Source organism: Streptomyces sp. NPDC002032 (genome assembly GCF_042890765.1).
Classification (GTDB): domain Bacteria; phylum Actinomycetota; class Actinomycetes; order Streptomycetales; family Streptomycetaceae; genus Streptomyces.
Genome location: NZ_JBIASM010000028.1, coordinates 1 through 57,671 on the forward strand (window position 1 = coordinate 1; position 57,671 = coordinate 57,671).

General features: G+C 74.8%; 3 protein-coding genes and 1 pseudogene (1 of these 4 running past the window's edge). All 4 read left to right on the top strand.

Translation table 11 applies throughout. The annotated features are described in order from the left end of the window. Nucleotides 1-5,881, top strand: a 5,881-nt coding sequence (locus ACFYYT_RS34640) for a type I polyketide synthase (RefSeq protein WP_388610500.1), incomplete at its 5' end; no start/stop codon positions are given. An 88-nt stretch (nt 5,882-5,969) separates the two neighbouring features. Then, nucleotides 5,970-34,070: pseudogene (locus ACFYYT_RS34645) on the top strand (type I polyketide synthase); the annotation flags it as partial. An 835-nt stretch (nt 34,071-34,905) separates the two neighbouring features. After that, nucleotides 34,906-45,285, top strand: a complete 10,380-nt coding sequence (locus ACFYYT_RS34650) for a type I polyketide synthase (RefSeq protein WP_388610503.1) — start codon at nt 34,906-34,908, stop codon at nt 45,283-45,285. A 147-nt stretch (nt 45,286-45,432) separates the two neighbouring features. Beyond that, nucleotides 45,433-57,671, top strand: the 5' portion of a protein-coding gene (locus ACFYYT_RS34655) for a type I polyketide synthase (RefSeq protein WP_388610506.1). The gene runs 2,626 nt beyond the window's last position; the window shows 12,239 of its 14,865 coding nt (coding positions 1-12,239); it begins with the start codon at nt 45,433-45,435; its stop codon lies beyond the right edge, outside the window.

Consider the following 57,671-nt stretch of genomic DNA (forward strand, 5'->3'; position numbering starts at 1 on the left):
GGCTGACCGTGAGGCGTTGGCGGGGGTGCTGGCCGGGATCCCGGCGGACCGTCCGCTGACCGGCGTCCTGCACGCCGCAGGCATCCTCGACGACGCCCTGGTCTCCACCCTGCGCCCCGAGCAGATCACGGCGGTGCTCCGGGCGAAGGCCGACGCCGCCTGGAACCTGCACGAACTCACGGCGGACGCCGATCTCGCGGACTTCGTCCTGTTCTCCTCCACCTCCGCCCTGGCCGGCGCTCCCGGTCAGGGCAACTACGCCGCCGCCAACGCCTTCCTCGACGCCCTCGCCGCCCACCGCCAGGCCCACGGCCTGCCCGCCCAGTCCCTCGCCTGGGGACCCTGGGAGATCGACGGGAGCATGGCGGGCACGCTCGGCGACGCCGACCGGCGCCGGATGGCCCGGGGCGGCATCCTCCCCTTCCACGCCGCCGACGGGCTCGCCGCCTTCGACGCCGCCCGCCGCACCGGCGGGGCCGTCGTCGTACCGCTGCGCCTGGACACCGCCCGGCTGCGCAAGCCCGCGGCACGCGTCCCCGCCCTGCTGCGCGCCCTGGTGCGCACCCCCGCAGCCGCCCGCCGCGCCGTCAGCCACGACGCCGGGCGCACCGGCGGCCCGTCCGACTGGACGGGCGCCGGCCGGGACCGGGCCCTGCTGGACCTGGTGCGCCGCGAGGCCGCGGCCGTCCTCGGCCACGGCACGGCCGAAGGCGTACAGCCCACCAAGGCGTTCAAGGAACTCGGATTCGATTCGCTGACCGCCGTCGAGCTGCGCAACCGGCTCGGCGCGGCGACCGGACTGCGGCTGCCCGCGTCCCTGGTCTTCGACTACCCCACCCCCGCCGACCTGGTCGCCCACCTCCAGCGCGAGCTGGGCGGCGGCCCGGAGGAGGACCCGGCCGCCGGCACACCGGCCGTCCCGGCCCGCCCCGTGGCCGACGAGCCGATCGCGATCGTCGGCATGAGCTGCCGCTACCCGGGCGGCGTGGCCGGCCCCGAGGACCTGTGGCGCCTGGTCCTCGACGGCGCCGACGGCGTCACCGCGTTCCCCACCGACCGCGGCTGGGACCTCGGTGCCGCCACCGGCCCCGACGCGGCCGACGGATTCCGCCACGAGGGCGGCTTCCTGCGCGGCGCCGGAGACTTCGACCCGGAGCTGTTCGGCATCTCGCCGCGCGAGGCCCTCGCCATGGACCCCCAGCAGCGGCTGCTGCTGGAAACCTCCTGGGAGGCCATCGAGCGCGCGGGCATCGACCCGGCCTCACTGCGCGGCAGCGCCACCGGCGTCTTCGCGGGCGCGTCGCCCTCCGGCTACGGCGCCGCACTCCAGCAGGGCGCGGAAGGACTCGAAGGACACCTCCTGACCGGTACGGCGACCAGCGTCGTCTCCGGCCGCGTCTCCTACACCTTCGGCTTCGAGGGCCCGGCCGTCACCGTCGACACCGCCTGCTCCTCGTCGCTGGTCGCCCTGCACCTGGCGGCGCAGTCCCTGCGGACGGGGGAGTGCTCGATGGCCCTCGCCGGCGGGGTCATGGTCATGGCCGGGCCCGGCATCTTCACCGAGTTCGCCCGCCAGCGGGGACTCGCCGCCGACGGCCGGTGCAAGGCGTTCTCCGCCGACGCGGACGGCACGGGCTGGTCCGAGGGCGCCGGTGTCCTCGTCCTGGAGCGCCTCTCGGACGCCCGGCGCCTCGGACACCAGGTCCTCGCGGTCGTCCGGGGTTCCGCCGTCAACCAGGACGGCGCCAGCAACGGCCTGACCGCCCCGAACGGGCCCGCCCAGCAGCGGGTCATCCGCCAGGCCCTCGCCAACGCGGGCCTGTCGGCCGCCGACGTCGACGCGGTGGAGGCGCACGGCACCGGCACGAAGCTGGGCGACCCGATCGAAGCGCAGGCGCTGCTGGCCACGTACGGGCGGGAGCGCGGCGGCGACGAGCCGCTCTGGCTGGGCTCGCTGAAGTCGAACATCGGGCACGCCCAGGCGGCGGCCGGTGTCGGCGGTGTGATCAAGATGGTCGAGGCGATGCGCCACGGCGTGCTGCCCAAGACCCTGCACGTCGGCGAGCCCTCGCCGCACGTGGACTGGTCGGCGGGGGCGGTGGAGCTGCTGACCGAGGCGCGGGAGTGGCCGGAGACCGGCCGTCCGCGCCGGGCCGGCGTCTCCTCGTTCGGCATGAGCGGCACCAACGCCCACATCCTCCTGGAGCACGACCCCCGGCCGACGGACACCGCGGCCGGCACCGCGCCGTCCCCCGCGCGCAGGGCGCTGTCCGCCGTCCCGTGGGTGCTCTCCGGCACCTCCGAGGCGGCGGTGTGGGCCCAGGCGGCGCGCCTGGCGGCCTCGCCGGCCGCCGTGGCCGATCCGGCGGACGTGGGTCTCTCGCTCGCGACCACCCGGGCGGTCCTGGAACACCGCGCGGTGGTACTGGGCGCCGACCCGGCCGCGGCGCTCGCCGCCCTGGCCGAGGGCCGCGAAGTCCCCGGCGTGGTCCGCGGCCACGCGGCCGGCCCGGGTGCGGGGGCGGTCTTCGTCTTCCCCGGGCAGGGTTCGCAGTGGGTCGGCATGGCCGTCGAACTGCTCGACGCCTCGCCGGTGTTCGCGCGACGGATCGCGGAGTGCGAGAAGGCCCTCGCACCGTACGTGGACTGGTCGCTGACCGAGGTGCTGCGTTCGGAGGACCCCCTGGAAGGGGTCGACGTCGTCCAGCCGGTGCTGTTCGCGGTGATGGTGGCGCTGGCCGAGCTGTGGATCTCCTACGGGGTCCGTCCGTCGGCGGTCATCGGCCACTCACAGGGGGAGATCGCCGCCGCGTGCGTCGCGGGAGCGCTGTCCCTGGAGGACGCGGCGAGGGTGGTGGCGCTGCGCAGCCAGGCCATCGACGCCATCGCCGGCCTGGGCGGCATGGTGTCGGTCGGTCTGTCCGCCGCCGACGCGGCCGAGCGGATCGCCGCGTACGGGGGCCGGCTGGCGGTCGCCGCCGTCAACGGGCCTGCCTCCACGGTCGTGTCGGGTGACGCCGATGCCTGTGAGGAGCTGGTCGCCGCCCTGGAAGCGGCGGGGACGCGCGTCCGCCGGGTGGCGGTGGAGTACGCCTCGCACTGCGCGCACGTGGAGAAGCTGGAGGCCGAACTGGCCGAGCTCCTCGCCGGGCTGGAGCCTCGCACCTCGGCGATCCCCATGTACTCGACGCTCACCGGGGAGCTGCTGGACACCACCGGGCTCGACGGCGGCTACTGGTACCGCAACCTGCGCAATCCCGTCCTGTTCGAACAGGCCGTGAACGCGGCGCTCGCCGACGGCCACCGGCTGTTCGTGGAGTCCAGCCCGCACCCCGTCCTCGCGGTCGGTCTCTCGGAGACCTTCGAGGCGCTCGACCCGTCCGGCGGGGGCTGCGACCCCGTCGCGGTGGGGACGCTGCGCCGGGACGAGGGCGGTCCGGGCCGGGTGTTCACCTCCCTCGCCGAGGCGTGGGTGAACGGCGCCGACGTCGACTGGGCGACGGTCTTCGACGGTACGGGCGCCCAGCGCGTCGAGCTGCCGACGTACGCCTTCCAGCACCAGCGGTTCTGGCCGCGGCCCAAGGCCGCCGACGCGGCGGCCCGGGCCCAGGCCGATCCGGTGGACGCCGCCTTCTGGGAGGCCGTCGAGCGCGAGGACCTGGACGCACTGACCGAGACCCTCTCGGTCTCCGGCGAACAGCCCTGGAGCGACGTCCTGCCCGCCCTGTCGCACTGGCGGCGCGAGCGCCGCGAGCGGGCGGTCGTGGACGGCTGGCGCTACCGGGTCACCTGGAAGCCGCTCGCCGGCCCGACCACGACGACGAACCTCACCGGCACCTGGCTGGCCCTGGTGCCGGCCGGCCACGAGGACCACCCCGTCGTGACCTCCGTCGTCCGCGGGCTCGACGCACGCGGAGCGCGGGGCGTCGTCGTCCCGGTCGCCGTGGCCGACGTCGACCGGTCCGTCGTCGCCGCCCTCCTCGCCGGGCAGGACGCGGCCCCCGCCGGGATCGTCTCGTTCCTCGGCCTCGACGGTTCCCTCTGGTCCACCGTCGCCCTGCTCCAGGGCCTCGGGGACGCGGGCGTCACGGCCCCGGTGTGGAGCGTGAGCACCGGCGGCGCGGCCCCCGAGGACGCGGACACGGACGGAGACACGGCCGGGGACACGGCCGGGGATACGGTCGGTCACCCCGTCGACCCGGCGCAGGCCCGGCTGTGGGGCCTGGGGCGCGTCGCAGCCCTGGAACACCCCGACCGCTGGGGCGGGCTGCTCGACCTGCCCGCCGAGCCCGACGCGCGCGTGGCCGCCCTGGTGGCGGACGCCCTGGCCGGCGGCTACGGGGACGAGGACCAGCTGGCCCTGCGCGCTTCCGGCGGCTTCGGGCGCCGACTGCTCCGGGCGCCCTCGGCACCCGGCGGCCGCTCACGCCCGTGGACCCCGCGCGGCACCGCGCTGATCACCGGCGGGACCGGGGCGCTCGGCGCGCACGTGGCCCGCTGGCTCGCCGCCAACGGCGCCGAGCACCTCGTGCTGACCAGCCGTCGCGGCCCCGAAGCGCCCGGCGCCGAAGAGCTGAGCGCCGAACTCACCGCCCTCGGCGCCCGCGTCACCGTAGCGGCGTGCGACATCGCCGACCGCGAACAGGTCACCGCCCTGGTACGGCGGCTGCGCGCGGACGGCGAGGCTCCGGTGCGGGCCGTGCTGCACGCCGCGGGTGTCGCGCACGCCGCGCCGCTGGACGGGCTGACCCGCGACGAACTCCACGGGGTCCTCGCCGCCAAGGCCACCGGCGCGGAGCTGCTCGACGAGCTCTTCGCCACCGACGACCTGGACGCCTTCGTCCTGTTCTCCTCCATCGCGGGCGTGTGGGGCGGCGGCAACCAAGCCGCCTACGCCGCCGCCAACGCCCACTTGGACGCCCTCGCCCGGCGCCGCCGCGCCCGCGGCCTGACCGCGACCGCCGTCTCCTGGGGCGCATGGGCCGACGGCGGCATGGTCAGCGACGGCGTCGCCGACCACCTGCGCCGCCGCGGGCTCGCCGCGATGCCGAAGGACCTGGCCGTCGCCGCGCTGCGGCGGGCCGTGGAGGGCGACGAGACGTGCGTGACCGTCGCCGACGTCGACTGGGACCGGTTCGTGGAGGGCTTCACCGCCCGCCGGCCCAGCCCGCTGCTCGGCGAACTGCCCGAGGTGCGGGAGGCGCTGGCGCGGACGGCGGCCGACCCGGCGGACGCCGCGGACCCCGAGGGCCGGCCGGTGGCCGAACACCCCTCCGACGTGCTGCGGGCCCGGCTCGCGGAGCTGTCCGCGCCGGAGCGGGAGACGCTCGTACTGGGTCTCGTACGCGAGCAAACCTCGACAGCGCTCGGGCATGATTCCCCCGGGGCGGTCAAGCAGAACCGGCCCTTCAAGGACCTCGGCATCAACTCGCTCACCGCCCTGGAGCTGCGCAACCGGCTGGGTGCGGTGACCGGGCTGCGGCTGCCCGGAGCACTGGTCTTCGACCACCCCACACCGTCGGCGGTGGCCAGGTACGTCCTGGCCAAGCTGATGCCGGGGGGTGCGACGGGCGCCGCTGCGGGCACGGGCGCCGGCTTCGGCGACGAGGCGGGGGTCCGGGCCGCGCTGGCCTCCGTCCCGCTGTCCCGGCTGCGGGAAGCGGGCCTGCTCGACGCCCTGCTGCGGCTCGCCGACGACAACGGCGGCAACGGCGGCAACGGCAGCGACGGCGGCAGCGCCGGCCAGGCCGGCAACGAGAGCGACGACAACGACCGCAACGACCGCAACGACGCTGCCGACGGCAGTGACGGCAGCGAAATCGACGACATGGACGCCGAGAGCCTCATCGAACTGGCTCTGGGTGGCGGTACGAACCTTTGATGGCGTTCCCGACGACGTCCTGGTCGACGTCAGCGGGCGAAGTGTGGAGTGCATGATGGCCAACTCTCCGGACAAGATCCTCGAAGCGCTTCGGGCGTCGCTCAAGGAGACCGAACGCCTCCGGCAGCAGAACCAGCAGCTTTCCGCCGCCGCGCGGGAACCGCTGGCGATCGTCGGCATGAGCTGCCGCTACCCCGGCGGCGTACGCAGCCCCGAGGACCTGTGGCGGCTCGTGGACTCCGGGACCGACGGGATCGGCCCCTTCCCCACCGACCGGGGCTGGGACGTCGACGCCCTCTACGGAGGCGACGGCGCGGACTCAGCCACGTACGAGGGCGGCTTCGTCCACGACGCCACCGAGTTCGACCCGGAGTTCTTCGGGATCTCGCCGCGCGAGGCCCTCGCCATGGACCCCCAGCAGCGCCTGCTGCTGGAGGCCTCCTGGGAGGCCGTCGAACGGGCCGGGATCGACCCGGCCTCGCTGCGCGGCAGCCGCACCGGCGTCTTCGCCGGTGCGTCCGCCTCCGGTTACGGGTCCACCCTGCACCACGCCCAGGAGAGCACGGAGGGGTACTTCCTGACCGGCACGGCCGGCAGCGTCGTCTCCGGCCGCGTCTCCTACCTCCTCGGCCTGGAGGGCCCGGCCGTCACGGTCGACACCGCCTGCTCCTCCTCCCTCGTCGCCGTCCACCTCGCCGCCCAGGCGCTGCGCGGCGGCGAGTGCTCGCTCGCCCTCGCGGGCGGCGTCGCCGTCATGGTGACGCCCGGCGCGTTCAGCGAGTTCAGCACCCAGGGCGGCCTCGCCTCCGACGGCCGCTGCAAATCCTTCGCGGCGGCCAGCGACGGCACCGGCTGGTCCGAGGGCGTCGGCGTGCTCCTGCTGGAGCGGCTGTCCGACGCACAGCGCAACGGCCACCGCGTCCTGGGCCTGCTCCGGGGCTCCGCCGTCAACCAGGACGGCGCCAGCAACGGCCTCACCGCCCCCAACGGGCCCTCCCAGCAGCGCGTCATCCAGCAGGCCCTGAACAACGCGGGCCTGACGTACGCGCAGGTCGACGCGGTCGAGGCGCACGGCACCGGCACCGTACTCGGCGACCCGATCGAGGCGCAGGCGCTCCTCGACACGTACGGCCAGGAACGCCACGGCGGCCGACCGCTGTGGCTGGGCTCGCTGAAGTCCAACATCGGCCACAGCCAGGCGGCCTCCGGCGTCGCCGGGCTGATGAAGATGGTCATGGCCCTCCAGCACGGTGTGCTGCCCAAGACCCTCCACGTCGACGCGCCGACCCCGCACGTCGACTGGGCCTCCGGCGCGGTCGAACTGCTCACCGAGGCGCGCCCCTGGCCCGAGACCGGGCAGCCGCGCCGTGCCGCCGTCTCCGCCTTCGGCGTCAGCGGAACCAACGCGCACGCCATCGTCGAGGAGGCCCCGCCGGCCCCCGCCGCCGCCGAGGCCGCCGAACCGGCGGCGGTAGCCGCCCTGCCGGTGCTGCCCTGGGCACTGTCCGGCACGGACGAGACGGCCCTGCGCGCCCAGGCCGCCCGGCTGCTGGACACCCTCTACGGACGCTCCGAGGACGCCGCCGAGGCGCGTCCCCTCGACCTCGCCCATGCGCTGGCCACCACCCGCGCCGCGCTCCACCAGCGGGCCGTCGTCCTCGGCACCGGCCGGGACGACCTCGTCCGCGGACTGGAGGCCCTCGCCGCGGGAGGCACCGCGCCGGGCCTGCTCACCGGCCGCGTCCGGGACGGCCGCACCGCGTTCCTGTTCACGGGGCAGGGTGCGCAGCGGGTGGGGACGGGGCGTGAGCTGTATGCGGCCTTCCCGGTGTTCGCGCAGGCGCTGGATGCGGTGTGTGCGGCGATCGATCCGGAGCTGGGGCGTTCGCTGCGGGAGCTGATGTTCGCGGAGGACTCCGCCGAGCTGGACCGTACGGAGTTCACGCAGCCGGCGTTGTTCGCGATCGAGGTGGCGTTGTTCCGGCTGGTGGAGAGCTGGGGTGTGAAGCCCGATTACCTGCTCGGGCATTCGATCGGTGAGATTGCTGCGGCGCATGTGGCGGGTGTGTTCTCGCTGGCTGATGCGGCGCGGTTGGTGGTGGCGCGTGGCCGGCTGATGCAGGCGCTGCCCGCCGGTGGCGCGATGGTGTCGGTGCGTGCGGCTGAGGCGGAGGTCGCCGAGCTGGTCGCCTCGTACGAGGACGTGAGCATCGCGGCCGTCAACGGGCCGCAGTCCGTGGTGATTTCCGGTGCGGCCGATGCCGTGAGCGAGATCGCGGGTGTGCTCGGCGAGCGCGGTGTGAAGACCAAGCGGCTCACGGTGAGCCATGCGTTCCACTCGCCGCTCATGGACCCCATGCTGGAGGAGTTCCGGCAGGTCGCCGAGGGCCTCACCTACCACGCCCCGGCCATCCCGCTCGTCTCCGACGTCACCGGGCGCACCGCCACCGCGAAGGAACTGCGCGACCCCGCCTACTGGGTGCGGCACGTCAGCGCCGCCGTCCGCTTCGCCGACGGACTCGCCACCCTCCACGACCTGGAAGTCACCCGCTTCCTCGAACTCGGCCCCGACGGCGTGCTGTCGGCGATGGGCGCCGACTGCGTCCCGGACCCGGACGCCCTCTTCGCGCCCGTACTGCGCAAGGGCCGCCCCGAGGCGGAGACCGTGCTCGCCGCCCTGGCCCGCGCGCACGTCGACGGCGCCACCCCCGACTGGGCGGCACTCTTCGCGGGCACCGGTGCCCGGCCCGTGACCCTGCCGACGTACGCCTTCCGGCGCCGCCGCTTCTGGCCGACCCCCGCGCCCGTCGCGGACCCGGCCGCCACCGCCGCCGCCACCGGTGACGAGGCCCGCTTCTGGACGGCCGTCGAGGACGGCGACCTCGCCGGGCTCTCCGCCACCCTCGACGCCGACGACACCACCGGTCCCCTCCTGGGCGAACTGCTGCCCGCGCTCACGCGCTGGCGCCGCGACCGCCGCAGCCGCTCCACCGTCGAGTCCTGGCGCTACGCGGTCACCTGGACGCCGCTGCCGCAGCCCTCCGCCGCCACGGCCGCCACGGCCCCCACCGGCACGTGGCTGCTCGTCGAACCGGCCGCCGGTGCGGAGGCCGCCCGGGCCGACGCCTGCGCCGCCGCCCTCACCGCGCGCGGCGCCGACGTCGTACGGCTGCCCGTCGACTTGGCCGCCGCCGCCGACCGGGCCTCCCTCGCGGCGCGCCTCGACGAGGTGCTGACCGGGGGCCCCGTCGCCGGTGTCCTCTCCCTCCTCGCCCTCGACGAAGCCGCCCACCCCGGCCACCCGGCCCTCCCGGCCGCCGTCCCCGCCACCGTCGCCCTCCTCCAGGCCCTCGGCGACCTCGGCCACCAGGCACCGCTGTGGATCGCCACCCGAGGGGCGGTGGCCACCGGCCGCGCCGACCGGGCCGTCAGCACCGCCCAGGCCGCGCTGTGGGGCCTGGGCCGGGTGATCGGCCTCGAACGGCACCGCCAGTGGGGCGGCCTCGTCGACCTGCCCGAGGTCCTCGACGACCGCTCCGCCGACCGCCTGTGCACCGTCCTCGCCGGTTACGAAGCCTCCGACGGGCAGGGCCGCGAGGACCAGGTCGCCCTGCGCGCCGCCGGTGCCTACGCCCGCCGCCTCACCCGCGTCACCCCCGGTGACCCCGCCGCCGACTGGACCCCGCGCGGCACCGCGCTGATCACCGGCGGGACCGGGGCGCTCGGCGCGCACGTGGCCCGCTGGCTCGCCGCCAACGGCGCCGAGCACCTCGTGCTGACCAGCCGTCGCGGCCCCGACGCGCCCGGCGCCGAAGAGCTGAGCGCCGAACTCACCGCCCTCGGCGCCCGCGTCACCGTAGCGGCGTGCGACGTCACCGACCGCGACGCGCTGGCCGCCGTCATCGACGCCGCGGAAGCCGACGGCCCCGCCGTCCGCACCGTCGTCCACGCCGCCGGCATCGGCCGCGCCACCCTGCTCTCGGCCACCGACGCCGCCGAACTCGCCGACGTCTACACCGCCAAGGTCGCCGGAGCCGTCCACCTCGACGCCCTCTTCGACGCCGACCGGCCGCTCGACGCGTTCGTCCTGTTCTCCTCCATCTCCGGCGTCTGGGGCAGCGGCGGCCAGGCCGGCTACGCCGCCGCCAACGCGCACCTCGACGCCCTCGCACAGCACCGCCGCACCCGCGGCCTGACCGCCACCGCCGTCTCCTGGGGCCCCTGGGCCGAGGGCGGCATGGCGGCGGGAGACGAGGACCGGCTGCGCCGCCAGGGCCTGCCCGTCATGGCCCCCGGCCTCGCCGTCGCCGCCCTGCGGCAGGCACTCGCCGAAGACACCGCCCACACCGCCGTCGCCGACGTCGACTGGGCCGCGTTCGTCCCCGGCTTCACCGCCGCCGGACCCCGCCCGCTGCTCAGCGGCGTCCCCGAGGCGCGCACCGCCCTGGCCGCCGCCACCGGCCCGGCCCGGGACAGCGCCACCGGCGCCCCGGACACCGCCGCCGAACTGCGCCGCACCCTGCTCGCCCGTACCCCCGCCGAACAGTCCCGGCTCCTGGTCGACCTCGTGCGCACCCAGGCCGGCGCCGTCCTCGGCCACGCCTCGCAGGACACCGTCCGCGTCGACCGCGCGTTCCGCGACATGGGCTTCGACTCCCTCACCGCCGTCGAACTGCGCAACCTGCTGGGCGCCGAGACCGGACTCACCCTCCCCGGCACCCTCGTCTTCGACCACCCCACCCCGGCCGCCCTCGCCGAACACCTCCGCGGCGAACTCGTCGCCGACGACGCCGCGGCCTCCGGCGCGGTCACGGCGTCGGAGGCGGCCGGTGCCGGTGCGGGCGATGACGGCCAGGACACCGAGGACGACCTCATCGCCATCGTCGGCATGAGCTGCCGCTACCCCGGCGGCGTGGCGGGCCCCGACGACCTGTGGAGCCTCGTCGCCGAAGGCCGCGACGGCATCACCGCCTTCCCCACCGACCGCGGCTGGGACGTCGAAGCCCTCTACCACCCCGATCCCGACCACCAGGGCACCAGCTACACCCGGCACGGCGGCTTCCTGCCCGGCATCGCCGACTTCGACGCCGACTTCTTCGGCATCTCGCCGCGCGAGGCCCTCGCCATGGACCCCCAGCAGCGGCTGCTGCTGGAGGCCTCCTGGGAAGCGATCGAACGGGCCGGCATCGACCCGGCCTCGCTGCGCGGCAGCCGCACCGGCGTCTTCGCCGGCGGCTCCTCCTCCGGCTACGGCGCCGGAGTGCGCCAGAGCGTCGAGGGCGCCGACGGTCACCTCCTGACCGGCACCGCCACCAGCGTCATGTCCGGCCGGGTCTCCTACGCCCTCGGCCTGGAAGGCCCGGCGGTGACCGTCGACACGGCCTGCTCGTCCTCCCTCGTCGCCCTGCACTGGGCCGCGCAGGCGCTGCGCGGCGGCGAGTGCACGATGGCCCTCGCGGGCGGCGTCGCCGTCATGCCCACCCCCACCGCCTTCGTGGAGTTCTCCCGCCAGCGCGGCCTCGCCGAGGACGGCCGCTGCAAGCCGTTCTCCGCCGACGCGGACGGCACCGGCTGGGGCGAGGGCGTCGGCATGCTCCTGCTGGAGCGGCTCTCCGACGCCCGCGCCCACGGTCACCGGGTCCTGGCGGTCGTCCGGGGCTCCGCCGTCAACCAGGACGGCGCCAGCAACGGCCTCACCGCCCCCAACGGGCCGTCGCAGCAGCGCGTCATCCGCGCGGCCCTCGCCAACGCGGGCCTGACCACCGCCGACGTCGACGCGGTGGAGGCGCACGGCACCGGTACGACGCTGGGCGACCCGATCGAGGCGCAGGCGCTGCTGGCCACGTACGGGCAGGAACGTTCCGGCGACGAGCCGCTGTGGCTCGGCTCCGTCAAGTCCAACATCGGCCACCCGGCCGCCGCCGCCGGTGTGGCCGGCGTGATCAAGATGGTCCAGGCGATGCGCCACGGCGTCCTGCCGCCCACGCTCCACGTCGGCGAGCCCACGCCCCAGGTCGACTGGTCCGCGGGCGCGGTCGAGCTGCTGACCGAGGCGCGCGACTGGCCCGAGACCGGACATCCGCGCCGGGCCGGCGTCTCGTCGTTCGGCATCAGCGGTACGAACGCCCACGTCATCCTGGAGCAGGCTCCGGAGCCGCAACACGACCCCGCTGAGGCCGAGTACGGCGCCGCTCCGGCCGTCGCGCCGCCGGTGGTGCCGGCGGTGCCGTGGGTGGTGTCCGGGCGCACGCCGGAGGCCCTGGCGGCCCAGGCGGGCCGGCTCGCCGCGTTCGCCTCCGGCCGCGGTGCGGAGGTGGCCGCGCCCGAGACCGCGTACGCGCTCACCGCGTCCCGCACCGCCTTCGACCACCGAGCGGTGGTGCTGGGCGCCGGCGGCGGCGACGCCGTCGCCGGGCTGGAGGCCCTGGCGCGCGGCGAGTCCGCGCCGGGTGTGGTGCGCGGTGCGGTGCTCCCGGGTCTGACGGGCTTCCTGTTCACGGGGCAGGGTGCGCAGCGTGCGGGCATGGGGCGCGGGCTGTACGCCGCCTTCCCGGTGTTCGCCGAGGCGCTGGACGCCGTCTGCGCTCACGTCGACCCGGAGCTGGAGAAGCCGCTGCGGGAGGTGATGTTCGCGGAGGGCTCTGGCGGGGAGCTGGACCGTACGGAGTTCACGCAGCCTGCGCTGTTCGCCCTTGAGGTGGCGTTGTTCCGGCTCGTGGAGAGCTGGGGTGTGCGGGCTGACTACCTGCTCGGGCACTCCATTGGTGAGATTGCGGCTGCGCATGTGGCGGGGGTGTTCTCGCTGGCTGATGCGGCGCGGCTGGTCGTGGCGCGTGGCCGGCTGATGCAGGCACTGCCTTCGGGCGGTGCGATGGTGTCGGTGCGTGCGGCTGAGGCGGAGGTGGCCGAGCTGGTCGCCGCGTACGAGGACGTGAGCATCGCGGCTGTGAACGGGCCGCAGTCCGTGGTGATTTCCGGTGCGGCCGATGCCGTGAGTGAGATCGCGGGCGTACTCGGCGAACGCGGGGTGAAGACCAAGCAGCTCACGGTGAGCCATGCCTTCCACTCGCCGCTGATGGATCCGATGCTGGACGAGTTCCGGGCGGTGCTGGAGTCTGTTGAGTTCGCGGCGCCGCGTGTTCCCGTTGTTTCGAACCTGACGGGTGACGTCGCTTCGGCGGCGGAGCTGTGCGCGCCGGAGTACTGGGTGCGGCACGTTCGTGAGGCCGTGCGCTTCGCCGACGGGATGGCCGCCCTGGAGGCCCAGGGCGTGAACCGGTTCATCGAGCTCGGGCCGGACGGGGTGCTGTCCGCGATGGGCGCCGACTGCGTCGACGGCGCCGTGTTCGTCCCCGTGCTCCGCAAGGACCGGGACGAGGCCGACGCCTCCGTCTCCGCGCTCGCCCAGGCCCACGTCCACGGCGCGACCGTCGACTGGACCGCCCTGTTCCCCGGCCTCGACACGGCCGCGGTGCGCCACGTCGAGCTGCCGACGTACGCCTTCCAGCACCAGCGGTACTGGCCCCGGGCCGGAGCCGGTGCGGTCGCCGACGCCGGCGGTCTGGGGCTGAGCCCCGCCGTCCACCCGCTGCTGGGCGCCGCGGTCTCCGTGGCCAGCGGTGACGGAGCACTGCTCACGGGCCGCCTGTCGGTCCGTACGCACCCGTGGCTCGCCGAGCACGAGGTCCTGGGCTCGGTACTGGTACCGGGTACGGCGTTCGTGGAGCTGGCCGTCCGGGCCGGTGACCAGGTGGGTTGTGGTCGGCTGGTGGAGCTGACGATCGAGGCGCCGTTGGTGCTGCCGGAGTCCGGTGGTGTGCAGGTGCAGGTCGTGGTGGGTGCTGCGGATGAGGCTGGTCTGCGGTCGGTGGACTTCTTCTCGCGTTCCGATGCGGCGGAGTTCGATGAGCCGTGGCGGCGTCACGCCTCCGGTGTGGTGGGTTCCGAGGAGCCCGTGGCCGGCATCGACCTGTCGGTGTGGCCTCCGGCGGGTGCGGTCGAGGTGGCGGTGGAGGGTCTGTACGAGGGTCTGGCCGAGGCCGGGTTCGTCTACGGGCCGCTCTTCCGCGGTCTGACGTCGGTCTGGCGCTCGGGTGACGAGGTGTTCGCCGAGGTCGCTCTGCCGGAGGACGCGGCAGGGGAGGCGGCCCGGTTCGGCCTGCACCCCGCGCTGCTCGACGCGGCGCTCCACGCCCTGGTCCTGGCCGACGGCGGCGGCGACACCGCGCCGGAGCAGGGCGGCACCCGCTCGGGCGGCCACCTGCCGTTCGCCTGGTCGGGCGTCTCGCTGCGCGCCTCGGGCGCCTCCCGTCTGCGCGTACGCCTCACCCCGGCGGGCCCGGGCGCGATCTCGCTCGCCGTGGCCGATGGGGCCGGTGATGCGGTGCTGTCGGTGGACTCGCTGGTGCTGCGCCCGGTCGACGGTCAGCTCGCCTCCGCTTCGGCCGGTGGCGTGGACCGGGACTCCCTGTTCCGGCTGGAGTGGACGCCGGTGGACGTCGCCCCGGTCGAGGATGACGGCGGCGCCGTCGTCGTCGACCTGACGTCGTCGGCTGCTGACGGTGAGGTGCCGCAGGCCGCATTGGCCGTCGCCTCGCGTGCTCTGGAGCTGGTGCAGGGCTGGGCCGATGAGGACCGGACGTTGGTTCTGGTGACGCGCGGTGCCGTTGCTGCTGGTGGTGAGCGGGACGTTGCCGATGTGGCCGCGTCCGTGGTGTGGGGTCTGGTGCGTTCCGCACAGTCGGAAGGTGCCGGTCGCTTCGTTCTGGTGGATGTGGACGAGCGTGCCGCGCTGACACCGGAGCTGGTCGCCTCGGTGGTCGCTTCCGGTGAGGCTCAGGTGGCGCTGCGGGGCGGCCACGTGCTGGTGCCCCGTCTCGTCCGGGCGCCTCAGGGCACGACGCCGGAGGCTGGTGCTCTCGGTGCCGGTCCGGTGCTGGTCACCGGTGGTACGGGTGGCCTCGGTGCGGTAGTGGCCCGTCATCTGGTGACCGCGCATGGCGTGCGGGGGCTGGTGCTGGTGAGCCGGCGTGGTGCGGATGCGCCGGGTGCCGAGGCGCTGCGCGGTGAACTGGAGGTGCTGGGCGCGTCCGTGACCGTCGCGGCGTGTGACGTCGCCGACCGGGACGCGCTGGCGGCTCTGCTGGCCGCCCATCCCGTCAAGGGTGTGGTGCATGCGGCGGGTGTGGTGGACGACGGTGTGATGTCGTCCCTGACTCCGGAGCGGCTGGCGTCGGTGCTGCGGGTCAAGGTCGATGCGGCCTGGCACCTCCATGAACTTGCCGGTGATCTGGATGCCTTCGTGCTGTTCTCGTCCGCCGCCGGTGTGCTCGGCAGCGCGGGCCAGGGCAATTACGCGGCCGCTAATTCCTTCCTCGATGCCCTCGCCGCCCACCGCCACCAGCTCGGCCTCCCCGCCACCTCCCTCGCCTGGGGCCCCTGGGCGGAGGGCGGCATGGCCGCCCGCATGGGCCAGGCCGACCTGGACCGGCTCACCCGGGCCGGAATGCCGCCGCTGACCCCGGGGGAGGGCCTGGCCCTGTTCGACGCGAGTACCTCCGCCGACGCGGCAGCACTCCTGCCCATCCGCCTCGACCTCGCGGTCTTGCGGGCTCAGGCCGCTGCGTCCGGCGTGCCCGGACTGCTGCGCGGCCTCGTCCGCGTCCCGGCCCGGCGCACCGCGCGCCGACAGGGTGCCGAGACCGCCCTCGGCCAGCGGCTCGCCGGCCTGCCCGAGGAGGAACAGCGCAAGCTGGTGGCCGAACTGGTACGGGGCAACGTCGCCGACGTGCTCGGCCACGCCTCCGCCTCCCGGATCAGCCTCGACCGCGCCTTCACCGAACTGGGCTTCGACTCGCTGACCGCCGTCGAGCTGCGCAACCGTCTCAACGCGGCCACCGGCCTGCGGCTGCCCGCCACGCTCGTCTTCGACTACCCGACCCCCGAGGCCCTGGTCGACTTCGTCCGGGCGGAGGTCGCCGGAGACCCCGTCGGCAGCGCACCGGCCGCCGTGGCCACCGCTCACGGCCGGGGCTCCGGCCTCGCCGCCGACGAGCCGATCGCCATCGTCGGCATGAGCTGCCGCTACCCGGGCGGCGTGGCGGGCCCCGAGGACCTGTGGCGGCTCGTCGCCGAGGGCGGCGACGGCATCACCGGCTTCCCCACCGACCGCGGCTGGGACCTCGACCGCCTCTTCGACCGGGACCCGGACCGGCCCGGAGCCTCGTACGTCCGCGAAGGCGGGTTCCTGCACGACGCCGCCGCGTTCGACGCGGGCTTCTTCGGGATCTCGCCGCGCGAGGCCCTCGCCATGGACCCGCAGCAGCGCCTCCTGCTCGAAGCCTCGTGGGAGGCCATCGAGTACGCAGGGATCGACCCGGGCGGCCTGCGCGGCAGCGCGACCGGCGTCTTCGCCGGCCTGATGTACCACGACTACGCGGGCCGCCTCGAATCCGTCCCCGAGGGCGTCGAGGGCTACCTGGGCACCGGCAACTCCGGCAGCGTGCTGTCCGGCCGCGTCGCCTACACCCTCGGCCTGGAGGGCCCGGCGGTGACCGTCGACACGGCGTGCTCGTCCTCGCTCGTCGCCCTGCACTGGGCGGCGCAGGCGCTGAGGAACGGCGAGTGCACGATGGCCCTCGCGGGCGGCGTCACCGTCATGGCGAGCCCCTCCACCTTCGTGGAGTTCAGCAAGCAGCGCGGCCTGGCCGAGGACGGCCGCTGCAAGTCCTTCTCCTCCTCCGCCGACGGCACGGGCTGGTCCGAGGGCGTCGGCATGCTCGTCCTGGAACGGCTCTCGGACGCACGGCGCAACGGGCACCAGGTGCTCGCGGTGGTCCGGGGCACGGCCGTCAACCAGGACGGCGCGAGCAACGGCCTCACCGCCCCGAACGGCCCCTCCCAGCAGCGGGTCATCCGCCAGGCCCTCGCCAACGGCGGGCTGTCGGCCGCCGAGGTGGACGTGGTGGAGGCGCACGGCACGGGTACGACGCTGGGCGACCCGATCGAGGCGCAGGCGCTGCTGGCCACGTACGGGCAGGAGCGGGACGGCGACGAGCCGCTCTGGCTCGGTTCGCTGAAGTCCAACATCGGCCACACGCAGGCCGCGGCCGGCGTCGGCGGTGTGATCAAGATGGTCCAGGCGATGCGCCACGGCATCCTCCCCAGGACCCTGCATGTGGACGAGCCGACCCCGCAGGTGGAGTGGTCCGCCGGTGCGGTGGAACTGCTGACGGAGGAGCGGGAGTGGCCGCAGACCGGCCGTCCGCGCCGGGCCGGCGTCTCGTCGTTCGGCATCAGCGGCACCAACGCCCACGTCGTCCTTGAGGAGCCGCCGTCGGCCCCGGCTACGGCTCCCCTGGCCCCGGCACCGGATCCGGAACACGTTCCGGCACAGGTTCCGGCAGCGGCCGTGACCCCGGTGCCGTGGGTGGTGTCCGGCCGCACGCCGGAGGCCCTGGCCGCCCAGGCGGGCCGGCTGGCCGCGTTCGCCGCCGGACAGGGTGCCGAGGTGGCCGCGCCGGACGCCGCGTACGCCTTGGCGACGACGCGTGCGGTGTTCGAGCACCGTGCGGTGGTGCTGGGCGCCGGCGGCGGCGACGCCGTCGCCGGGCTGGAGGCGCTGGCGCGCGGCGAGTCCGCTGCGGGTGTGGTGCGTGGTGCGGTGGTCCCGGGTCTGACGGGCTTCCTGTTCACGGGGCAGGGTGCGCAGCGGGCGGGGATGGGGCGTGAGCTGTACGCGGCCTTCCCGGTGTTCGCGCAGGCGCTGGATGCGGTGTGCGCTCACGTCGATCCGGAGCTGGGGCGTTCGCTGCGGGAGGTGATGTTCGCGGAGGGCGCTGCGGGGGAGCTGGACCGTACGGAGTTCACGCAGCCTGCGCTGTTCGCCCTTGAGGTGGCGTTGTTCCGGCTGGTGGAGAGCTGGGGTGTGAAGCCCGATTACCTGCTCGGGCACTCGATCGGTGAGATTGCGGCTGCGCATGTGGCGGGGGTGTTCTCGCTGGCCGATGCGGCGCGGCTGGTCGTGGCCCGTGGGCGGCTGATGCAGGCGCTGCCCGCCGGTGGCGCGATGGTGTCGGTGCGTGCGGCTGAGGCGGAGGTGGCCGAGCTGGTCGCCGCGTACGAGGGCGTGAGCATCGCGGCCGTGAACGGTCCGCAGTCCGTGGTGATTTCCGGTGCGGCCGATGCCGTCTCCGAGATCGCGGACGTGCTCGGCGGGCGCGGGGTGAAGACCAAGCGGCTGACCGTCAGCCATGCCTTCCACTCGCCGCTCATGGACCCGGTGCTGGACGACTTCCGTACGGTCCTGGAGACCGTCACCTTCGCCGTGCCGAGTGTCTCCGTGGTCTCGAACCTCACGGGTGCTGTCGCCTCGGCGGCGGAGCTGTGCGCGCCGGAGTACTGGGTACGCCACCTCCGCGAGGCGGTCCGCTTCGCTGACGGCATGGCCGCTCTGGAAGCGGAGGGCGTGACCCGGTTCATCGAGCTCGGGCCGGACGGGGCGCTGTCCGCGATGGGCGCCGACTGCGTCGGGGACGGTGTGTTCGCGCCGCTGCTGCGCAAGGACCGGCCCGAGGCGGAGGCCGTCGTCGCCGCCCTGGGACGGGCCCACGCGCACGGCGTGCCGGTCGACTGGGCGGCGTACTTCGCCGGGACCGGCGTCGCAGCCGGCGCGCGCCGGGTGAACCTGCCGACGTACGCCTTCCAGCACCAGCACTACTGGCTGACCTCGCGCGGTGGCTCCGCCAACGTCGCTTCCGCCGGTCTCAGTCCCGCAGTGCACCCGCTGGTGGGCGCTGCGGTCTCCGTGGCCGGTGGCGACGAGGTGCTGCTGACGGGCCGGCTGTCGGTGCAGTCGCACCCGTGGCTGGCGGAGCACGCGGTGGGCGGGACGGTGATCCTGCCGGGTACGGCGTTCGTGGAGCTGGCCGTCCGGGCCGGTGACCAGGTCGGCTGCGGCCGGCTGGTGGAGTTGACGATCGAGGCGCCGTTGGTGCTGCCGGAGTCCGGTGGTGTGCAGGTGCAGGTCGTGGTGGGTGCTGCGGATGAGGCTGGTCTGCGGTCGGTGGACTTCTTCTCGCGGTCCGACGCGGGAGAGTTCGCCGAGCCGTGGGCGCGCCACGCGTCCGGTGTTCTGAGCGCCGAGGCGGACGTGCCGTCGTTCTCGCTGGAGGCGTGGCCTCCGGCGGGTGCGGTCGAGGTGGCGGTGGAGGGTCTGTATGAGGGTCTGGCCGAGGCCGGGTTCGTGTACGGGCCGGTGTTCCGGGGTCTGACGTCGGTGTGGCGTTCGGGTGATGAGGTGTTCGCGGAGGTTGCTCTGCCGGAGGAAGTGGTGGGGGAGGCTGGCCGGTTCGGTCTGCATCCGGCGCTGCTTGATGCGGCTCTGCATGCTCTGGGTGTGGGTGGTTTGCTGCCGGATGAGGGTGCGGGTGGCTGGTTGCCGTTCGCGTGGTCCGGTGTGTCGTTGGTGGCCTCGGGTGCGTCGCGGCTGCGGGTGCGGCTCACGTCGTCGGGTACGGGTGCGGTTTCGCTCGCCGTGGCTGACGGGGCGGGTGATGCGGTGCTGTCGGTGGACTCGCTGGTGCTGCGGCCGGTCGACGGTCAGGTGGCCGCGTCCGGGGGTGTGGAGCGGGACGCGCTGTTCCGGCTGGACTGGACCCCGGCAGCTCTGCCCGCTACCGCTTCCGACGCCGGCGATGAGCACGCCGTGGTGGTCGACCTGACGTCGTCGGCTGCGGATGGTGAGGTGCCGCAGGCTGCTTTGGCTGTCGCGTCGCGGGCCTTGGAGCTGGTGCAGGGCTGGGCTGATGAGGACCGGACGCTGGTTCTGGTCACGTGTGGTGCTGTTGCCACGGGTGAGCTGGATGTTGCCGATGTGGCGGCGTCCGTGGTGTGGGGTCTGGTGCGTTCCGCGCAGTCGGAAGGTGCTGGTCGCTTCGTTCTGGTGGATGTGGAGGAGCGTGCGGCGCTGACGCCGGAGGTGGTCGCTTCGGTGGTTGCCTCGGGTGAGCCGCAGGTGGCCCTGCGGGGTGGCCGGGTGGTGGTGCCCCGTCTCGTCCGGGCGTCGCAGGGCATGCCGGTGGCTGGTGGTTTCGGTGCTGGTCCGGTGCTGGTGACCGGTGGTACGGGTGGTCTGGGTGCGGTGGTGGCCCGTCATCTGGTGACCGCGCACGGCGTGCGGGAGCTGGTGCTGGTGAGCCGGCGCGGTGCGGATGCGCCGGGTGCCGGTGAGCTGCGCGGCGAACTGGAGGCGCTGGGCGCGTCCGTGACCGTCGCGGCGTGTGACGTCGCCGACCGGGAGGCGCTGGCCGCTCTGTTGGCCGCGCATCCGGTCAAGGGCGTCGTCCATGCGGCGGGTGTGGTGGACGACGGTGTGATGTCGTCCCTGACTCCGGAGCGGCTGGCGTCGGTGCTGCGGGTGAAGGTCGATGCGGCCTGGCACCTCCACGAACTTGCCGGTGATCTGGACGCGTTCGTGCTGTTCTCGTCGGCCGCCGGTGTGCTCGGTGGTGCGGGTCAGGGTAATTACGCGGCTGCGAATGCCTTCCTTGACGCTCTCGCCGCGTACCGGCATCAGCGGGATCTGCCCGCGACGTCATTGGCGTGGGGTCTGTGGGAGCAGTCGGCGGGCATGGGTGCTTCGTTGACGGAGGCTGATGTCGAGCGGATGTCGCGCGGTGGTGTGCTGCCGATTCCGGTCGGGACGGGCCTGAGTCTGCTGGACGCGACGGTGGGTGGTGCGGAGCCGGCGTGGGTGCCGGTGCGGCTGGATCTGGGGCGGATGCGGACCCTGGCGGCTTCGGCCGGCGGGGTGGCTCCCGTCTTCCGGAGCCTGATCCCCGCCCCCGCCCGGCGCACCGCCGCCACAGCGGGCGCCAGAGGTGGGCTCGGCAGCCGCCTGGCCGCCCTGCCGCCCGCGCAGCAGCTCGAAGCGGTGGCGGACCTGGTGCGCGCCGATGTCGCGGCGGTGCTCGGCCACGCGTCCCCGCAGGACATCCAGCTCCACCACGCGTTCACCGAGCTCGGCTTCGACTCGCTGACCGCCGTCGAGCTGCGCAACCGTCTCAACGCGGCCACCGGTCTGCGGCTGCCCGCCACGCTCGTCTTCGACTACCCGACGCCGACGGTCCTCGCGGAGTACGTACGCGGCGAGCTCCTCGGCGACGAGGAGACTGCCTCCCCGGCACCGGCGCCCGTTTCGGCGGCCGTCGTCGGCGCGGACGAGCCGATCGCGATCGTCGGCATGAGCTGCCGCTACCCCGGCGGCGTCAGCAGCCCCGAGGACCTGTGGCGACTCGTCGCCGAAGGCGGCGACGGCATCACCGTCTTCCCCACCGACCGCGGCTGGAACGGCGATGCCCTGTACGACCCGGAGGGCGGCCGGGGCGGCGCGACCAGCTACACCCGCGAGGGCGGCTTCCTCGCGCACGTCGGCGAGTTCGACCCGGAGTTCTTCGGGATCTCGCCGCGCGAGGCCCTCGCCATGGACCCGCAGCACCGGCTGCTGCTGGAAACCTCCTGGGAAGCGATCGAACGTGCCGGCATCGCCCCGGTCACGCTGCGCGGCAGCGCGACGGGCGTCTTCACCGGCGTGATGTACAACGACTACGCGTCGCTGCTGGGCGCCAGTGCCGAGGACGCCGCCGGCTACCTCGGCATCGGCACCGCGGGCAGCGTCGCCTCGGGCCGGGTCTCGTACACCTTCGGCTTCGAGGGCCCGGCGGTCACCGTCGACACGGCGTGCTCGTCCTCGCTGGTGGCCCTGCACCTCGCGGCGCAGGCGCTGCGCAGCGGCGAGTGCACCATGGCCCTCGCGGGCGGCGCGACCATCATGTCCACGCCGACCGCGTTCATCGACTTCAGCCGCCAGCAGGGCCTCGCCCCCGACGGCCGCTGCAAGTCCTTCGCGGGCGCCGCGGACGGTACGGGCTGGTCCGAGGGCGTGGGCATGCTGGTGCTGGAGCGGCTGTCGGACGCCGAGCGCAACGGGCACCGCGTGCTGGCCGTCGTCCGCGGTACGGCCGTCAACCAGGACGGTGCCAGCAACGGCCTCACCGCCCCGAACGGCCCCTCCCAGCAGCGCGTCATCCGCCAGGCCCTGGCCAACGCGAAGCTGACCCCCGCCGATGTGGACGTGGTGGAGGCGCACGGCACGGGCACGACGCTGGGCGACCCGATCGAGGCGCAGGCGCTGCTGGCCACGTACGGACAGGAACGTTCCGGCGACGAGCCGCTGTGGCTCGGCTCGCTGAAGTCCAACATCGGCCACACGCAGGCCGCGGCCGGTGTCGGCGGCGTGATCAAGATGGTCATGGCGATGCGGCACGGGGTGCTGCCGCGCACCCTGCACGTGGACGAGCCGTCCCCGCAGATCGACTGGAGCACGGGCGCGGTCGAGCTGCTGACCGAGCAGCGGGACTGGCCCAGCTCCGGGCGCCCGCGCCGCGCGGCCGTGTCCTCGTTCGGCTTCAGCGGTACCAACGCCCACGCCGTCCTGGAGCAGGCCCCGGCCCCGGCGGAGCAGCCCGCGGGCGCGTCCTCCTCCGTGCTCCCGGTCGTCCCCTGGACGATCTCGGGCCGGTCGGAGGCCGCCCTGCGCGCCCAGGCCGCCTCGGTGCGGTCGGCCGTCGCGGCGGACGCGGCCGCGCTGGACGTCGCCCACGCGCTCGGTTCGACGCGTACGGCCTTCGAACACCGGGCGGTCGTGCTCGGCCCGGACCACCGCGCGGCGCTGGATGCGCTGGAGCGGGGTGAGGCGGCCGAGGGGCTGATCCAGGGTGTGGTGACGCCCGGAAAGACCGGTTTCCTGTTCACGGGGCAGGGTGCGCAGCGGGCGGGGATGGGGCGCGAGCTGTATGACGCGTTCCCGGTGTTCGCGCAGGCGCTGGATGCGGTGTGTGCGGCCGTGGATGCGCAGTTGGGGCGGCCGCTGCGGGAGCTGATGTTCGCTGAGGGCTCGGCCGGGGAGCTGGACCGTACCGAGTTCACGCAGCCGGCGTTGTTCGCGATCGAGGTGGCGTTGTTCCGGCTCGTGGAGAGCTGGGGCGTGCAGCCCGATTATCTGCTCGGGCATTCGATCGGTGAGATTGCGGCTGCGCATGTGGCTGGTGTGTTCTCGCTGGCTGATGCGGCGCGGCTGGTCGTGGCGCGTGGCCGGCTGATGCAGGCGCTGCCTGCGGGCGGTGCGATGGTGTCGGTGCGTGCGGCTGAGGCGGAGGTCGCCGAGCTGGTCGCCGCGCACGAGGGCGTGAGCATCGCGGCCGTCAACGGGCCTGCGTCGGTGGTTGTTTCGGGTGCGGCTGATGCCGTGGACGAGATCGCGGGCGTGCTCGCCGGGCGTGGGGTGAAGACGAAGCAGCTGACTGTCAGCCATGCCTTCCACTCGCCGCTCATGGATCCGATGCTTGCCGACTTCCGGGCGGTTCTGGAGTCCGTCGCTTTCGCGGCGCCGTCGATCCCGGTCGTTTCGAATCTGACGGGTGAGGTGGCGTCGGCGGCGGAGCTGTGCGCACCGGAGTACTGGGTGCGCCATGTCCGCGAGGCGGTCCGCTTCGCCGACGGGGTCGCCACCCTGCACCGCCAGGGCGTGGCCCGCTTCGTGGAGCTGGGCCCGGACGGGGTGCTGTCCGCCATGGGTGCCGAGGCGGCAGACGGCGTCGCGCTCTTCGTTCCTGCCCTGCGCAAGGGCCGGCCGGAGACCGAAGCCGTGATGTCGGCCCTCGCCCACGCCCATGTGACGGGTGCGTCGGTGGACTGGCCTGCGTTCTTCGCGGGTTCGGGCGCCGGGCACGTCGAGCTGCCGACGTACGCCTTCCAGCGCGAGCGCTTCTGGCCGCGCAAGGCGACCCCCAAGATCGCCGACGCGGCGGGGCTGGGCCTCGGAGCGGCGGAGCATCCGCTGCTGGGCGCTGCGGTGACCCTCGCGGACGCGGGCGGCGGCTGCCTGTTCACCGGCCGCATCGGCCGGGACAGCCACGCCTGGCTGGCGGAGCACGCGGTGGGCGGGACGGTGATCCTGCCGGGTACGGCGTTCGTGGAGCTGGCCGTCCGGGCCGGTGACCAGGTCGGCTGCGGCCGGCTGGTGGAGCTGACGATCGAGGCGCCGCTGGTGCTGCCGGAGTCCGGTGGTGTGCAGGTGCAGGTCGTGGTGGGTGCTGCGGATGAGGCCGGTCTGCGGTCGGTGGACTTCTTCTCGCGTTCCGACGCGGCGGAGTTCGATGAGCCGTGGCGGCGTCACGCCTCCGGTGTGGTGGGTTCCGAGGGGCCCGTGGCCGGCATCGACCTGTCAGTGTGGCCTCCGGCGGGTGCGGTCGAGGTGGCGGTGGAGGGTCTGTACGAGGGGCTGGCCGAGGCCGGGTTCGTGTATGGGCCGGTGTTCCGGGGTCTGACGTCGGTCTGGCGCTCGGGTGACGAGGTGTTCGCCGAGGTCGCTCTGCCGGAGGACGCGGCAGGGGAGGCTGGCCGGTTCGGTCTGCATCCGGCGCTGCTTGATGCGGCTCTGCACGCTCTGGGTGTGGGTGGTTTGCTGCCGGATGAGGGTGCGGGTGGCTGGTTGCCGTTCGCGTGGTCCGGTGTGTCGTTGGTGGCCTCGGGTGCGTCGCGGCTGCGGGTGCGGCTCACGTCGTCGGGTACGGGTGCGGTTTCGCTCGCCGTGGCCGATGGGGCGGGTGATGCGGTGCTGTCGGTGGACTCGCTGGTGCTGCGGCCGGTCGACGGTCAGGTGGCCGCGTCCGGGGGTCTGGAGCGGGACGCGCTGTTCCGGCTGGACTGGACCCCTGCGGTCATACCGGCGGCGGATGTTGCCGACGCGGAAGATGCCGTGGTGGTCGACCTGACCTCGTCGGCTGCTGACGGCGAGGTGCCGCAGGCCGCGTTCGCCGTGGCCTCGCGTGCTCTGGAGCTGGTGCAGGGCTGGGCCGATGAGGACCGGACGTTGGTTCTTGTGACGCGCGGTGCCGTTGCTGCTGGTGGTGAGACGGATGTCGCCGATGTGGCGGCGTCTGTGGTGTGGGGTCTGGTGCGTTCCGCGCAGTCGGAGGGCGCGGGCCGGTTCGTGCTGGTGGACGTCGATGAGCGTGCGGCGCTGACGCCGGAGGTGGTCGCTTCGGTGGTTGCCTCGGGTGAGCCGCAGATCGCGCTTCGTGCGGGTCGGGTACTGGTGCCCCGTCTCGTCCGGGCGTCTCAGGTCATGCCGCCGGTGGCTGGTGGTTTCGGCGCTGGTCCGGTGCTGGTGACCGGTGGTACGGGTGGTCTGGGTGCGGTGGTGGCCCGGCATCTCGTGACCGTGCACGGGGTGCGGGGGCTGGTGCTGGTGAGTCGGCGCGGTGCGGATGCGCCGGGTGCCGGAGAGCTGCGTGGTGAGCTGGAGGCGCTGGGCGCGTCCGTGACCGTCGCGGCGTGTGACGTTGCCGACCGGGAGGCGCTGGCGGCTCTGCTGGCCGCCCATCCGGTCAAGGGTGTGGTCCATGCGGCGGGTGTGGTGGACGACGGCACCATCGCCTCGCTGACCCCCGACCGGCTGGCGTCGGTGCTGCAGGCCAAGGTCGATGCGGCCTGGCACCTCCACGAGCTGACCGCCGGCCAGGATCTGGACGCGTTCGTGCTGTTCTCGTCCGCCGCCGGCGTGCTCGGTGGTGCGGGTCAGGGTAATTACGCGGCTGCGAATGCCTTCCTTGACGCTCTCGCCGCGTACCGGCATCAGCGGGATCTGCCCGCGACGTCTTTGGCGTGGGGTCTGTGGGAGCAGTCGGCGGGCATGGGTGCTTCGTTGACGGAGGCTGATGTCGAGCGGATGTCGCGCGGTGGTGTGCTGCCGATTCCGGTCGGGATGGGTCTGGGGCTGCTGGATGCGACGGTGGGTGGTGCGGAGCCGGCGTGGGTGCCGGTGCGGCTGGATCTGGGGCGGATGCGGGCCCTGGCGGCTTCGGCCGGCGGGGTGGCTCCCGTCTTCCGCAGCCTGATCCCCGCCCCCGCCCGGCGCACCGCCGCCACGGCGGCGAACGGTTCGTCCACGCTGGTCGACCGTCTCGCGGCCCTGCCCGTAGAGGAACGGTCCGGCGCGGTCCTGGAGCTGGTGCGGACGCATGCCGCCGGTGTACTCGGTCACGGTTCCCCCACCCGCGTGGGCACGGACCGGCCCTTCACCGAGCTCGGCTTCGACTCGCTGACCGCCGTCGAGCTGCGCAACCGTCTCAACGCGGCCACCGGTCTGCGGCTGCCCGCCACGCTCGTCTTCGACTACCCGACACCGTCGGCGCTCGCGGAGTACGTACGCGGCGAGCTCCTCGGCGACGAGGAGACTTCCGCCCCGGCACCGGCGCCCGTTTCGGCGGCCGTCGTCGGCGCGGACGAGCCGATCGCGATCGTCGGCATGAGCTGCCGCTACCCCGGCGGCGTCAGCAGCCCCGAGGACCTGTGGCGACTCGTCGCCGAAGGCGGCGACGGCATCGGCGCCTTCCCCACCGACCGGGGCTGGGACCTGGACAAGGTCTACGACCCGGAGGGTGGACAGGGCGCGACCAGCTACACCCGCGAGGGCGGCTTCCTGGACAACGTGGCGGACTTCGACGCGGGCTTCTTCGGGATCTCCCCGCGCGAGGCCCTCGCCATGGACCCCCAGCAGCGGCTCCTCCTCGAAGCCTCGTGGGAGGCCATCGAGTACGCGGGCATCGACCCCACCCGCCTGCGCGGCAGCGCGACCGGCGTCTTCGCCGGCCTGATGTACCACGACTACGCCGGCTACGTACTCGCCGGCGGTGACGAGGGCCTCGAAGGGTACGTGGGCACGGGCAACTCGGGCAGCGTGCTGTCCGGCCGGGTCTCGTACACCCTCGGCCTGGAGGGGCCGGCGGTGACCGTCGACACGGCGTGCTCGTCCTCGCTCGTCGCCCTGCACTGGGCGGCGCAGGCCCTGAGGAACGGCGAGTGCACGATGGCCCTCGCGGGCGGCGTCACCGTCATGGCGACCCCGTCCACCTTCGTGGAGTTCAGCAAGCAGCGCGGACTCTCCTTCGACGGCCGCTGCAAGGCCTTCGCCGCGGCCGCCGACGGGACGGGCTGGGCCGAGGGCGTGGGCATGCTGGTGCTGGAGCGGCTGTCGGACGCCGAGCGCAACGGACATCGGGTGCTGGCCGTCGTGCGCGGTACGGCCGTCAACCAGGACGGCGCGAGCAACGGCCTCACCGCCCCGAACGGGCCCTCGCAGCAGCGCGTGATCCGCGCGGCGCTGGCGAACGCCGGGCTGTCGGCCGCCGAGGTCGACGCGGTCGAGGCGCATGGCACGGGTACGAAGCTGGGCGACCCGATCGAGGCGCAGGCGCTGCTGGCCACCTACGGCCAGGACCGTGACGGCGACGAGCCGCTCTGGCTCGGCTCCCTGAAATCCAATGTCGGCCACACGCAGGCCGCGGCCGGCGTGGGTGGCGTGATCAAGATGGTGATGGCGATGCAGCACGGCATGCTGCCGAAGACCCTGCACGTGGACGAGCCGACCCCGCAGGTGGACTGGTCCACCGGAGCGGTGGAACTGCTGACCGAGGCGCGCGCATGGCCGCAGGGCGAACGCCCGCGCCGGGCCGGTGTGTCGTCCTTCGGCATCAGCGGCACCAATGCCCACGCGATCCTGGAGCAGGGCCCCGGCAGCGCCGGACAGCCCGGCCCGACTCCGGCCGGGGCGGCCGTCCCGCTGCCCTGGATGGTCTCGGCCCGGACGGAGCCGGCGCTGAAGGCCCAGCTCTCCGCTCTGCGCGACCACCTCGCCGAACGGCCCGGGGCCGCCGCGCTGGACGTCGCGTACTCGCTGCTCACTGGGCGCACGGCGTTCGAGCACCGGGCGGTCGTCCTGGGCGCGGACCGCGCGGAGCTGACGGACGGGCTCCGCGCCCTGGCCGAAGGCCACCCGGCACCGGGCACCGCCACAGCCCGCAGCGACGACGGCCGGACCGGCTTCCTGTTCACGGGGCAGGGTGCGCAGCGGGCGGGGATGGGGCGCGAGCTGTATGACGCCTTCCCGGTGTTCGCGGCGGCGCTGGATGCGGTGTGTGCGGAGATCGATCCGGAGCTGGGGCGTTCGCTGCGGGAGGTGATGTTCGCGGAGGACCCGGCCGGGGAGCTGGACCGTACGGAGTTCACGCAGCCTGCGTTGTTCGCCCTTGAGGTGGCGTTGTTCCGGCTGGTGGAGAGCTGGGGTGTGAAGCCCGATTACCTGCTGGGTCACTCCATTGGTGAGATCGCCGCCGCGCATGTGGCGGGGGTGTTCTCGCTGGCGGACGCGGCGCGGCTGGTCGTGGCGCGAGGCCGGCTGATGCAGGCGCTGCCCGAGGGCGGAGCGATGGTGTCCGTGCGGGCCGCTGAGGCGGAGGTGGCCGAGCTGGTCGCCTCGTACGAGGGCGTCAGCATCGCGGCGGTGAACGGCCCGCAGTCCGTGGTGATTTCGGGTGCGGCCGAGGCCGTCAGCGAGATCGCGAGCGTGCTGGCCGGGCGCGGGGTGAAGACCAGGCAGCTGACCGTCAGCCATGCCTTCCACTCGCCGCTCATGGATCCGATGCTGGATGAGTTCCGGGCGGTGCTGGAGACCGTTTCGTTCGCGGCGCCGCGTGTTCCCGTCGTCTCGAACCTCACGGGTGCCGTCGCTTCGGCGGAGGAGCTGTGCTCGGCCGAGTACTGGGTGCGTCACGTCCGTGAAGCTGTGCGCTTCGCCGACGGGATGGCCGCCCTGGGGGCCCAGGGCGTGACCCGGTTCGTGGAGCTCGGCCCGGATGGCGTGCTGTCTGCGATGGGCGCCGAATGCGTCGACGAAACCGCCGCGGTCTTCGTCCCGGCCCTGCGCCGCGACCGGCCGGAGGCGGACGCCGTCAAGAGCATGGTGGCCAAGGTCCTGGCGCACGGCCTTGCCGTGGACTGGGAGGCGTACTTCGCCGGATCCGGCGCGCGCACCGTGCAGTTGCCCACGTACTCCTTCCAGCACCAGCGGTACTGGCCGCAGCCCAAGGCCCCGGTCCAGTCGACCGTTGCCGAGGCCGATGTGGTGGATGGGGCGTTCTGGGAGGCGGTGGAGCGCGAGGATCTGGGGGCGCTGGCGGAGACGCTTGAGGTGGAGGGTGGTTCGCTGGGTGCGGTGCTGCCTGCTCTGTCGTCGTGGCGTAAGCGTCGGCGTGAGCAGTCGGCGGTGGATGGGTGGCGTTATCGGGTCACGTGGAAGCCGCTGCCCGAGCCGGCGCGTGCCGAGGTGTCGGGTTCGTGGCTGGTGGTGGCTGATGAGGATGGTCCGCTGACGGGCTGGGTTGCTGACGTGCTGGGTGCGCGGACGTTGCTTGTGGGCCGTGGTGAGGGGCGTGCGGAGCTTGTTGCGGGGCTGGCCGGTGAGTTTGCCGGTGTGGTGTCGTTGCGTGGGCTGGTGGGGACGTTGGAGCTGGTCCAGGCTCTGGGTGATGCCGGGGTCGGTGCGCCGTTGTGGTCTTTGACGCAGGGTGCGGTGTCGACCGGCCGTTCGGATGCGCTGAGTGAGAAGGGTGTGGAGCAGTCCCTGGTCTGGGGGCTGGGCCGGGTCGTGGCGTTGGAGCATCCGGGGCGTTGGGGCGGTCTGGTTGATCTTCCTGAGGTGTTGGATGAGCGGGCGGCGGTGCGTGTGCGTGGTCTGTTGTCGGGTGCTTCGGGTGAGGATCAGGTCGCGGTGCGGGCGGCGGGTGTGTATGGCCGTCGCCTGCGGGCTGCGGAGCCGGTTGCCGGGTCGGAGGGGTGGCGTCCTCGTGGGACGGTGTTGGTGACGGGTGGTACGGGTGCGTTGGGTGCGCATGTGGCCCGGTGGCTGGTGGCTGAGGGTGCCGCGCATGTGGTGCTGACGAGCCGTCGTGGTCTGGAGGCTCCCGGTGCTGCGGAGTTGGCGCAGGAGCTGACATCGGAGTCGGTGCGGGTGAGTGTTGTCGCCTGTGACGTGTCTGATGCCGGTCAGGTGCGTGCGCTGGTGGAGGGCCTTGAGCAGGACGGGCCCATCCGGGGTGTGGTGCATGCGGCCGGTGTGCCCGGTGCATCGGTGGCGCTCGCCGCGCTCGGTGCGGCCGAGCTGGCCGAGGTACATGCCGCCAAGGTCCTGGGCGCCCGTCACCTGGATGCGCTGTTCAGCGAGCCCTCCCGGGCCACGGAGCTGGACGCCTTCGTCCTCTTCTCCTCCATCGCGGGCGTCTGGGGCGGTGCCGGCCAGGGGGCGTACGCCGCGGCCAACGCCGCGCTCGACGCGCTCGTCCAGCGCCGCCGCGCGCAGGGCCTGGTCGGGGCCTCGATCGCCTGGGGCCCCTGGGCCGACGGCGGCATGGCCGACGCCGAGACCGTCGAGCATCTGCGCCGTCGCGGTCTGACCGCGATGGCCCCGGATACCGCGGTGGGCGTCCTGCGCGGGGCGGCAGCCGGTGCGGTCGCCGACCTGACGGTCGTCGACGCGGACTGGGCACGCTTCACCCGCCTGTTCGCCTCCCTGCGTCCGAGCCCGCTCTTCGCCGAGCTGCTCGCCGCGACCGCCCCCGTACAGGACCGGGCGTCCGCGTCCGGCCGACCTGGCGAGGCACCCGCCGAGGGCGCCACGCTGCGGGACCGGCTGGCCGCGCTCGGCGGTGACGCCGAGCGGCGGCAGGCCGTCTGGGACGTGGTGCGCGGCGCCGTCGCGGCCGTGCTGGGCCACGGGCCCGCGGACGAGGTGGAGGAGGACCGTGCCTTCCGCGACCTCGGCTTCACGTCGCTGAGCGCGGTGGAGCTGCGCGATGCGCTGACCACCCTCACGGGGCTGGTCCTGCCCGTCACGCTGGTCTTCGACCACCCGACGCCCGGCCTGATCGCGGAGCACGTACGGACGGAGCTGCTGGCGGGCCTCGACGACGCGGGCCCCGACGGCGTCGGCCTCGACGGCGTCGGCCCCGACGGCGCCGGGACCACCGGCACCGGCACCGGCACCCGGACCGGCACGCGGGCGGCGGCGGAGGTCGCGGTGCGCGGCCCCGCCGACGAGCCGATCGCGATCGTCGGCATGGCCTGCCGCTTCCCGGGCGGGGTCACCGGCCCGGAGGACCTGTGGCGGCTGCTGGAGTCGGGCCGCGACGGGCTGTCGGACTTCCCGGACGACCGTGGCTGGGAGGTGCTGGAGGAGCTGTACGACGTCGACGGATCGGCCTCGTACACCCGCCGCGGCGGATTCCTGGAGGGCGTGGGCGAGTTCGACGCGGGCTTCTTCGGGATCTCGCCGCGCGAGGCCCTCGCCATGGACCCCCAGCAGCGGCTGCTGCTGGAAACCTCCTGGGAGGCCGTCGAACGGGCCGGTATCGATCCGGCGTCGCTGCGCGGCAGCCGCACCGGCGTCTTCGCCGGCACCAACGGGCAGGACTACACCAGCCTGCTGCTGGGCTCCGGGACCACCGGCGTCGAGGGGTTCCTCGCGACCGGCAGCGGTGCGAGCGTGATCTCCGGCCGGGTGTCGTACGCGCTGGGCCTGGAGGGTCCGGCGGTCACCGTCGACACCGCCTGCTCGTCGTCGCTGGTGGCCCTGCACCTGGCGGCGCAGGCGCTGCGCAGCGGTGAGTGCTCCCTGGCCCTGGCGGGCGGCGCCACCGTCATGTCGACGCCGGGCGCGTTCATCGAATTCGCCCGGCAGGGCGGGCTCGCCGCCGACGGCCGCTGCAAGGCGTTCTCCGCCGACGCGGACGGTACGGGCTGGTCCGAGGGCGTCGGCGTGCTGCTCGTCGAGCGGCTGTCCGACGCCCGCCGCAACGGGCACCGGGTGCTCGCGGTGGTCCGGGGCACGGCCGTCAACCAGGACGGGGCCAGCAACGGTCTCACCGCCCCCAACGGCCCCTCCCAGCAGCGGGTCATCCGTGAGGCGCTCGCCAACGCGGGCCTGACCGCGGCGGACGTCGACGCCCTGGAGGCGCACGGCACCGGCACCGCGCTCGGCGACCCGATCGAGGCGCAGGCGCTGCTGGCCACGTACGGGCAGGACCGCTCCGAGGACGGCGAGCCGCTGTGGCTGGGCTCGGTGAAGTCCACCATCGGGCACACCCAGGCGGCGGCCGGCGTGGCCGGCATCATCAAGATGGTCCTCGCCATGGAGCACGGGGCGCTGCCGCGCACCCTGCACGCCGATGAGCCGTCGCCGCACGTCGACTGGGCGTCCGGCGCCGTGGCCCTGCTGACGGAGGAGCGGGCGTGGCCCGCGGGCGGGGAGCGGCCGCGCCGGGCGGGCGTCTCGTCGTTCGGCTTCAGCGGCACGAACGCGCACGTCATTCTGGAGGCGCCGGAGGAGAACGACGCCCTCGCGGAGGCCCCCGCAACCCCCTCAACCCCCTCAACCCCCGCAACCCCCGCAACCCCCGCAACTCCCGCAGCCTCCGCCCCCGGCGGCACCGCCGGTGCGGCCGCGCCCGCGCTGTGGGTGCTCTCGGCCCGCACCGAGCGGGCGCTGTCCGCCCAGGCGGCCGCGCTGCGCGCCCGGCTGGCGGACCGGCCCGCGCCCGTACGGGACGTGGCGCACGCCCTGGCCACCACCCGGACCGCCTTCGAACACCGTGCGGTCGTCGTCGCGGAGGAGCACTCCGCGGCGCTGGACGCCCTGGCGGCGCTCGCCGTCGGCGAACCGGCGGCCGGCGTGGTGCGCGGCACCGCGACCAGCGGCCGGACGGCGTTCCTCTTCGCGGGCCAGGGCGCGCAACGGGCCGGCATGGGCCGCGACCTGTACGCGGCGTACCCCGTCTTCGCGGCGGCCCTCGACACGGTGTGCCTGCACCTGGACCCGTACCTGGACCGCCCGCTGCGGGAGGTGATGTTCGCGGACGACGCCACCGAGCTGAACCGCACCGGCTTCACCCAGCCCGCCCTGTTCGCCTTCGAGGTGGCGCTGTACCGGCTCGTGGAGAGCTGGGGCGTGCGGCCCGACCACCTGTTCGGGCATTCGGTCGGCGAGATCGCGGCCGCGCACGTCGCCGGGGTGTTCTCGCTGGAGGACGCGGCCCGCCTCGTCGCCGCCCGCGGCCGGCTGATGCAGGCGCTGCCCGAGGGCGGTGTGATGGTCTCGGTGCGCGCCGCCGAGGCGGAGGTCGCCGAACTGCTCCCGCAGGACGGTGACGTCGGCATCGCGGCCGTCAACGGCCCGCGCTCCACGGTGCTCTCGGGCGCCGCGGAATCCGTCGCGCGGATCGTCGCCGCGCTGGAGGAACGCGGCGTGAAGACCAAGCGGCTCACCGTCAGCCACGCCTTCCACTCCCCGCTCATGGACCCGATGCTGGCGGACTTCCGCAAGGTCGCCGAGTCGATCACGTACGCGGAGCCGCGCATCGCGATGGTCTCCGACGTCACCGGTGCGGTCGCCTCGGCGGCGGAACTGTGCGCGCCCGACTACTGGGTGCGGCACGTGCGCGGCGCCGTCCGCTTCGCCGACGGCATGGCCGCGCTGCGGTCCCAGGGCGCCACCCGCTTCCTGGAGGTCGGCTCCGACGCCGTGCTGTCGGCGATGGGCGCCGAATGCCTGCCCGACGCCGTCTTCGTCGCCGCGCAGCGCGCCGACCGGGACGGTGCCGGGGCGGTGGTCTCCGCGCTGGCGCAGCTGTACGCGGCCGGGGCGCGGATCGACTGGGCCGCGCACTTCACCGGGTCGGTCGGCGCATGGTCGGGTGTCGCCGGGACCGCCGTCGCCCGGACCGCCCTGCCGACGTACGCGTTCCAGCGGGAGCGCTACTGGCCGGAGCCGGTACGGCCGGGGCATGCGTCCGGCCGGGCGGTCGGAGCCCGGTTCTGGGACGCGGTCGAGGACGCCGTCGACGACGGGGACCTGACCTCGCTGACCCGGAGCCTGGCCGTCGACGTCGACCGGCCGCTGCGCGAGGTGCTGCCCGCGCTGCTGTCCTGGCAGCAGCGGGTGCGCCAGTCGGTCACGGAGTACGAGGAGATCGACGAAGGGGCCGCCGCGCAGCTGCGCGCCCGGCTCGCCGGGGCGGGCGCGGCCGAGCAGGACGCCGTCCTGCTCGCACTGCTCGGCCGGCACGCCGCCGAGGTCCTCGGCCAGGCGGAGCCGGGTCCGCTCGACCCGGAGCGGCCGTTCCTGGAGATCGGCTTCACCTCGCTGTCGGCCGTGGAGCTGCGCAACCGGCTCGTCCGGGAGACCGGCACCAAGCTGCCCGCCGGTCTGGTCTTCGACCACCCGACACCGGCCGCCGTCGTCCAGCTGCTCAAGTCCGGGCTGCTGGGCGGCGCCGCCGACGACGGTGCGGCCCTGCTGGGCGACCTGGACGCGCTGGAGGCGGCGCTCGACGGGGCCGCCCCCGACCACCTCACCCACAGCAAGGTGCGGATGCGGCTCCAGGGCCTCCTGGCCAAGTGGTCCGAGGGCGCCGAGCCGGCGCGCGACGGCGCCGCGGAGGCCGACGCGGTGGTGGACTCCCTGGAGTCGGCGAGCGACGACGACCTCTTCGAGTTCATCAACAAGGGCCTGGGGCGCACCAGCTGACCCAGCCGGTAAAAGGGTGAGCGCGGCGGGGGGGGGGGGGGGGTTGTTAGGCCCCCCCCCCCCCCCCCGGCGGCGGGGCCGCCCCCCCCCGCGGGGGCCCCCCCCCCCGGGCGTGGGGGGGCCAGGAGGGCCGGGCGGCCCCCCCCACCCCCACCCTATATCTAATAAACCCCCCGCGGGGGCCCCCCCCCCCCCCCCCCCGGTGTTCCGGGGCGGGGGGGGGGGGGGGGGGCCTAACACCCCCCCCCCCCCCCCCGCGCCTTTTCCGTGCACGCCGCCGCCGGGGCCGGAGCCCCTTGCCGTGCTCTTGTGGCGCCCTTGCGGGGCGCTACCGGCGCCCTTCCATTGCTCGAACGAACCGTGCGGAAAGGCCGCCGAGAGGGGTCGCCAGGGGGCGGCTAGGGGTTGTTGCCCTCCTCCGGGGGCCCATAAATTTGCCGCACAGGCTGCGCCAATAGGGTCGACGACAGAACTGGAATTCCTCTCGCTCCGCACCGGAGCCGGAATTCCGTGTCCGTCGCGCAATATCGGGCAGCTTTTCCATTAATTGAGCTGGCTGGTCGTTTCCCAGGGGTGGTACTGGATGGCGGACGAAGAAACTCTTCGGGATTACCTCAAGTGGGTCACGGCCGATCTGGCCAAGACCAAACAGAGGGTGAAGGAGCTGGAGTTCGCGGAGCAGGAGCCCATCGCCGTCGTCGGCATGGGCTGCCGGTTCGCGGGCGGCGTGGCGAGCCCCGAAGACCTGTGGCGGCTGGTGGCGGACGGCACCGACGCCATCTCCGGTTTCCCCCGTACCCGTGGCTGGGACCTCGAGCGGCTGCTCGGTACCGACGGCTCCGCCACCGGCACCTCCACCGGCACCTCCACCACCCGCGAGGGCGGCTTCCTCTACGACGCGGGCGAGTTCGACGCCGCCTTCTTCGGCATCTCGCCCCGCGAGGCCCTCGCGATGGACCCCCAGCAGCGGCTGCTGCTGGAGACCTCCTGGGAGGCCGTCGAGCGCGCGGGCATCGACCCGGCCGCGCTGCGCGGCAGCCGCACCGGCGTCTTCGTCGGCACCACCAGCCAGGACTACGCGACCCTTCTCCAGCAGGCGCCGCCCGAGACCGCCGGCTACTTCCTGACCGGCACCGCGGCCAGCGTCGTCTCCGGCCGCATCGCCTACGCCCTCGGCCTCGAAGGCCCCGCGGTCTCCGTCGACACCGCCTGCTCCACCTCCCTCGTCGGCATGCACCTCGCCGTCCGCGCGCTGCGCGGCGGCGAATGCGAGCTGGCCCTCGCCGGCGGCGCCACCGTGATGTCCACCCCGGCCGCCTTCGTCGGCTTCAGCCAGCAGGGCGGCCTGGCGGCCGACGGCCGCTGCAAGTCCTTCGCCGGGGCGGCCGACGGCACCGCCTGGGGCGAGGGCGTCGGCGTGGTCGTCCTGGAGCGCCTCTCCGACGCGCGCCGCAACGGCCACCAGGTCCTCGCCGTGGTCCGGGGCTCAGCAGTGAACCAGGACGGTGCCAGCAACGGTCTGACCGCCCCCAACGGCCCCTCCCAGCAGCGCGTGATCCTCCAGGCGCTGACCAGCGCGGGACTCACCCCCGCCGACGTCGACGCCGTGGAGGCACACGGCACCGGCACCACGCTCGGCGACCCGATCGAGGCCGACGCGCTGCTCGCCACCTACGGCCAGGGCCGCCCCGACGGACAGCCGCTGCGCCTGGGCTCGCTGAAGTCCAACGTCGGCCACACGCAGGCCGCCGCGGGCGTCGGCGGCGTGATCAAGATGATCATGGCGATGCGCCACGGGGTCCTGCCGCGGACCCTGCACGTGGACGAGCCGTCCCCGCACGTCGACTGGACGGCCGGCGCGGTCGAGCTGCTGACCGAGGCCCGGGACTGGCCCGCCGGAGAACGCCCCCGCCGCGCCGGCGTCTCCTCGTTCGGCATGAGCGGCACGAACGCGCACGTCATCCTCGAAGAGGCCACGCCCGCCGAACCGGCCGACCCCGCCGACTCCGGCGGGTCCGGCGGGTCCGCCGACTCCGCCGCGCCCGGGACCGGGTGGGCGTCCGACGTACCGGCCCGCCTGCTGCCGTGGGTCGTCTCCGGCCGCACCGAGACCGCACTGCGCGCCCAGGCCGACCGCCTCGCCCGCACCTTCGCCGACACCGGCACCGATGCCGGGACCGCCGCGGCGGCCCAGGACATCGGCCACGCCCTGGCCACCACGCGCACGGCCTTCCCCCACCGCGCCGTGGTCCTCGGCCCCGACCACCTCGCCGGACTGGAGGCCGTGGCCCGGAACACGTCTTCGGCCGATGTCCTCCTCGGCTCCGTCGTCCCGGGCCGGACCGGTTTCCTCTTCACGGGCCAGGGCGCGCAGCGCGCCGCCATGGGCCGGGAACTCCACGCCGCCTTCCCGGCCTTCGCGGCCGCCTTCGACGCCGTCTGCGCGGAGACCGACCCCCACCTCGGTCGCCCGCTGCGCGAGGTGGTCTTCGCCGAGGACTCCTCCGCCGTGGACCGTACGGAGTTCACGCAGCCTGCGCTGTTCGCGATCGAGGTGGCGTTGTTCCGGCTCGTGGAGAGCTGGGGCGTGCAGCCCGATTATCTGCTCGGGCATTCGATCGGTGAGATTGCTGCGGCGCATGTGGCGGGGGTGTTCTCGCTGGCTGATGCGGCGCGGCTGGTGGTGGCCCGTGGGCGGCTGATGCAGGCGCTGCCCGCCGGTGGTGCGATGGTGTCGGTGCGTGCGGCTGAGGCGGAGGTGGCCGAGCTGGTCGCCGCGTACGAGGGCGTGAGCATCGCGGCCGTGAACGGGCCGCAGTCCGTGGTGATTTCCGGGGCGGCCGATGCCGTGAGCGAGATTGCGGGCGTGCTGGGCGGGCGCGGGGTGAAGACGAAGCAGCTGACTGTCAGCCATGCCTTCCACTCGCCGCTCATGGATCCGATGCTGGACGACTTCCGGGCGGTTCTGGAGTCCGTCGATTTCGCGGCGCCGTCGATCCCGGTCGTTTCGAATCTGACGGGTGAGGTGGCGTCGGCGGAGGAGTTGTGCTCGGCGGAGTACTGGGTGCGTCACGTTCGTGAGGCGGTCCGCTTCGCCGACGGTGTCGCCACCCTCCACCGCCAGGGCGTGACCCGCTTCGTGGAGCTGGGCCCGGACGGGGTGCTGTCGGGGATGGGTGCGGATTGCGTCGAGGACGCCGTGTTCGTTCCGGTGCTGCGCAAGGGCCGGGACGAGCCGGAATCGGCCGTCGCCGCCGTCGCCCGGGCGTACGTCCATGGTGTCGCGGTGGACTGGGAGGCGTTCTTCGCCGGGTCCGGCGCGCGGAACGTGCCGCTGCCCACGTACGCCTTCCAGCACCAGGAGTTCTGGCTGAAGCCGTCCGAGGAACCGACGCCCACCGCCCCGACCGAGGCCGATGTGGTGGATGCGGCGTTCTGGGAGGCGGTGGAGCGCGAGGATCTGGGGGCGCTGGCGGAGACGCTTGAGGTGGAGGGTGGTTCGCTGGGTGCGGTGCTGCCTGCCTTGTCGTCGTGGCGTAGGCGTCGGCGGGAGCAGTCGGCGGTGGATGGGTGGCGTTATCGGGTCACGTGGAAGCCGCTGGCAGAGCCGGCGCGGGCCGAGGTCTCGGGTTCGTGGCTGGTGGTGGCTGATGAGGATGGTCCGCTGACGGGCTGGGTCGCTGATGCCCTTGGCGCGCGGACCATGCTTGTGGGCTGCGATCAGGGGCGTGCGGAGCTTGCGGGCCTTCTCACCGGGCTGACGGATGAGGCCACGGGTGTGGTGTCGTTGCGTGGGCTGGTGGGGACGTTGGAGCTGGTCCAGGCTCTGGGTGATGCCGGGGTCGGTGCGCCGTTGTGGTCTCTGACGCAGGGTGCTGTATCGACCGGCCGTTCCGATGTGTTGACGGCTGCTGGTGTGGAGCAGTCCCTGGTCTGGGGGCTGGGCCGGGTCGTGGCGTTGGAGCATCCGGGCCGTTGGGGCGGGCTTATCGATCTTCCTGAGGTGTTGGATGAGCGGGCGGCGGTGCGTGTGCGCGGTCTGTTGTCGGGTGCTTCGGGTGAGGATCAGGTCGCGGTGCGGGCGGCGGGTGTGTATGGCCGTCGCCTGCGGGCTGCGGAGCCGGTTGCCGGGTCGGAGGGGTGGCGTCCTCGTGGCACGGTGTTGGTGACGGGTGGTACGGGTGCGTTGGGTGCGCATGTGGCCCGGTGGCTGGTGGCTGAGGGTGCCGGGCATGTGGTGCTGACGAGCCGTCGTGGCCTGAAAGCCGCCGGTGCTGCCGCGTTGGCGGATGAGCTGACGTCGGAGTCGGTGCGGGTGAGTGTTGTCGCCTGTGACGTGTCGGATGCCGGTCAGGTGCGTGCGCTCGTGGAGGGCCTTGAGCAGGACGGGCCCGTCCGGGGTGTGGTGCATGCGGCTGGTGTGGAGCAGTTGAATGCGCTGATGGCGGGTTCGGCTGAGGAGTACGAGCGGGTCATGGCCGCCAAGGCGCGCGGCGCCCGTCATCTGGATGCGCTGTTCAGTGAGCCTTCGCGGGCCGACGGCCTGGACGCGTTCGTGTTGTTCTCGTCGATCTCCGCGGTGTGGGGTTCGGGTGGGCAGGGTGCGTACGCGGCTGCGAATACGTATCTGGATGCGTTGGCGCAGTGGCGTCGTGCGCGGGGTCTGGTGGCGACCTCGGTCGCCTGGGGTCCCTGGGGCGGCAGCGGGATGTCCGTACGCGACGGTGCGCAGGAAGCGCTGGAGCGGCGCGGTCTGCCCGTGATGGATCCGGCCCTGACGACCGCCGCACTGCGGCGCGCGGTCGGCGCGGACGACGCCACCACCACGGTGTGCGACGTGCGCTGGGAGCTCTTCGAGCCGGTGTTCACGGTGACGCGGCCCAGCCCGCTGCTCTGCGAACTGCCCGCCGTACGGGCCCTGGCCGAGGAGGCGGCGGCGCACGACGCGGCCGGCTCCGGTGCGGGGTCCGCTGCCGGGGACGGGCTGCGGGCCGCGCTCGCGGGACGGTCGGCGGCCGACCGGCGACGGCATCTGCTGGAGCTGGTGCGGACCGAGGCGGCCGTCGTGCTCGGTCACGCCGACGCCTCGGAGATCACCGGGACCAGCCCCTTCCGGGAGCTCGGCTTCGACTCGCTGACCACCATCGACCTGCGCAACCGGCTCGCGGCCGCGACCGGACTGCGCTTCCCGACCACCCTCGTCTTCGACTACCCCACCGCCGGGGAGATCGCCGACCACATCCTGGACGCGCTTGACGCCCTCGGCGACGAGGGACCCGCGGCCCCCGCCGACGCGGCCGGCAGCGTCCCGCAGCGCGCCCCGCGGGCCGCCGACCGGGACGAGCCCATCGCTATCGTCGGCATGAGCTGCCGCTTCCCGGGCGGCGTCAGCTCCCCCGAGGAGCTGTGGCGCCTCGTCGCGGACGGCGTGGACGCCGTCGGCCCCTTCCCCCGGGACCGGGGCTGGAACCTGGACGGCGCCGACGGCGGCCCGCTGCGGGCCGGCGACCACACCCTGGACGCCGGGTACCTCGACGGCGCGGGCCGGTTCGACGCCGGCTTCTTCGGGATCTCGCCGCGCGAGGCCCTCGCCATGGACCCCCAGCAGCGCCTCCTCCTCGAAGCCGCCTGGGAGGCCGTCGAGCGCTCCGCGACCGACCCCGGCTCGCTGCGCGGCACCCGTACGGGCGTCTTCGTCGGCGCCTCCTACCAGGGGTACGCCTCCGACGTGCGGGAGCTGCCCGACGAGGTCGCCGGGTACCTGCTGACGGGCACCCAGACCGCCGTGATGTCGGGCCGGATCGCCTACGCGCTGGGCCTGGAGGGCCCTGCGGTGACCGTCGACACGGCCTGCTCCTCCTCGCTGGTGGCGTTGCACCTCGCCGTGCAGGCGCTGCGCAACGACGAGTGCGACCGGGCGCTGGCCGGCGGTGTGTCCGTCAACGTGACGCCCGCCGTCTTCGCGGAATTCGCCCGCCAGGGCGGCCTGGCCGGGGACGGCCGCTGCAAGGCGTTCTCGGCCGACGCGGACGGCACGGGCTGGTCCGAGGGCGTCGGCATGCTCCTGGTGGAGCGGCTGTCCGACGCCGAGCGCAACGGGCACCGCGTCCTCGCCGTGATCCGGGGCTCCGCGGTCAACCAGGACGGCGCGAGCAATGGCCTCACCGCCCCCAACGGCCCGGCCCAGCAGCGCGTCATCCGCGCCGCCCTGGCCGGTGCCGCGCTGACCCCGGCCGACGTCGACGCCGTCGAGGCGCACGGCACCGGCACCGTCCTCGGCGACCCGATCGAGGCGCAGGCCCTCCTGGCCACGTACGGCAGGGAGCGGTCCGGGGACGAGCCGCTGTGGCTCGGCTCCGTCAAGTCCAACATCGGTCACCCGGCGGCCGCCGCGGGTGTCGCGGGCGTCATCAAGACCGTGATGGCCCTGCGGCACGCGCAGCTCCCGCCCACCCTGCACGCCGGTGCGCGTTCGCCGCACGTCGACTGGGCCTCCGGCGCCGTCGACCTGCTCACCGAGGGCCGGCCGTGGCCCGAGACCGGGCGCCCGCGCCGGGCCGGCGTCTCCTCCTTCGGCGTCAGCGGCACCAACGCGCACCTCATCCTGGAGCAGGCCCCGGAACCTTCCGACGCCACCTCCGACGCCACCTCCGACGCCGCGCCCCGCGCCCGTGAGGGACGCCTCCTGCCGTGGGTCGTCTCCGGCCGCACCGAGGCCGCGCTGCGCGCCCAGGCCGACCGCCTGCACGAGTACGCGGCGACCGGGCTCCCCGATCCCGTCGACGTCGCGCACTCGCTGACGGCCACCCGCGCCGCCCTGGAACACCGCGCCGTCGTCCTCGCCGACGACCGCGACGGCCTCCTCGCCGGACTGCGGGCCCTCGCCGACGGCCGCAGCGACCCCCGCGTGCTGCACGGCACCGTCGTGGAAGGCACCCGCGGCGCCGCCGGGCGCACCGCGTTCCTGTTCACCGGCCAGGGCGCCCAGCGGAGCGGCACCGGCCGCGAGCTGTACGCGCTCCACCCCGCCTACGCGGACGCGTTCGACGAGGTCTGCGCGCACCTCGACCCGCACCTCGAACTCCCCCTGCGCGAGGTCCTCTTCGCCCCCGAGGGCACCGACGGGGCCGCGCTGCTGCACCGCACCGACTTCGCCCAGGCGGCGCTGTTCGCCGTCGAGGTCGCGCTGTTCCGGCTCGTCGAGCACTGGGGCATCACCCCCGACCAGCTGCTCGGCCACTCCATCGGCGAGCTCACGGCCGCCCACGTCGCCGGGGTGTTCACCCTGGAGGACGCGGCCCGGCTGGTCGCCGCGCGCGGCCGGCTCATGGCCGCGCTGCCCGCCGGCGGCGCGATGGTCTCCGTGGAGGCGGCCGAGGACGAGGTCCTGCCGCTGCTCGCCGCCCACGACCGGGTGGCCGTCGCCGCCGTCAACGGCCCCCGCACCGTGGTGGTCTCCGGCGCCGACGACCAGATCACCGCCGTGGCGGAAGCGCTGGAGGGCCGGGGTGTGAAGACCAAGCGGCTCACGGTCAGCCACGCCTTCCACTCCCCGCTGATGGAGCCGGTGCTCGCCGACTTCCGCAAGGAGGCCGAGCGGGTGGCCTACGCGCCGCCGCGCATCCCCCTCGTCTCCAACCTCACCGGCCTGCCCGCCGACCCCGAGGAGATCACCACGGCGGACTACTGGGTGCGGCACCTGCGCCACGCCGTCCGGTTCGCCGACGGCGTGCGCACCCTGCACGCGCACGGAGTCACCCGCTTCCTCGAACTCGGCCCGCAGGGCGTCCTGTCCGCCATGGCCCGCACCTGCCTGCCCGACGAGGCCGCCGAAGCCGACGGGACGGTGTGCGTACCGCTGCTGCGGCGCGACCGGCCCGAGGAGGACAGCGCGGTCACCGCGCTGGCCCGCCTGCACCTGACGGGGGCCGGACCGCACTGGCCCGCGCTGTTCGCCGGTACCGGGGCCCGGACCGTCGATCTGCCCACGTACGCCTTCCAGCACCAGCACTACTGGCTGCACGGCGGCGCCGGGACCGCCGGGTCCGCCGACGTCACCACGGCCGGGCTGCGCCGCGTCGGGCACCCGCTGCTGGGCGCCGCCGTCGCCTCCGCGCACACCGGCGAACTGCTGTTCACCGGGCACCTCTCGCTCGCCCGGCAGCCCTGGCTCGCCGACCACGCCGTGGCCGGTACCGCCCTGCTGCCCGGGACCGCCTTCGTCGACCTCGCCGTCACCGCGGGCGACGAGACCGGCTGCGGGCACCTGGAGGAGCTGACCATCGAGGCCCCGCTGACGCTCGTCGAAGGGGCCGCCCGCGACCTGCGCCTGTGGGTCGCCCCGGCGGACGACACCGGCCGGCGCACCGTCACCGTCCACTCCCGGCCGGCCGGGGCGCCCGACGACGCGCCCTGGACCCGGCACGCCGGCGGCGTCCTCGCCCCCGAGGCGCCCGCGCCGCGGCCCGACGACGCGCTCACCGCCTGGCCGCCCACCGACGCCTCCCCGGTCCCCGTCGACGGCCTCTACGACCACCTCGACACCATCGGCTACGGCTACGGCCCCGTCTTCCAGGGGCTGCGCGCCGCCTGGCGCGGCCCCGACGCCGTCTACGCCGAGGTGGCCCTGCCCGAGGAAGCGGCGGCGGACGCGGGCCGGTTCGGCCTGCACCCCGCCGTGCTCGACGCGGCCCTGCACGCCATGGGCCTCGCCGCCCCCGGCACCCTCGGCGACGCCGCCGGGGAGGGGGACACCGCCGCCGTGCCCCGGCTGCCCTTCGCCTGGACCGGCGTCACCCTGCACGCCTCCGGCGCCCCCGCCGTGCGCGTCCGCATCCGGCGCACCGGAGCCGACGGCGTGACGCTCACCCTCGCCGACGGCACCGGAGCACCCGTCGCCACCGTCGAGTCCCTCGTCCTGCGCCCCGTCAGCCGCGAACAGCTGGCGACCGGGCCCACCGGTGACGCATGGCTCTTCGCCGTCGACTGGACCGACGTGCCCACCCATGAGGGCTCCGACGGCCCCGCGCCCCGGGGTGACTGGGCCGTCCTCGGCAGCGGTGCGCATGCCCAGGCCGCGCCCGACGTCCTCGACGCGCTGCGCACGGCCGGCACCAGCGCCGACGTCCACCGCGCGGAGCACGTGCCCGCCGTCCTCGTCGCCGACTGCCGCACTACGGCCACGGCCCCGGCCACGGCCACGGGCGTGGAGGCAGCCGCAGGGGCGGACGTTCTCCGGGCCGTGCGCGACACCACCGGGCACGTCCTCGGCCTGCTCCAGCGCACCCTCGCCGACGACGCCCTCGCCGACACCCCGCTGGTCGTGCTGACCGGCGGCGCCGTCGCCACCCGCGCCGACGAACCGGTCCGGGACCTCGCCGGGGCCGCCGTCTGGGGGCTGGTGCGCTCCGCGCAGTCCGAGAACCCCGGCCGGATCGTCCTCGTCGACGTCGACCGCGACGCCCGCTCCCTCGCCGCGCTGCCCGCCGCCCTCGCCACCGGCGAGCCCCAGCTCGCCCTCCGCGCGGGCCGCGCCGCCGCACCCCGCCTGGTCCGCCCCGCGGCCGGCGGCGACGCCGCCCGGGCCGTGCGCCACGACCCCGAGCGGACGGTGCTGCTCACCGGCGGCACCGGCGAACTCGGCCGTCTCGTCGCCCGCCACCTCGTCACCGAGCACGGCGTGCGCCACCTGCTGCTCGCCGGCCGGCGCGGACCGGCCGCCGAGGGCGTCGACGCGCTCGTCGCGGAACTCGACGCGGCGGGGGCCCGTACGACCGTCGTCGCCTGCGACGTCTCCGTACGCGAGGACGTGCGCGCCCTGCTGGCGGCCGTGCCCGCCGAGCACCCCCTCGGCGCGGTGGTCCACCTCGCCGGCACCGTCGACGACGGCGTCCTGGCCTCCCTGACCCCCGAGCGCCTGGACGCCGTGCTGCGGCCCAAGGCCGACGCGGCCTGGCACCTGCACGAGCTCACCCGGGACCTGGACCTGACGTCCTTCGTCCTGTTCTCCTCCGCCTCCGGCACCTTCGGCGGCCCCGGCCAGGCCAACTACTCCGCCGCCAACTCCTTCCTGGACGCCCTCGCCCAGCACCGGCGCGCCGCAGGCCTGCCCGCGCTGTCGCTGGCCTGGGGCCCCTGGGCCGAAGGCGGCATGACCGGCCGGCTCGACGAGAACGACGTACGCCGCTTCGCCCGGTCCGGCATGACCCCCCTCCAGGCCGCCCGGGGCCTCGCCCTGTTCGACCGGGCCGGCGCCGCGGACCGCGCGGTGGCCGTCCCCGTCGGCCTGGACCCCGGCGTCCTGGCCGGACGTACGGGGGAGGTCCCGCCGCTGCTGCGGGCCCTCGTCCGGCGCCCCCAGCGGCCCGCCGCCGCACGGCAGGACTCCCCGGGCGAGAGCGCGGCGTCGCTGCGCCGGCGGCTGACCGACACCCCGGGGCCCGAACGGGACACCGTCCTGCTCGACCTGATCCGCGGTCAGGCGGCGGCCATCCTCGGCCACGCCTCCCCGAACGACGTCGACGTCAGCCGCGGCTTCCTCGACATCGGCTTCGACTCGCTGACCGCGGTCGAACTGCGCACCCTGCTGAACCGGGCCACCGGCCTGCGCCTGCCGGCCACGCTCGTGTTCGACCACCCGACGCCCGAAGCGCTCGCCGCCCACATCCGCGGCGAACTGCTCCAGGAGGAGGAAGTCACCGCGCTCGGCCTGCTCGGCGAGATCGACCGGCTGGAGAAGGCACTGGCACAGGTCGCCGACGACGACGAGGACCGGGCCAAGGTCACCCAGCGGCTGCGCGAGCTCCAGAGCAGCTGGACGGACACCCGCTCCGGCGCCGGCGGCGGCCCCGCGGACGAGATCGAGATCGGCTCGGCGACCGCCGACGACCTCTTCGACCTGCTCGACGACGAACTCGGCCTGTCCTGACCCGGCCGGCCACCCGGTGCGGTCCCGGCGACGGGACCGCACCGCCCCCATGACCCCCACGGCCCCCCGACGGGGCCGACGCGCCGCCCCCGACGGGGGCGGCACCGCAGGCTTGGACCGGCTCCGGCCGGCGTGAACAGGAGTGACGTGATGGCGGACGCGGACGAGGCAAAGCTCCTCGAATACCTCAAGCGGGCGACCACCAACCTGCGCGATGTCCGACGGACTCTGCGCGAGGTACAGGACAAGGAACGGGAGCCCATCGCCATCGTCGGCATGAGCTGCCGCTACCCGGGCGGGGTCACCGACCCCGAGGGACTGTGGAAGCTGGTCGCCGAAGGCGGCGACGGGATCTCCCCCTTCCCGACGGACCGGGGCTGGAACGCCGACGTCCTGCACGCGGAGGACCCCCAGCGCCCCGGCTCCACCTACGTCCGCGAGGGCGGGTTCCTCGACGGCGCCGCCGACTTCGACCCCGGCTTCTTCGGGATCTCGCCGCGCGAGGCCCTCGCCATGGACCCCCAGCAGCGGCTCCTGCTCGAAGCCTCCTGGGAGGCCGTCGAACACGCCGGCATCACCCCCGCCTCGCTGCGCGGCAGCCGCACCGGCGTCTTCGCCGGCCTGATGTACCACGACTACCTGATGCTGCTGCACGCCTCCCCGCAGGACGTCGAGGGCTACCTCGGCACCGGCAACTCCGGCAGTGTCGTCTCCGGCCGCGTCGCCTACACCCTCGGCCTGGAGGGCCCGGCGGTCACCGTCGACACCGCGTGCTCCTCCTCGCTCGTCGCCCTGCACCTCGCCGTGCAGGCGCTGCGCAAGGGCGAGTGCTCGATGGCACTGGTCGGCGGCGTCACCGTCATGGCCACCCCCGGCACCTTCGTCGACATGGGCCGCCAGCGCGGCCTCGCCTTCGACGGCCGCTGCAAGTCCTTCGCGGGCGCCGCCGACGGTACGGGCTGGTCCGAGGGCGTCGGCATGCTCCTCGTCGAACGGCTCTCCGACGCCGAACGCAACGGCCACCGCGTCCTCGCCGTCGTCCGCGGCTCCGCCGTCAACCAGGACGGTGCCAGCAGCGGCCTGACCGCGCCCAGCGGCCCCTCGCAGCAGCACGTCATCCGCCAGGCCCTGGCCGACGCCCGCCTCTCCGGCGACGAGATCGACGCGGTCGAGGCGCACGGCACCGGTACGACGCTGGGCGACCCGATCGAGGCGCAGGCGCTGCTGGCCACGTACGGGCAGGAACGTTCCGGCGACCAGCCGCTGTGGCTCGGTTCGCTGAAGTCCAACATCGGCCACACCCAGGCCGCCGCCGGTGTCGGCGGCGTCATCAAGATGGTCCAGGCGATGCACCACGGCATCCTTCCCAGGACCCTGCACGTGGACGAGCCGACCCCCCAGGTGGACTGGTCGGCCGGGGGCGTGGAGCTGCTGACGGAGGACCGCGACTGGCCCGAGACCGGGCACCCGCGCCGGGCCGGCGTCTCGTCCTTCGGCATCAGCGGTACCAACGCGCACGTCATCCTGGAGCAGGCCCCCGAGCCGCAACAGGACGCCACCGGCGCGGAGTCCGGGGCGGAGTCCGGGGCCGCTCCGGCTGCCGCCGAGCAGCCGGTGCGGCCGGAGCCGCCGGTGCTGCCGTGGGTCGTGTCCGGCCGCACTCCGCAGGCCCTGGCCGCCCAGGCGGGCCGGCTGGCCGCGCTCACGGCCGGCTCCGGCGCCGGTCTGGCCGCGCTCGACGTCGCCCACGCACTGGGCGCCACGCGCACGGCCTTCGAACACCGGGCCGTCGTCCTCGGCCCCGACCACCGCGGCGCCCTGGAGGCGCTCGCGCGGGGTGAGGCGGCCGAGGGCCTGGTCCAGGGCGTCCCGACGCCCGGCAAGACGGGCTTCCTCTTCACCGGCCAGGGCGCGCAGCGGGCCGGCATGGGCCGGGAGCTGTACGAGGCGTTCCCCGGGTTCGCCGGGGCCCTGGACGCGGTGTGCGCGGTCGTGGACCCGCTGCTGGGGCGTTCGCTGCGCGCGGTGATGTTCGCGGAGGACTCCGCCGAGCTGGACCGTACGGAGTTCACCCAGCCGGCGCTGTTCGCGCTGGAGGTGGCCCTGTACCGGCTGGTCGAGGGCTGGGGTGTGAAGCCCGACTACCTGCTGGGTCATTCCATCGGTGAGGTCGCTGCGGCGCATGTGGCCGGGGTGTTCTCGCTGGAGGACGCGGCCCGGCTGGTGGTGGCCCGTGGCCGGCTGATGCAGGCGCTGCCCGAGGGCGGGGCCATGGTGTCGGTGCGGGCGGCTGAGGCGGAGGTGGCCGAGCTGGTCGCCTCGTACGAGGACGTGAGCATCGCGGCCGTCAACGGGCCGCAGTCCGTGGTCGTTTCGGGTGCGGCCGCTGCCGTGGGTGAGATCGCGGAGGTGCTGGCCGGGCGTGGGGTGAAGACCAAGCGGCTCACCGTCAGCCACGCCTTCCACTCCCCGCTCATGGACCCCATGCTGGAGGAGTTCCGTACCGTCCTGGAGTCCGTGACCTTCGCCGCGCCGGGCATCCCCCTCGTCTCGAACCTCACCGGTGCGCCCGCCGCCGCGGACGAGCTCCGCTCGCCGGAGTACTGGGTGCGCCACGTCCGCGAAGCCGTGCGCTTCGCCGACGGCATGGCCACCCTGGAGGACCAGGGCGTGACCCGGTTCATCGAGCTCGGGCCGGACGGGGCGCTGTCCGCGATGGGCGCCGACTGCGTCGGGGACGGTGTGTTCGCGCCGCTGCTGCGCAAGGACCGGCCCGAGGCGGAGGCCGTCGTCGCCGCCCTGGGACGGGCCCACGCGCACGGCGTGCCGGTGGACTGGGCGGCGTACTTCGCCGGGACCGGTGCGCGGCGCGTGGACCTGCCGACGTACGCCTTCCAGCACCAGCGCTTCTGGCCGCAGTCCGCGCCCAAGGGCAGCGGCGACCCGGCCGGGCTCGGGCTCGGCACGGCGGAACACCCGCTGCTCGGCGCATGCGTATCGCTGGCCGGTGGCGACGAGGTGCTGCTGACGGGCCGGCTGTCGGTGCAGTCGCACCCGTGGCTGGCGGAGCACGCGGTGGGCGGGACGGTGATCCTGCCGGGTACGGCGTTCGTGGAGCTGGCCGTCCGGGCCGGTGACCAGGTCGGCTGCGGCCGGCTGGTGGAGCTGACGATCGAGGCGCCGCTGGTGCTGCCGGAGACCGGCGGCATCCAGGTGCAGCTGGTCGTGGGCCCGGCGGACGATGCGGGCGTGCGGTCGGTGGAGTTCTTCTCCCGCCCCGAAGGCACCGAGTTCGACGAGCCGTGGGTGTGGCACGCCTCCGGCGCCGTGGCCGCCGAGCGGCCGGGCCCGGCCGTCGACCTGTCGGCCTGGCCGCCGGCCGGTGCGGCCGAAGTCCCCGTCGAGGGTCTGTACGAGGGGCTGGCCGAGGCCGGGTTCGCGTACGGGCCGCTGTTCCAGGGCCTGCACGCGGTATGGCGTACGGGTGACGAGGTGTACGCCGAGATCGCCCTGCCACAGGACGCGGCGGAGGAGGCGGGCCGCTTCGGCCTGCACCCGGCGCTGCTGGACGCGGCCCTGCACGCCCTGGGCGTCAGCGGACTGCTGCCGGAGGGATCGGGCGGCCACCTGCCGTTCGCCTGGTCCGGTGTGTCCCTGCACGCCGCCGGCGCCGCGCGGCTGCGGGTGCGCCTGACCCGTACCGGCCCGGCCGCGGTGTCGCTGGAGGCCGCGGACGCCACCGGTGCCGCCGTGCTGTCGGTGGACTCGCTGGTGCTGCGCCCGCTCGACCTCGCCTCGGCCCCGGCCCCGGTCTCCTCCGGTGGTGCGGGCCGTGACTCCCTCTTCCGGGTGGAATGGATTCCCGCCGCGCCGGCGGCCGCCGGGAGCGGCGACGGCGACGGCGATGCCGTCGTCGTCGACCTGACCGCCTCCGACGACCAGACCGTGCCGCAGGCCGCGTACGCGCTGGCCTCGCGCGCCCTGGAGCTGGTGCAGGGCTGGGGCGACGAGGACCGGACGCTGGTCCTGGTCACGCGCGGTGCCGTCGCCGCCGGAAACGGTCCGGACGTCACCGATGGCGCCGACGTCACCGACATCGCCGCGTCGGCGGTCTGGGGCCTGGTGCGCTCCGCCCAGTCCGAAGGAGCGGGCCGCTTCGTCCTGGTGGACGTCGACGACCGGGCGGTGCTGACGCCGGAGCTGATCGCTTCGCTGGTCGCCTCGGGCGAGGGCCAGTGCGCCCTGCGCGCCGGACGCGTCCTCGTGCCCCGGCTGACCCGGATCCAGCAGAACGCGCCCGCCGAGCCGGCGGCCGCCGGCTTCGGCACCGGCCCGGTCCTGGTGACCGGCGGCACGGGCGGCCTGGGCGCGATCGTGGCCCGGCACCTGGTGACCGGGCACGGGGTACGGGACCTGGTGCTGGTGAGCCGGCGCGGCCCGGACGCCCCCGGCGCCGCGGGCCTGTGCACCGAACTGGAGGCGCTGGGCGCTTCGGTGACCATCGCCGCCTGCGACGTCGCCGACCGGGAGGCCCTGGCCACACTGCTCGCCGCCCACCCCGTCAAGGGCATCGTCCACGCGGCCGGTGTCGTGGACGACGGCGTCATCTCCTCCCTGACCCCCGAACGCCTGGCCACCGTCCTGGGCGCCAAGGCCGACGCGGCCTGGCACCTGCACGAGCTCACCGCCGGCCAGGACCTGGACGCCTTCGTGCTGTTCTCGTCCGCCGCCGGTGTCCTGGGCAGCGCGGGCCAGGGCAACTACGCCGCCGCCAACTCCTTCCTCGACGCCCTCGCCGCCCACCGCCACGGTCTCGGCCTCCCCGCCACCTCCCTCGCGTGGGGCCTGTGGGAGGAGACGGCCGGCATGGGCGCCGCCCTCGGCACCGCCGACATCGCACGCATGACCCGCGCGGGGCTGCCGCCCCTGACGGTGGCCCAGGGCCTCGCCCTCTTCGACGCCGCGCCGACGCTCGGCGCCCCGGCGGCCGTGGCCATGCGGGTCGTCCCCGACGGGCTCCGCTCCTGGGCGGCGGGCGGCGACCTGCCGGCCGTCCTGCGCGGCCTGGTCCGCGGACCGCTGCGCCGCACCGCCGGCAGCGCCGGCAGCGGCGCCGGCGCGGGCTCCGCGCTCCGCGAGCGGCTGCTCTCCGTCCCGGCGGAGGAACAGGACCGGCAGGTCCTGGAACTGGTCCGCACCCACGTCGCCGCCGTGCTCGGGCACGCCTCGCCCGACGCGGTGCAGGCCGACCGGGCCTTCACCGAGCTCGGCTTCGACTCGCTGACCGCCGTCGAACTGCGCAACCGGCTCACCAAGGCCACCGGTCACCGGCTGCCGTCGACCCTCGTCTTCGACTACCCGACCTTCTCCGCCCTGGCCGCCTTCGTGCGCTCCACCGTCCTCGGCACCGACACCACCGCACCGCGCACCGCCACCGCGCACGGCCGCGCCGACGACGAACCCATCGCGATCGTCGGCATGAGCTGCCGCTACCCCGGCGGCGTGGCGGGCCCCGCAGACCTGTGGCGGCTCGTCGCCCAGGGCGGCGACGGCATCACCGCCTTCCCCACCGACCGAGGCTGGGACCTCGACGCCCTGACCGGCGGCGGAGAGACCGGCGGCGCCGCGCCCTCGTACGTCCGCGAGGGCGGCTTCCTCCACGAGGCCGCCGCCTTCGACCCGGGCTTCTTCGGGATCTCCCCGCGCGAGGCCCTCGCCATGGATCCGCAGCAGCGGCTGCTGCTCGAAGCCTCCTGGGAGGCCGTCGAACACGCCGGCATCGACCCGACCGTGCTGCGCGGCAGCGCCACCGGCGTCTTCACCGGCCTGATGTACCACGACTACGTCACCCGGCTGCACACCGCCTCCGCCGAGGTCGTCGGGCACGCGGGCACCGGCAACCTGGGCAGCATCGCCTCCGGCCGCGTCTCCTACACCTTCGGCTTCGAGGGCCCGGCCGTCACCGTCGACACCGCCTGCTCCTCCTCGCTGGTCGCCCTGCACTGGGCGGTCCAGGCGCTGCGCAGCGGCGAGTGCTCGATGGCCCTCGCGGGCGGTGTGACCGTCATGGCCACGCCGACGACGTTCGTGGAGTTCAGCAAGCAGCGCGGTCTGGCGCCGGACGGCCGCTGCAAGGCGTTCTCCGCCGACGCGGACGGTACGGGCTGGTCCGAGGGCGTCGGCATGCTCCTGGTGGAGCGGCTCTCCGACGCCGAACGCAACGGGCACCAGATCCTGGCCGTCGTGCGGGGTACGGCGGTCAACCAGGACGGTGCGAGCAATGGTCTGACCGCCCCGAACGGGCCGTCCCAGCAGCGGGTGATCCGCCAGGCCCTGGCCAACGGCGGGCTGTCGGCCGCCGAGGTGGACGTGGTGGAGGCGCACGGTACCGGTACGACGCTGGGCGACCCGATCGAGGCGCAGGCGCTGCTGGCCACGTACGGGCAGGAACGTTTCGGCGACCAGCCGCTGTGGCTGGGTTCGCTGAAGTCGAACATCGGGCACGCCCAGGCGGCGGCCGGTGTAGGCGGTGTGATCAAGATGGTCGAGGCGATGCGCCACGGAGTGCTGCCCAAGACCCTGCACGTCGGCGAGCCCTCGCCGCACGTGGACTGGTCGGCGGGCGCGGTGGAGCTGCTGACCGAGGAGCGGGAGTGGCCGGAGACGGGCCGTCCGCGCCGGGCCGGCGTCTCGTCGTTCGGCATCAGCGGCACCAACGCCCACGTCATCCTGGAGCAGGCCCCGCAGGCCCCGCAGGCCCCGCAGGCCGCCCCCCGGCCGGAGCGCTCGGGCGGTTCGCCCGGTACGGCTCCCGTCCCCCTGCCCGTGTCGGCGAAGAGCGAGCGCGCCCTGCGCGGGCAGGCCGCCCGCCTGGCGGCCCTGCTCGGGGCCCGCCCGGAGCTGGACCCGGCCGACGTGGGCCTGTCCCTGGTGACCACCCGCGCGGTGATGGAACACCGCGCGGTGGTCCTGGACGCCGACCCGGTGGCGGCGGCAACGGCATTCGCCGAGGGCCGCGACCTGCCGGGCGTGGTCCGCGGCTTCGCGGGCGCCGGTGGGTCCGGTCCGGTGTTCGTGTTCCCCGGGCAGGGTTCGCAGTGGGTCGGCATGGCCGTCGAACTGCTCGGCGCCTCGCCGGTGTTCGCGCGACGGATCGCGGAGTGCGAGAAGGCCCTCGCACCGTACGTGGACTGGTCGCTGACGGAGGTGCTGCGTTCGGACGACCCGCTGGAGCGGGTGGACGTGGTCCAGCCGGTGCTGTTCGCGGTGATGGTGGCGCTGGCGGAGCTGTGGATCTCGTACGGGGTCCGTCCGTCGGCCGTCATCGGCCACTCGCAGGGTGAGATCGCCGCCGCCTGTGTGGCCGGGGCCCTCTCCCTCGATGACGCGGCGAAGGTGGTGGCCCTGCGCAGCCGGGCCATCGACGCCATCGCGGGTCTGGGCGGCATGGTCTCGGTCGGTCTGTCCGCCGCCGACGCGGCCGAGCGGATCGCCGCGTACGGGGGCCGGCTGGCGGTCGCCGCCGTCAACGGGCCTGCCTCCACGGTCGTGTCGGGTGACGCGGATGCCTGCGCGGAGCTGGTCACCGTCCTGGAAGCGGACGGGATCCGGGCCCGCCGGGTGGCCGTGGAGTACGCCTCCCACTGCGTCCACGTCGAGAAGCTCGAAGCCGAACTGGCGGAGCTCCTCGCCGGACTGGACCCGCGGGCCTCGGCTATCCCCATGTACTCGACGCTCACCGGGGAGCTGCTGGACACCACCGGGCTCGACGGCGGCTACTGGTACCGCAATCTGCGCAACACCGTCCTCTTCGAGGACGCCGTCAACGCCGCCGTCGCCGACGGCCACCGGCTGTTCATCGAGACCAGCCCGCACCCCGTCCTCGCCGTCGGCCTGTCGCAGACGTTCGAGGCGCTGGAGGTGTCCGAGGGCGGCTCCGATCCGGTCGCGCTCGGTTCGCTGCGCCGGGACGAGGGTGGTCTGCGCCGGGTGTTCACCTCCCTCGCCGAGGCGTGGGTGGGCGGCGCCGACGTCGACTGGGCGACGGTCTTCGACGGTACGGGCGCCCAGCGCGTCGAGCTGCCGACGTACGCCTTCCAGCACCAGCGGTTCTGGCCGCGGCCCAAGGCCGCCGACGCGGCGGCCCGGGCCCAGGCCGATCCGGTGGACGCCGCCTTCTGGGAGGCCGTCGAGCGCGAGGACCTGGACGCACTGACCGAGACCCTCTCGGTCTCCGGCGAACAGCCCTGGAGCGACGTCCTGCCCGCCCTGTCGCACTGGCGGCGCGAGCGCCGCGAGCGGGCGGTCGTGGACGGCTGGCGCTACCGGGTCACCTGGAAGCCGCTCGCCGGCCCGACCGCGACGGACCTCACCGGCACCTGGCTGGTCGCCGTGCCCGAGGGCGCCGACGGGGCGGAGCCGACGGAGACGGGTCCGCTCGGCGATGCCCTCGCCGCCCTCGCGGCGCGCGGCGCGGACCTCGTGCGCGTCGCGGTGCCGGTGCCCGCGCCGGACGGGCCGCACCACGACGACCGCCGGTCGGCGCTCGCCGACCGCATCACCGCCGCGACCGCCGCGACCGGCGACGCCGGATTCCGTGGCGTGCTGTCCCTGCTGGCGCTGGGCGACGCGGCCACCGTCGACGGCGGTTCCGCCGCCGCCGGGGCGGCCGCCACCCTGGTGCTGCTCCAGGCGCTCGGCACCGCGGGCGTCGGGGCGCCGCTGTGGTGCGTCACCCGGGGCGCCGTCGATCCGGGGGAGGGGGAGGGCGGCGCCGCGAGCGGCGAGCAGCCCGACCCGTTCCAGGCGCAGGTCTGGGGCCTCGGCCGGGTGGCCGCGCTGGAGCACCCCGACCGCTGGGGCGGTCTCGTCGACCTGCCCGCGGCACCCGACGACCGGGCGTGGGACGGACTGGTCGCCGCCCTGGGCCGCACGGACGGCGAGGACCAGCTGGCGGTGCGCGGCACCGCTCTGCTGGGCAGGCGCCTGGTTCGCGCCGTACGGGGAGAGCGCGCCGGGACCGTGGAGCGGTGGACGCCGCGCGGTACCGCGCTGGTCACCGGCGGTACCGGGGCACTCGGTGGTCACGTGGCCCGCTGGCTCGCCGCCAACGGTGCCGAGCACCTCGTGCTGACCAGCCGTCGCGGCCCCGACGCGCCCGGCGCCGAAGAGCTGACCGCCGAACTCACCGCCCTCGGGGCGCGCGTGAGCGTCGAGGCGTGTGACGCCGCCGACGGTGCGGCCGTGACGGCCCTGGCCGTACGCCTCGCCGAGCGCGGCGACACCGTCCGCACCGTGGTGCACGCCGCGGGCGTGAGCGGCGGCGGCGCGCTGGACGGCGTCGACGTGCGTACGTACGCCGACGTCGTGGCGGCCAAGGCCGCCGGCGCCGACCACCTGGACCGGGTCTTCGGCGACGGCCTCGACGCCTTCGTGCTGTTCTCCTCGAACGCCGGGGTGTGGGGCGGCTCGACGCAGGGCGCCTACGCGGCCGCCAACGCCCACCTGGACGCCCTCGCCCGGCGCCGCCGCGCCCGCGGCCTGCCCGCGACCTCCGTCGCGTGGGCCACCTGGGGCGGTGCGGGCATGTCGGAAGGCGCCACCGGCGAGCAGCTGGCCCGGCTCGGGCTGCCGCCCATGCCGCCGGAGCGCGCGCTCGCCGCGCTCCAGCAGGCCCTCGACCACGACGACACCTGCCTGACCGTCGCCGACGTGGTCTGGGCGCGGTTCGCGCCCACCTTCACCGTGTCCCGGCCGAGCGCCCTGCTCGCCGATCTGCCCGAAGCGCGGAGCGCGCTCGCGGACGGCACGGACACCGGTTCGGGCGATGCGGCCGAGGAGGGCACCGGCGAGCTGCGGCGCCGCCTGGAGCCCAAGGGCGGGGCCGAGCGCCACCGGGTCCTGCTGGAACTCGTCCGCACCGTGGCCGCGCAGGTGCTCGGCCACGAATCCCTGGACGAGGTCGCGCCCGGACGCGCCTTCCGCGAGCTGGGCTTCGACTCGCTGACGGCGGTCGAGCTGCGCAACCGGCTCGGCGCCGCCACCGATCTGCGGCTGCCCACCACCATCGGCTTCGACCATCCGACGCCGACGGCGCTGGCCCGCCGGCTGCACGAGGAGATGTTCGGCGCGGCCGAGCGCGACCCCGACCGCGACCGCGACGGCGACCGTACGGCCGGGCCGCTGGCGGCCACCGTCGCACCCGACGACGACCCGATCGTCATCGTCGGCATGAGCTGCCGCTTCCCGGGCGGGGTCGGCTCGCCCGAACAGCTGTGGCACCTCGTCGACGGCGGCATCGACGCCGTCTCGGCGTTCCCCGCCGACCGCGGCTGGGACCTGGAGCGGCTCACCGGCCGGGGCGGCTCCTCCGGCGCCGCCGAGGGCGGATTCCTCTACGACGCCCCCGCCTTCGACCCCGGCCTGTTCGGAATCTCGCCGCGCGAGGCCCTGGCCATGGACCCGCAGCAGCGGCTGCTGCTGGAAACCTCCTGGGAGGTCTTCGAGCGGGCGGGCATCGACCCGGTCTCGCTGCGCTCCACCGCCACCGGCGTCTTCACCGGCACCAACGGCCAGGACTACGGCGCGCTGCTGATGGCCGACCCGGAGAGCGCGGGCGGCTACGCCCTGACCAGCAACGCGGCCAGCGTGGTGTCCGGCCGCATCTCGTACACCTTCGGCCTGGAAGGCCCCGCCGTCACCATCGACACGGGCTGCTCCTCGTCGCTGGTGGCCCTGCACCTGGCGGCGCAGGCGCTGCGCAGCGGAGAGTGCTCGCTGGCCCTCGCGGGCGGCGTGACCGTGATGTCCGTTCCGGGCGCGTTCGTGGAGTTCACCAAGCAGGGCGGTCTCGCCGCGAACGGCCGCTGCAAGCCCTTCGCGGCCGCGGCGGACGGCACCGGCTGGGGTGAGGGCGTCGGCATGCTCCTCGTCGAGCGCCTCTCCGACGCCGAACGCAACGGCCATCCCGTCCTCGCCGTGCTCCGCGGCTCCGCCGTCAACCAGGACGGTGCGAGCAACGGCCTGACCGCCCCCAACGGGCCTTCCCAGCAGCGCGTCATCCGGCAGGCCCTCACCGCGGCCGGGCTGACCACCGCCGACGTCGACGTCGTGGAGGCCCACGGCACCGGCACCACGCTGGGCGACCCGATCGAGGCGCAGGCGCTCATCGCCACGTACGGCGGGGACCGCCCGGCGGACCGGCCGCTGTACCTCGGTTCGGTCAAGTCCAACCTGGGGCACACCCAGGCTGCCGCGGGCGTGGCCGGAGTCATCAAGATGGTGATGTCGCTGCACCATGGCGTGCTGCCGCGGACCCTGCACGTGGACGAGCCGACCCCGCACGTGGACTGGTCGGCCGGCACGGTGGAGCTGCTGACCGACGCGCGGGCCTGGCCCGAGGTCGACCGGCCGCGCCGCGCGGGCGTCTCCTCCTTCGGCGTGAGCGGCACCAACGCGCACGTCATCCTGGAGCAGGCCCCCGAGCCGGCCGCCCCGGCGCGGGAGCCGGAAGCCCCCGTCACCGTGCTGCCGGCCGTACCGTGGCCGCTGTCCGGGAAGACCGGGGCCGCACTGCGCGCCCAGGCCGCCCGGCTCGCCGCGGAGACCGGCCTGCTGACGGGCGGCGGATCCGCCCCGGTCGACGTGGGCCTGTCCCTGGCGACCACGCGCGCGGCGATGGAGCACCGCGCCGTCGTCCTCGGCCCGCTCTTCACGGACTCCCTGACCGCCCTGGCCGAGGGCCGCGAGGCGCCCGGCACGGTGCGCGGCCACGTGCCCGCCACCGCGGCGGACACCGGCCCGGTGTTCGTCTTCCCCGGGCAGGGTTCGCAGTGGGTCGGTATGGCCGTCGAACTCCTCGACTCCTCGCCGGTGTTCGCGGCGCGGATCGCGGAGTGCGAGAAGGCGCTGGCCCCGTACGTGGACTGGTCGCTGACGGAGGTGCTGCGCTCGGAAGCCCCGCTCGAAGGGGTCGACGTGGTCCAGCCGGTGCTGTTCGCGGTGATGGTGGCGCTGGCGGAGCTGTGGGCCTCCTACGGGGTCCGGCCCGCTGCCGTCATCGGTCATTCGCAGGGTGAGATCGCCGCCGCGTGCGTTGCGGGGGCGCTATCCCTCGATGACGCGGCGAAGGTGGTGGCCCTGCGGAGCCGGGCCATCGACGCCATCGCGGGTCTGGGTGGCATGGTCTCGGTCGGTCTGTCCGCCGCCGATGCGGCCGAGCGGATCGCCGCGTCCTTCGAGGGCCGGCTGGCGGTGGCGGCGGTCAACGGCCCGGTTTCGACGGTGGTGTCGGGTGACGCGGACGCCTGTGAGGAGCTGGTCACCGTCCTGTCGGCCGAGGGCGTCCGGGTGCGTCGGGTGGCGGTGGAGTACGCCTCGCACTGCGC